Genomic DNA, 57671 nt, shown 5'->3' on the forward strand with positions numbered 1-57671 from the left:
TGATCGGGACCTTCACCCTGGAACCCTTCGCCGCACCCCGCGGCCAGGTGCGCCTGCGTATCGACGACGGGGACGTCGCCGCCGACCTGCGTGGCCCGCAGCGGTGCGTCGTCGTCGGACCGGCGGAGGAGGACGCCGCGCTGGCGAAGCTCGGCGTCGACCCGTTGCGTCCCGTCGACGGGACGACGCCGGACGCCGTCCTGAACGAGGAGAAGCGCCAGCGCGCGTTCGCGCGCACGCGGCGCTCCTCGAAACCGATCGGCGCGCTGCTGATGGACCAGTCGATGTACGCCGGGGTGGGCAGCATCTACCGCACCGAGGCGTTGTTCCGCGCCGGCATCGACCCCACGCTGCCGGGGTCGTCGCTGACCGGGGGCGAGCTCTCGGACATCTGGGACGACATGGTCGTGCTCATGGACTACGGCCTCGAACACGGCCGGATCGACACGGTGCGTGACGAGCACACCCCGGAGGCGATGGGGCGCGAGCCGCGCAAGGACGACCACGGCGGCGAGGTGTACGTCTACCGTCGCGCCGGCCTGCCGTGCCTGGTGTGCGGCACGCCGGTGGAGCTGGGGGAGATGGCCGCGCGCAAGATCTACTGGTGCCCGGTATGCCAGGCGGGGCGTTGACGGGTCCGATTGAGCTGGATTACTCGCCGTCGACGTCGAAGATGTCGGCGACGTCGGTGAGGATGTGGTCGGCGCCGATCGGACTGACCGAGGTCATCCAGGTCCCCTCGTCGACGTCGACCTTGCGTCCGGCGAAGGCCTTCCAGGTGGCGGTGTCGAGGACGGCATCCGAGATCGCCGCCCATTCGGCGGCCTTCGCGGTGCCCTCCTCGGGTACCGCGACAAGAAGGAGGTCGGCCTCGGCCTGGTCCAGGTTCTCCCGCGAGACCACGTACATCCCGTAGTCCTGACCGGGGTAGCCGGACTCCTGGTTGGCAGGACGGGGCAGGTCGACCATCGCCAGGACCGAGCCGGAGAACGTGTCCTCGCCGTACAGCCTGATCGTGTTCTCGTCCTTGATCCGCACCACGCTGACGTCCGGCACGCCGTCGCCGTCGCCGTCGCTGGCGGCGTCGCGGACGCGCTCGCCGATGCGTCCTGCGCGCTCGCCGATCGCGTCGAGCCGGTCACGTGCCTCCTCGGCCTTTCCGAGGGCCTCGCCGGTGAGCAGGTAGTTCTCCTGCCAGGTGTCGCCGGTGTCCTCGCTGAAGACGGTGGGGGCGATCTCCTCCAGCTGGTCGTAGTACTCGGCGTGCCGGACGTCGGACGACAGGATGAGGTCCGGGTCCAACGCGGCGATCTTCTCCAGCTGCGGTTCGGAGATGTCACCGACCGACTCCACGTCCGCCGCGCGTGCCGCCTGCTCGTCGTCGAGGTAGGACGGAACCAGGTCGGCGCCGATGTCGGAGACGCCGACGACCGTTCCACCGAGGTCCACCGCGTAGTCCAGGAAGGCGTTGTCCAGGGCGATGATGCGCTGCGGGGCCTGTTCGATCTCCGTCGTGCCGCGGAAGTGGTCCACGGTGAGGGGGAAGGCTTCCGAGGAGGCTGCTCGGGTATCTGTGCTGGTGCTGGCGCTGTCGGCGGCGTCAGAGGAACAGGAGGTCAGGGCCAGGCCGGCGATAAGGGCCGGGATCAGGGCTGCGCTGCACGCGCGGATCGTTTTCACGGGTTAAGGATAGCGTCACTTGACTAGCCAACGGCGGTGTTCCCGTAAGAACGCAAGCCGATTCTGTCGGCCGGGAACAACGGACATGACAGAATCGGCCCCAGTTGCTCCGCGAGGGTGTGGTTGCGGCGTCTCTTCCGCACCGCGGGTGTGGGATACTGGTTGCCGTGGCTGACAAAAAGAAGATCTCGAATGTCCTGGCGAACCGCTACGCCTCCGCTGAACTCACCGGCATCTGGAGCCCGGAGGACAAGATCCTCATGGAACGCCGCCTGTGGATCGCGGTGATGAAGGCGCAGAAGAACCTCGGTGTCGACATCGACGGTGCGGCGATCGCCGACTACGAGCGGGTCATCGGCACCATCGACCTGGCGTCCATCGCCGAGCGGGAGAAGGTCACCCGCCACGACGTGAAGGCACGCATCGAGGAGTTCAACGCCCTGGCCGGGCACGAGGACATCCACAAGGGCATGACCAGCCGGGACCTCACCGAGAACGTCGAACAGCTGCAGATCCACCGGTCGCTGACCATCGCCCGCGACAAGGCCATCGCCGTGCTCGCGCAGATCGGACGTCACGCAGGCGCCTACAAGTCCCTGGTCATGGCCGGACGCTCGCACAACGTCGCGGCGCAGGCCACCACGCTGGGCAAGCGCTTCGCCTCCGCCGCCGACGAGCTCATGGTCGGCATCGAGCGCATCGAGAACCTGCTGGACCGTTACCCGCTGCGCGGCGTGAAGGGCCCGATGGGCACCAGCCAGGACATGCTCGACCTGCTCGGCGGGGACGCCGCCAAGCTGGCGGCCCTGGAACGCACCATCGCCGACGAGCTCGGCTTCGCCCGCATCTTCGACTCCGTCGGCCAGGTCTACCCCCGCTCCCTCGACTTCGACGCCCTCTCCGCCCTGGTGGAGCTGGGTGCCTCGATGTCGTCGCTGTCGATGACGATCCGTCTGATGGCCGGCAACGAGACCGTCACGGAGGGCTTCAAGGAGGGGCAGGTCGGATCCTCGGCGATGCCGCACAAGATGAACGCGCGCTCGTGTGAGCGAGTCGGCGGCCTGCAGATTATCCTGCGCGGCTACATGACGATGGCCTCCGACCTCGCCGGCTCGCAGTGGAACGAGGGCGACGTGTTCTGCTCGGTGGTGCGCCGCGTGGCTCTGCCGGACGCCTTCTTCGCCTTCGACGGCATGTGCGAGACCTTCCTCACCGTCCTCGACGAGTTCGGCGCCTTCCCCGCGATGATCGACCGTGAGCTGGAGCGTTACCTGCCGTTCCTGGCCACGACCCGCATCCTCATGGCCGCCGTCCGTGCCGGCGTGGGTCGCGAGACCGCCCACGAGGTCATCAAGGAGAACGCGGTGGCCGTGGCGCTGAACATGCGCGAGAACGGTGGAGACCAGGATCTGGTCCAGCGTCTCGCCGCCGATGCGCGTCTGCCGTTGGACGAGGACGCGTTGGACGCTGCGCTCGCCGACCGGCACGCCTTCATCGGCGCGGCCGAGGACCAGGTCGCCCGCGTTCTTGCCCGGGTCAACGCGCTGGTGTCGGCCCACCCGACCGCCGCGGCGTACCGGCCGGACGAGATCCTCTAGAGCGCGAGAACGTCGAGCAGCAGCCACGCCCCGAAGCCGGTGAGCAGGATCCCGGAGAACGCCGTCACCACGGTGTTCAGGCGGGGCCGCCCGGTGAGCACGCTGCGTGCGAAGACCGCCACGATGAAGTAGACCACCAGCACCTCGGCGATGAAGATGCTCCCGAGCAGCCCGGTCTGTGCCGCGGAATTCCATCCGTCCGGCGTGAGGTACTGGGGCAGGAGGGCGAGCAGCAGCATCATCGCCTTCGGGTTGATGCCGCTGACTCCCATGCCGCGCAGGTACAGGCTCAGGTCGGTGGTACCGGCGGAGGACGCGGGGGACGCCCCGCCCGGGGCGTCCGTCACTGCGCTGCCGCCGGCGCGCAGGCTCAGCAGCGTGCTCACACCCAGGTAGGTGATGTAGCAGGCGCCGACGAGGGTGAGCACGCTGAGGACGTCCGGATGCGAGGACACCAGCGCGCCGACGCCCACGGCGACGACGGCGACGAGCAGGACGTAGCCGCTGGCGAGCCCGAGTACGGGCGGGGCCACCGACTTACCGCGGGGGCCGGCGCTGATGACGTAGGCCCAGTCCGCACCGGGCATCATCGTCAGGAGGGCGGCGGTGGCGGCGAACTGCAGGACTAGTGAGGCTTCCATGTGGTGAAAGCTTATTGCAGGTCGGCTGAAATGTGTTTCGAAGTTTCGGCGTTCAACCGCGCTGCTGTGGGATAATCTTCGGCATGGATGCCGTAGACCGAAAAATTATCTCATTGCTTCAGCAGGACGGGAGGATGAGCGTCACCGACCTCGCCGAGCAGGCGCGGTTGAGTGTGTCGACCTGCCACCGTCGCCTGCGCGACCTGGAGGGCAGCGGGGTGATCCGCGGCTACCACGCCGCGGTCGACCCGGAAGCCCTCGGACTGACCTTCGAGGCGCTGGTCATGGTGACGATGGGGCGGACGGACCAGGCCACGGTCGCCGCCTTCGAGGAGGCCGTCGCGCGCGAACCGGCCATCGTCTCCGTGGAACGGTTGTTCGGGGAGACCGACTTCATCCTGCGTACGCTCACCCGGGACCTCGCCGGCTACCAGGAGCTCTACGACGCGGTGCTCGGCACCCTCCCGGGTGTCGAGCGGTTGAACTCCACCATGGTGATGAAGCGCGTCGTGGACGGGACCAGGGGTCCTACTCCACGGTGACGAGGAGGTCGCCGCCCTCGACCTTCGTCGGCTGGCTCATCACCACGCGGGTGACCTTGCCGGCCACCGGGGCGGTGATCGTGGCCTCCATCTTCATCGCCTCGATCACCGCGACCGCGTCGCCGGCCTCCACCGAGTCGCCGACGGAGGCGTTGACGGTGACCACACCGGCGAAGGGTGCGGCGACGTGGCCGTCGACGCTCGGGTCGGCCTTCTCCGCGGCGGCGGTGACCGACTCCACCGAGCGGTCACGCACCCGCATCGGACGGATCTGCCCGTTGACGGTGCACACCACCTGGCGCATGCCCTTGTCGTCGGGCTCGCCGACGGCGTCGAGGCGCACCACCATCGGCGGATTGTTGTTGATGCGCACCACGGTCTCCTCGCCCTCGACGAGGCCGTAGAGGAACTGGCGGTCGGTGAGGATCGACACGTCACCGAAGGTGCGCTTGTGCTCGGCGAAGCCCTTGGCCTCCTTGGTGAACAGCAGGCGGCTCAGCGCGCCACGGCGCTGGTCGGACGTCCCGGCGTCGAGCAGTGCGGCCTCGTCGTCGGGCACCTCGACGGTGCGTGAGGCGGTGTCGCCGCGTCCCTCCAGCGCGCGGGTACGCAGCGGTTCGGGCCACCCGCCGGGCGGGGTGCCCAGCTCGCCGCGCAGGAAGGCGATCACGGAGGCGGGGATGTCGTAGCGCTGCGGGTCGGCGGCGAAGTCGGCCACCGACACCCCGGCACCGACGAGGTGCAGGGCCAGGTCGCCGACGACCTTGGACGAGGGGGTGACCTTGGTGGGCCGGCCGAGCAGGTCGTTGACCTCGGCGTAGGCGTCCTCGATGAGTTCGAAGCGATCGCCCAGGCCCAGCGCGGTTGCCTGGGTGCGCAGGTTGGACAGCTGACCGCCGGGGATCTCGTGGGTGTACACCCGTCCGGTCGGGCCGGCGAGTCCGGACTCGAAGGGGGCGTAGACCGCGCGCACGGCTTCCCAGTAGGGCTCCAGCGAGTTCACCGCGTCCAGCGAGATGCCGGTGTCGCGCGGGGAGTGGGCCATCGCCGCGACGATCGCCGACAGGGAGGGCTGTGAGGTGGTGCCGGCCATGGAGGCGGCGGCACCGTCGACGGCGTCGACGCCGGCGTGGGCGGCGGCGAGGTAGGTCGCCAGCTGGCCACCGGCGGTGTCGTGGGTGTGGAGGTGCACCGGCAGGTCGAAGTTCTTGCGCAGCGCGGTGACCAGGGTGTGCGCGGCGGTGGGGCGCAGCAGCCCGGCCATGTCCTTGATCGCCAGCACGTGTGCGCCGGAGTCCACGATCTTCTCGGCCAGGCGCAGGTAGTAGTCCAGGGTGTAGAGGTCCTCGGACGGGTCGGCGAGGTCACCGGAGTAGGCCATGGCGACCTCGGCGACGGCGGTGTCCGTGTCCAGGACCGCGTCGATGGCGGTGCGCATCTGGTCGATGTCGTTGAGCGCGTCGAAGATGCGGAAGATGTCCACCCCGCCAGCGGCGGCCTCGGCGACGAAGGAGCGGCACACCGAGTCCGGGTAGGGGGTGTAGCCCACGGTGTTGCGCCCGCGCAGCAGCATCTGGATGTTGGTGTTGGGCATCGCGGCGCGCAGCTTGTCGAGGCGTTCCCAGGGGTCCTCGTGCAGGAACTGCATCGCCACGTCGAAGGTGGCCCCGCCCCAGGCCTCCACACTGAGCAGTTCGGGGGTCAGCTGGGCGACGGCCTCGGCGGCGTCGACCAGCGGGTTGGTGCGCACCCGGGTGGCCAGCAGCGACTGGTGGGCGTCGCGGAAGGTGGTGTCGGTGACACCCAGGGCGTCGGCGTCGCGCAGCTGGCGGGCGAAGCCGGTGGGGCCGAGCTCGAGCAGCCGGTCGCGCGAGCCGGTCGGCAGGGCGATCTCAGAGTCGTTGCCGTTGCCGGTGGCGGTGGTGAGTTCGGGCAGCTTGCGGCGGGGCACGACCTCGGTCGGACGCGGCCCGTTGGGCTGGTTCACGGTGACGTCGGCGAGGTAGTCCAGGAGGCGTCCGGCCTCGTCGTCGGCCGGCGGGGCGGTGAGCAGGTGCGGGTGCTCGGCGATGAAGGACGTGGCGATGCGGTGGTGGCGGAAGTCGTCCTCACGCAGGAGCGCGCGCAGGAAGCCGATGTTGGTGGCCACCCCGGAGACGGTGAACTCCGCCAGGGCGCGCTGGGCGCGTGCCACGGCCTGGGCGAAGTCGGCTCCGCGGCAGGTCATCTTCACCAGCATCGAGTCGAAGTGCGCGGAGATCTCGCCGCCCAGTGAGGCCGCGCCGTCGAGGCGCACCCCGGCGCCGCCCGGGGAGCGGTAGGCGGTGATGGTGCCGGTGTCGGGCCGGAAACCGTTGGACGGGTCCTCGGTGGTGATGCGGCACTGCAGTGCCGCCCCGCGGGTGACGATGTCCTCCTGGCGCAGGCCCAGGTCTTCCAGGGTCGCGCCGGCGGCGATCTGGATCTGGGACTTGACCAGGTCGATCTGGGTGACTTCCTCGGTGACGGTGTGCTCGACCTGGATGCGCGGGTTCATCTCGATGAACACGTGGTTGCCGGCCTCGTCGACGAGGAACTCCACGGTGCCGGCACCGCGGTAGTTGATCGACTCGCAGAAACGTACGGCGTCGGCGCAGATCTTCTCGCGCAGCGCCGGGTCCAGGTGCTGGGCCGGGGCGATCTCGACGACCTTCTGGTGGCGACGCTGCAGCGAGCAGTCACGCTCGTAGAGGTGCACCACGTTGCCGGTGCCGTCGCCGAGGATCTGGACCTCGATGTGCTGCGGGTTGATCACGGCGCGTTCGATGTAGACCCGGGCGTCGCCGAAGGCGGCCTCGGCCTCGCGTGAGGCCTCGGCGGCGCGGTCGGCGAGCTCGTCGGGGGAGCCGACGAAGCGCATGCCGCGTCCTCCACCGCCGGCGACGGCCTTGACGAACAGCGGGTAGGTGCGGCCCTCGGCGAAGGAGACGAGTTCGTCGATGTCGGCGCTGGGTGCGGAGTCGTCGAGGATCGGCAGGCCGGCCTTCTCGGCGGCCTCCACGGCGGCGGACTTGTCGCCGGTGAGGTCGAGGGTCTCGGGGTCCGGGCCGATGAAGGTCAGGCCGGCCTCGGCGGCGCGGCGGGCGAGGGTGGCGTTCTCGGAGAGGAAACCGTAGCCGGGGTAGATCGCGTCGGCGCCGGTGTCGAGGGCGGCGCGGATGACTTCGTCGATGTTGAGGTAGGCCTTGACCGGTGAGTCGTCGGTGCCGATGCGCACCGCTTCGGAGGCGAAGGAGCGGTGGAAGGAGTTCCGGTCCTCGCGGGGGTAGACCGCCACGGTGGTGGCGCCGGTCTCGAATGCGGCGCGGAAGGCACGCACCGCGATCTCGCCGCGGTTGGCGACGAGGATCTTGGAGAACGAGTGCGGGCTGGCGTCGGCGAGGGTCGTGGAGTCGGCCATGTGAGGCGTCCTTTCCGAAGGGGGCTGGTGGGGCAAGTCGGTACTGTGTGGTCAGACCAGACCTAAAGAATACTGGTGATCTACGCCACTGTCGAGAGGGCAGGGGGAGTACGCGACGCGCCCGCGGCGACGGTGGGGACCGTCGGCGCGGGCGCGTGCGGGAGGCGGAGAGCAGGTCAGGCGCGGATGTTCTCCTCGACCGAGCGCTGCTGTTCGCCGTCGTAGGCACTGAGCGGACGGATCAGGGCGTTGGACTCGTTCTGCTCCACGATGTGGGCGGTCCAGCCGACGACCCGGGCCATCACGAAGATGGGCGTGAAGAACGGGATGTCGATGCCGAGCATGTAGTAGGTCGGCCCGGCGGGGAAGTCCAGGTTCGGCAGGATGCCGGTGCGCTTCTCCATCGCGGCCTGCATGTTGTCGTACATCTGGACCCACTTGTCACCGTCGTGGTTCGCGGCGGTGCGGCGCATCGCAGCCTCCATCGACGGCACACGCGAGTCACCCTTCTTGTACACGCGGTGGCCGAAGCCCATGATCTTCTGCTTGTTGTCGGCCTTGTCCAGCACCCACGCCTCGGCCTCCGCGGGGTCGTCGACCTCGAGGAAGTTGTGCATCACGGCCTCGTTCGCCCCACCGTGCAGCGCGCCCTTGAGCGCGCCGATGGCACCGGTGACCGCGGAGTAGACGTCCGCGGTGGTGGAGGTGATCACCCGTCCGGTGAAGGTGGAGGCGTTGAAGGAGTGCTCCGCGTACAGGATCAGCGACTGGTCGAACGCCTTGACGTCGTCCATGTTGTTGGCCGGGGAGTCCGGCCCGTCGCCGAAGCACATGTACAGGAAGTTCGACGCGATCCCACGGGTCCGCGACGGCGGGATGAACTCCAGGCCGCGACGCCGGCGCATGTCGTAGGCGATGATCGCCGGCAGCTTCGCCAGCAGGCTCACCCCGGTGCGGCGCACCGTGTCGGAACTGTTGTCCTCGTTGGTCACGTCCTGCGTGCCCAGCCAGCTCACCGCCGTGCGGACGACGTCCATGGGGTGGGCGGTCTTCGGCAGGGAGGCGATGAGGTCCAGCAGGCCACGGGTGACCGGACGCAGGGCGCGCTCGCGCTGCCCGAACTCCTGGTACTCGCGCCAGGTCGGCAGCTCCTTGTTCCACAGCAGGTAGGCGACGTCCTCGAAGCTGCAGTGCTCCACGAGCTCCTGGACGGGGTAGCCGCGGTACGTCAGGGAGTTGGTCTCCGGGACGACCTTGGACACGGCGGTGTAGTCGACGACCACACCGTTGAGGCCCTTGCGGATCTCCTGGGTGGTGTCTGCGTTCTTCTCGCTCATCGGGAAAGTCCTTTCGGGTGGTGCGGTGGTGGGGTGGTGTCAGGCCTCGTCGGGACGGGTGTAGGTGAACACGTCGTTGTCGAAGGCGTTGTACTCCTCGTAGCGCAGCAGTTCGTACAGGCGGGAGCGGTGCTGCATCCGGTCGACCCAGTCGGCCTGGGTGCCGGTCTCGGCGATGTCGGACAGGGCGGCCTCGACCTGCCCCATCGCGATGCGCAGCGTGGTGACCGGGTAGATCACCGCGTTGTAGCCGATGTCCTGCAACGTCTGTGCGCTGAGCAGCTCGGTCTTGCCGAACTCGGTCATGTTCGCCAGCAGGGGGGTGTCGACCGCGGCGCGGAACTTCTCGAAGTCCGCCGGGGTGTGCAGCGCCTCGGTGAAGATGAGGTCGGCACCGGCGTCGGCGTAGGCCTTCGCCCGCTCGATGGCGGAGTCGATGCCCTCGACACCGGCGGCGTCGGTCCGCGCACAGATCACGAAGGAGTCGTCGCGACGCTCGTTGACCGCGGCGGTGATCCGGCGCAGCATCAGTTCGGTCGGCACGACCTCCTTGCCGTCGAGGTGACCGCAGCGCTTGGGGTTGACCTGGTCCTCCAGGTGGCAGCCGGCGACGCCGGCGTCCTCCAGCTCGCTGACGGTGCGGGCGGCGGACATCGGCTCGCCGAAGCCGGTGTCGGCGTCCACCAGGACGGGCAGGTCGGTGGAGCGGGCGATCTGGCGGGAGCGTCCGGCGACCTCGGTCAGCGTCGTCAGGCCGATGTCCGGCAGCGCCAGGTCAGCGGCGACGACCGCGCCGGAGACGTACACGCCGTCGAGGCCGGCTTCCTGGATCGCACGGGCCACCAGCGGGGAGAACGCCCCGGGGATGCGCTGGATCGTGCCGGACGTCAGCCCCGCCCGGAACTTCTCCCGACGCTCGGTGGGGGTGACGTTGCTCGAGAACAGGCCCGGCACCTAGAACAGCCCCTCGGTGATCTTCGGCGCGCGGGCGAGCACGTCCTCGGAGAAGGTGACGGTGAGCTGGTTGAGGTCACCGGCGCCGAGCTCCAGGGTGTTCGTCGCGGCCTCGAGGAAGCGGTCCTGCTCCTTCTCGTCGACCAGGCCCTCGGCCAGGGTGCGGAACTTGCCGATGTACTGCTCACGGGTGAACGGGTGAGCACCCAGCGGGTGGGCGTCGGCGACGGCCAGCTCGTCCTCCAGGACGCTGCCGTCCTTCAGGGTGATCACGGCCTTCGCACCGAAGGCCTTCTCGGCCGGGTCGGTGGAGTGGTAGCGGCGCGTCCACTCCGGGTCCTCCACGGTGGAGATCTTGTTCCACAGCTCGATGGTCTCGGCGCGGCGCGCGCGCTCCGGGGAGTAGCTGTGCTCGTGGTGCCAGTCGCCGTCCTCCAGCGCCACGGCGAAGATGTACATCACCGAGTGGTCGAGGGTCTCGCGGGAAGCGTCCGGGTCGAACTTCTGCGGGTCGTTCGCACCGGTGCCGATCACGTAGTGGGTGTGGTGGCTGGTGTGCAGGACGATGGACTCGACCTGCGACGGGTCCACGCCCTGCTCGCGCAGCTGCGCGCCCATGCGGCGGGCCAGGTCGATCGGCGCCTGGGACTGGTACTCCGCGGAGTGCTGCTTGGTGTAGGTGTCCAGGATGCCGCGCTTCTCCTCGCCGGCGCCGGGCAGCGGCACGGTGTAGTCGGCGTCCTTGCCGTCCAGCATCCAGGCGATGAAGCCGTCCTCGCCCTCCCAGATGGGGGACGGGGCACCCTCGCCGCGCATCGCACGGTCGACGGACTCGATGGCCATCTTGCCGGCGAAGGCCGGGGCGAAGGCCTTCCAGGAGCTGATCAGGCCCTTGCGGGACTGACGGGTGGCGGTGGTGGTGTGCAGCGCCTGGCCGATGGCCTGGTAGATCGTCTCGGTGTCGAGCTTCAGCAGCGTGCCGATACCCGCGGCCACGGACGGGCCGAGGTGGGCGACGTGGTCGATCTTGTGCTCGTGCAGGCAGATGCCCTTGACCAGGTCGACCTGGATCTCGTAGCCGGTGACGATGCCGCGCACCAGCTCCGCACCGGACAGGCCCTTGTGCTGGGCCGTGGCCAGGATCGGCGGGATGTTGTCGCCCGGGTGGGAGTACTCCGCGGCGAGGAAGGTGTCGTGGAAGTCCAGCTCACGCACCGCGGTGCCGTTGGCCAGGGCCGCCCACTCCGGGGAGTAGGTGCCGGGCACGCCGAAGACGGTGGAGCCGGGGGAGTAGGGGTGGCTCAGCGCCTGGGAGCGCGCGGTCGACGGCGGGCGACGCAGCACGGAGGCCACGGCGACGGAGGCGTTGTCGATGATGCGGTTGACCGCCATGTCGGCGGAGTCCTGCGGGACGGCCACCGGGTCGGCCGCGACTTCGGCGACCTTCCAGGCCAGGTGCTCCTTCTTCGGGAACTCTTCAGCGGAAGGGTGGACGCGGACGGTGTGCTTCTCCACGGGGTGGGGCTCCTAGAGGCTCTCGGTGTGAGACGTGCCGACCGACCCAGGGCGTGCTGTGACTGCCGACACATCGTTTCCGCGTCCACTATGCCATCGGAGTCCGGGGTAAATGTTCTGTTTCGGAAAGGGTGCTCCGCGTGCGTTCCTCCGCCACCCCCGGCGTTGTCCGGTACCTCACCGGATACCGGCGGTGGCGGGGGGAGGGGGCGGATCAGGAGAGGTGGCGTAGGTAGCTGTCCGGGTCGCCGAGGAACCGGCGCCAGCTCTGCACCAGCGCCAGATCGTCGTAGTCGCGGCGGTGCAGGCCGGTCTCGTCGAGTTCGAGGATCATCGCCCCGGGGGCGGACGCCAGCAGCGGCGAGTGGGTCGCCATGATCACCTGGGAACCGCGTTCGAGCAGGTCGGCGATCTGGGCCAGGAGCAGCAGGCACCCGTTGAAGGAGAGCGCGGATTCCGCCTCGTCGAAGACCCAGAGTCCCCGCATCCCCGCGCGTTCGGTGACGAACTCTACGAAGGACTCCCCGTGGCTCTGGAAGTTGAACTGGTCCGGGCGTCCCGAGTCTAGGGAGATGCCGTCGAGATAGGCCAGGTGGCCGTGCATCGTCTCGGCGCGCAGGAAGACCCCGTTCTTCGGTGCGCCGCCCTCACGGATGAGCTTCATGTTCTCCGCGAGCCCGGACTCGGTGCGCTGCGTGTGGTGCATCGAGTTGTGCGTGCCGCCCTCCGGGTTGAGGCCGTACGCCTCGGCGATGGCCTCGACCAGGGTGGATTTACCGGAACCGTTCTCGCCCACCAGGACGGTGAGCTGCGGCAGGTCCAGTCCGTTGTCCAGTACCTCACGTACCGCCGGGATGTCCGCCGGCCAGGCGTTCCTCGGGGCGGGGTTGATCCCGAGCTCCTCGATCCGACGCACGGGCAGCGGGGCGGGACGCTGCGGGTAGTAGACCATGGCCTCCAGCCTAGCGACACGAAACCCCACGGGATTGTCGGTCCAGGCTCCCTGGACCAACAACCGCGAGGGGTTTCAGAGCGCTTCAGGGGGTTTCAGATCACCCCTGGTGCAGGGGGATCGACCCACCGGGGATCGAGTCGAGCAGCCGACGGGTGTACTCCTCCTGCGGGTGGTCGAAGAGGTCGTCGGTCTCGCCGCGCTCCACGATCCTGCCGTGCTGCATCACCAGCGTCTCGTCGGCGATCTGCTTGACCACCGCGAGGTCGTGGGTGATGAACAGGTAGGTCAGGCCCATGTCGCGCTGCAGCTGGTTGAGCAGGTCCAGGACCTGCGACTGCACCAGCACGTCCAGGGCGCTGACCGCCTCGTCGAGGATCAGGGCCTCCGGGCCCAACGCCATGGCGCGGGCGATGGCCACGCGCTGGCGCTGACCGCCGGAGAGTTCGCCGGGGAACCGCGACATCATCGACTGCGGCATCGCCACCAGGTCGAGGAGTTCGCGCACGCGCTTCTCGCGGTCCTTCTTCGACCCCACACCGTGGATCTTCAGCGGCTCGGCGATGGTGTTGAACACCGAGTACATCGGGTCGACCGAACCGTAGGGGTTCTGGAACACCGGCTGGACACGGCGCCGGAACTCCAGTTCGGACCTGCGGTCCAGGTCGGTGACGTCCGTGCCGTCGAAGGTGACGGTGCCGGAGGTGGGCTTGAGCAGCCCGAGCACCATCTGGGCCACGGTGGACTTGCCGGAGCCGGACTCACCGACCAGCGCCAGGGTGCGTCCGCGGCGCAGGAAGAAGTTGATGTCGTCCGCGGCGGTGAAGTCCTCCTTGCGCCACGGCTTGTCGCCGGGCACCTGGAAGACCTTGCTGAGCTTGTCGACGGTGATCAGCGGGTTCTCGTCCTTCGTTCCGGACGCATCGGCGCCGTCTGCGCCGCCGCTGGCGTCGGACGGCTCGGCGACCTGCACCTCGCTGCGGCGCGCACCGATCGACGGTGCCGCGGCGACGAGCTTGCGGGTGTAGGGGTGGTGCGGGTCCTGCAGGATCTCCAGTGCCGGACCGGACTCCACCACGTGGCCCTGGCTCATCACCACGATGCGGTCGGCACGCTCGGCGGCCAGGCCCAGGTCGTGGGTGATCAGCAGCACGGCGGTGCCGAGCTCCTCGGTCAGACCCTGCAGGTGGTCGAGGATCTGGCGCTGCACGGTCACGTCCAGGGCGGACGTGGGCTCGTCTGCGATCAGCAGGGACGGACGCGCCGCCAGACCGCAGGCGATCAGCGCGCGCTGGCGCATGCCGCCGGAGTACTGGTGCGGGTACTGGCTGATGCGCCGTTCGGCGTCGTCCAGCCCGGCCTCGCCGAGCAGCTCCACGGCGCGGGTGTGCGCGGCGGAACCGGTGGCGATGTTATTGGCCTTCAGCGCCTCCTTGACGTGGTGGCCGATGGTCCACACCGGGTTGAGGTTGCTCATCGGGTCCTGGGGGACCAGGCCGATGTGGTCGCCGCGCAGTTCGGTGAAGCGTTTCGGGCTGGCGTGGGTGATGTCCTCGCCCTCGAAGGTGATGGTGCCGGCGGTGACGTGCCCGTCTCCGGGCATCAGGCCCATGATGCTCATGGCGCTGGTGGACTTGCCGGAGCCGGACTCGCCGACCACGGCCACGGTCTCACCGGGGAAGATGTCCAGGTCGAAGCCGAAGACGGTGGGTTTCGGGTCCTTGGTGCTGCCGAAGGCGATGTCGACACCGCGCATGGACAGCAGGGGTTGGTCGCTCATCGGGTGCGCTCCTTCGGGTCGAGGGCGTCTTTGAGGGTGTCGCCCAGCAGGATGAAACCGAGGACGGTGATCGCGAGGGCACCGGCCGGGTAGAACAGGATCTCCGGGGACAGACGCAGGACGTCCTGCGCGGTCGAGATGTCGTTGCCCCAGGACACGGTGTCCGGCGGCAGGCCGACGCCGAGGTAGGACAACGTCGCCTCGGCGACGATGTAGATGCCCAGGTTGGTGGTCATCATCACGATGATCGGGGCGAGGCAGTTCGGCAGGATGTGGCGCACGAGGATCGCGCCGCGGGTCAGGCCCAGGGCGCGGGACGCCTGCACGTACTCGTTGTTCTTGGCCTGCAGCACCGCGCCGCGGACCATGCGGGCCATCTGCGGCCAACCGAAGGCGGAGAGCACCAGCACCACGGTCCACACGTTGCGCACCTCGAAGAGCTGCATCAGCACGATGGCGGCGAGCAGCAGCGGCACGGCGAAGAAGATGTCGGTCAGGCGCGACAGCACGGCGTCGATCCAGCCGCCGAAGTAGCCGGCGAGGGCGCCGACCACCACGCCGAGAAGGGCGACGATGAGGGTGGTCACCAGGCCGGTGACCACGGACGCCTGGGCACCGTAGATGGTGCGGGCGAAGACGTCGTAGCCCTGCTGGGTGAAGCCGAAGGGGTGCCCCTCACGCGCGGGTTCGAGGGAGTCCTCGAGGTTGGCGGTCATCGGGTCGGTGGAGGTGAACAGCCCGGGGAAGACGGTGACGAGCAGGACGGCGAGGATGATCACCGTGGAGATCCAGAACATCGGACGGCGCCTCAGGTTGCGCCAGGCCGTGCCCCAGAAGCCCGCCGGGGCGTCCTCCGGGAGGAGCTGGTCCCGGGTCAGGACGTCCTCCGTGGCGACCTCGGCGACCCAGCGTTCATTGCGGTTGTGGATGTCAGGCATATCGGATCCTCGGGTCGAGCAGGGCGTAGAGCAGGTCGATGATCAGGTTGGCCACCACGAAGATGACCACCAGGATCGTCACGACACTGACCACGGTGGGGGCCTCACCGATGCTGACGGACTGGAAGATCAGTCCGCCGACACCGTGGATGTTGAAGATGCCCTCGGTGACGATCGCCCCGCCCATCAGGACGGCGAGGTCGGCTCCGAGGAAGGTCACGACGGGGACCAGCGAGTTGCGCAGGACGTGGTCACGCACGACGACGCCGCGGGAGAGCCCGCGGGCCGAGGCGGTGCGCACGAAGTCGGCGCGCAGGTTCTGCGCCACCTCGGAGCGGGTCAACCGCAGGACGTAGGCGAAGGACACCATGCCCAGCACGATCGCCGGCAGCAGCAGACGGCTGAACGAGCCGTCCGAACCCACGGTCGGTGGGACCACGCCCCACTTGATGCCGAAGAGGAACTGTCCGACGAAGCCGATGACGAAGGTCGGCACGGCGATGATGAACAGGGACACGACCAGCAGGGTCGAGTCGAACCAGGAGCCCTTGCGCAGTCCGGCGATCAGGCCGAAGACGATGCCCATGACCGCCTCGATGACCAGGGCCATCAGTGCCAGCCGGATGGTGATTGGGAAGGTCTCGGCGAGGACCTCGGTGACGGCACGTCCGGAGAACGTGGTGCCCATGTCACCGGTGAAGAAGCCGCCGATGAAGAGGAAGTACTGGACCAGGAAGGGCTTGTCCAGGTTGTAGTCGGCGCGGATCTGGTCGAGGACGGCCGGTTCGGCGGCCTTGTCGCCGGCCAGCGCGAGCACCGGGTCGCCCGGCATGAGGAAGACCATCGCGTAGATGAGGAACGTGGCCCCGAAGAAGACGGGGATGAGCTGGAGCAGGCGTTTACCGAGGTACCACCACACGGTCACTCACCGTCCTTCGTGATGTCGGTGTAGACGGGCATTCCCTGCCAGTTCGTCTGCACGCCGTGCAGGTCAGGGTTCCACGCCGTGGTCGCGGAGTAGTACCAGAGCGGGATCTGGGGGAGGTCCTGCATGAGGACGGCCTGCGCCTGGTCGTAGTAGGGCTGGGCCGCGGTGGAGTCCGGGGAGGCGGACGCCTTGGCCAGCAGGTCGTCGAACTCCGGGTCGGAGTAGTCGCCGTCGTTCGAGCTGCCACCGGTGCGGTAGTTCGAGACGAGGAAGGACGAGATCGACGGGTAGTCGGCGTTCCAGCCGGCACGGAAAGCGGTGCCGACGGTGCGGTTCACGATCGCGTCGCGCTGGGCCTGGAAGGTGGGGTAGGCCTTGCCGGACGCCTTGATGCCCAGCACCTGCCGGATGCTGTTGGTCACGCCCTCGACCCACTGCTGGTGGCCGCCGTCGGCGTTGTAGGCGATCTGGAAGGTGTCGCCGCTGTAGGGGTTGATCTCGTTGGCCTGCTCCCAGAGTTCCCTCGCCTTCTCCGGCTGGTAGGTCAGGACCTCCTTGCCGGGGATGTCGGCGATGCCGCCCTCCAGGGTCGGGGCACCGAAGTCCTCGGCAACCTGGCGGCCGTCGAAGAAGAGCTTCTCGATGATCAGATCCCGGTCGATCGCCATGGAGATCGCCGCACGCCGCAGCCGGCCCTCCTCGTCGGTCTGGAAACCGGGGAGGTACTCGGGGATGGTGAAGTTCTGGATGGCGGCGTAGGGCGCGTCGTCGTTGCTGTCCGGGAAGTCCGCCCGGTAGCTGGGCATCGCCCGGGGACCGACGTTCTCACGCATGTGGTCCAGGTCGCCGGACTGCAGGTCGGCGTAGGCGGTGGCCACGTCGGAGTAGTGCTTGAAGGCGATGCCGGGGTTCTTCGCCTTGTTCTCCCCGGCGTAGGTCTCGTTGGCCTTCAGGGTGATGGACACGTTGTGCTGCCAGGCGCCGTCCCCGTCGAACTCGTAGGGCCCGTTGCCGATGGGGTGGTTGCCGAAGGCGTCCATGTCCTCGAAGGCCACCTGCGGCAGCGGGGCGAAGGCGATGTAGCCGAGCTGGGTGGGGAAGGAGGCGTCCGGTGCGGAGAGGTCGATGGTGAACTCGTGGTCGTTGACCTCGGTGAGCCCGGACATCTCCGTGGTGCTGGAGCCTTCCGCGGCAAGCTCGTCGTAGCCCTCGATGGCTGAGAAGAAGTCCGCGCCCAGCTGGGCGTTGGAGGAGTCCGCGCCGAAGTTCCAGGCGTCGATGAAACTGGCGGCGGTGACGGGTTCACCGTTGGAGAACTCCCAGCCGTCCTTCAGGGTCACGTGGAAGCTGGAGGAGTCCTCGTTGGGGTCGATCTCCTCGGCCACGGCGTTGTAGGGTTCGCCTTCCGGGCTGTAGGCGACGAGGCCGGTGTACATCATGCGTAGCACCTCACCGCCGTTGTTCTCGTTGGTGTTGGTCGTGAGCAGCGGATTCTGTGGTTCGCCGCCGAAGAACGTGATGTAGTCGGACGGGATGTCGTCCCGGTCCGGCACACACGCCGTCGTGGTGAGCACTAAAGCGAGCCCGGTGAGGGTCGCCGCCAGTGCCCGACGGGGTCGGATTCTCATGGATGGCACTTTCGTGAGGTGTACAGGAAACGTCAAGAAATGAATTCTAGTGAAACTGTGGCGTCTCGCATGGTGAAACAAAAATTTGTCACCTCCGGACCCACCCCGCCGCGGGCGCCACGGGGGCGCGTGGAGATTGACGGGGACGGGGGCTAGACTCTGCAGGCCATGCGACCTGACTTGTCCGACTACACCCACTTCTCCGCGGGGAAGGTCCGTGAGATCTACGAGATCGACGAGGACACCCTGCTCATGGTGGCCACCGACCGGATCTCCGCCTTCGACTTCGTGCTGGACACCCCCATCCCGGACAAGGGCCGGGTCCTCACCGCGATGAGCGACTTCTTCTTCGGACGGATCGACTTCCCGAACCACCTCGCCGGCGCCGCCGACGACGAGCGCATCCCGCAGAAGTCCCTGGGCCGCGCCCAGGTCTGCCGCAAGCTGGAGATGCTGCCCTTCGAGTGTGTGGTCCGTGGCTACCTCACCGGTTCAGGCCTGGCTGAATACAAGGACAACGGCACGGTCTGCGGAGTGGAACTGCCCGAGGGGCTGACCGAGGCGTCGAAGCTCCCCGAGCCGATCTTCACCCCCGCGACGAAGGCGGAGCTCGGCGACCACGACGAGAACGTCTCCTTCGACGTCGTCGTGGAGAGCCTCGGACGCGAGCGCGCCGAGGAGCTGCGCGACGCCTCGATCGAGATCTACACCCAGGCGTCCGGCATCGCCGCGGAGCACGGCATCATCCTGGCGGACACGAAGTTCGAGTTCGGTCTGGACGCCGCGGGCAACTTGGTGCTCGGTGACGAGGTCCTCACACCCGACTCCTCGCGCTACTGGCCGGCGGACACCTACGAGGAGGGCAAGGTCCAGCCCAGCTTCGACAAGCAGTACGTGCGCAACTGGCTCACCGGGCCGAAGTCCGGGTGGGACCGCAACGCCGGCACCCCGCCGCCGGAGCTGCCCGGCCCGGTCATCGAGGCCACCCGCGAACGCTACGTGGACGCCTACGAGCGCATCTCGGGGGAGCGCTTCGCCGACTGGATCGGCACCTGCACCGACCGCTGAGTGAACGGCGTCGGGTGGGGCGTCTACCATCGTGTCCCATGGATGTGAACCCACCGGTAGCCAAGAAGAAGCCCGTCACCCGTAGCTTCCACGGCCGTGATGTCGTCGACGACTACGAGTGGCTGCGCGACAAGGACAATTCCGAGGTCCTGGCGCACCTCACCGCCGAGAACGCGTACACCGACGCCCGTACCGCCCACCTCAAGCCCCTGGAGGACGCGGTCTTCGAGGAGGTGAAGTCGCGGATCCAGGAGACCGACCTCTCCGTCCCGGTGCGGTCGGGGCAGTGGTGGTACTTCTCGCGTACGGAGGAGGGCAAGAGCTACGCCACGATGTGCCGCATCCCGGTGGACACCACCGACGCGGACGCGGCGTGGACGCCGCCGGAGATCGTGGCGGGGGAACCCGCCGCCCGCGAGGAGGTCCTGCTGGACTGCAACGTCCTGGCCGAGGGCGAGGAGTTCTTCAGCCTCGGCGCGGCGAGCATCACGCTCGACGGCACGCTGCTGGCGTACTCCACGGACACCGTCGGCGACGAGCGCTTCACCCTGCGGGTGAAGGACCTGGTCAACGGCGTCCTGCTGGACGACGTCCTGGAGGGCGTCGCCTACGGCGCGACGTGGGTGGGCGACGACCACCTCTTCTACCAGCGCGTGGACGACGCCTGGCGTCCCCACGAGATCTGGCGTCACCGTATCGGCACCCCCGAGAGCGAGGACGTGTGCGTCTTCCGCGAGGACGACGAGGCGTACTGGACCGGTGTCGGCGTGACCCGTTCGGAGCGCTTCCTGCTGGTCTCCACCGCCTCGAAGACCACCTCGGAGACGTGGTACCTCGACGTCTCGGAGGCCACGGGCGACCCCGAGGGCGAGCTGACCTGCATCCGTCCCCGCGAGAAGGACGTGCAGTACGACGTCGACCACGTGGTCGTCGGCGGCGAGGACGCCTGGCTGGTCGTGCGTGAGGAGCTCGAGGGTCTGCCCAACGGCGAGGTCGGACACCACCCGCTGGGGACCATCGACAGCTTCGACGGGGCGTCCTACGAGGTTGTCGTCGCCCACCGCGACGACGTGCGCGTCGAGGGAGTGGACTGCTTCGCCGACCACCTCGTGCTCGCCACCCGCGAGAACGCCATCGAGAAGCTGGCGCTGATGGACGTCTCCGACGCCGCCGGCGGCTGGGGCACCTTCGAGCCCATCGGGTTCGACGAGGAGATCTACTCCGCCGGCACCGTCGGCAACTCCGAGTGGGAGTCGCCGGTGCTGCGCATCAGTTACACCAGTTACGTCACCCCGGCGCAGGTGTGGGAGATCGACCTGCGCACCGGTGAGCGCACGCTGCGCCGCGAGCAGACGGTGCTCGGCGACTTCGACCGCTCCCGCTACACCGCCACGCGCCGCTGGGTGGACGCCCCGGACGGGGCGCGCATCCCCGTCTCCCTGGTGCACCGCACCGACGTCTCCCTCGACACGGGCAACCCGGTGCTGCTGTACGGCTACGGCTCCTACGAGGCCAGCATGGACCCGTACTTCTCGGTGTTCCGCCTGTCGATGCTCGACCGCGGCGTGGTCTACGCCGTCGCCCACGTCCGCGGGGGCGGGGAGATGGGACGCACCTGGTACGAGCAGGGCAAGGAGCTGAACAAGACCAACACCTTCACCGACTTCATCGCGGTGGCGGACGATCTCATCGCCGCCGGCATCACCACGCCGCAGCAGATGGTCGCCGAGGGCGGGTCCGCCGGTGGGCTGCTGATGGGCGCGGTGGCGAACATGGCACCGGACCGCTTCGCCGGTATCGAGGCCGTGGTCCCCTTCGTCGACCCCCTGACCAGCATCCTCATGCCGGAGCTGCCGTTGACGGTCACGGAGTGGGAGGAGTGGGGCGACCCGTACCACGATCCGCAGGTGTACGACTACATGGCGACCTACTCGCCGTACGAGAACGTGACCGCGCAGGCCTACCCGCCGATCCTGGCGATCAGCGGGCTCAACGACACCCGCGTGCTCTACGTCGAGCCCACGAAGTGGATCGCGAAGCTGCGCGAGGTCGCCGGCGAGGTCGACGGCGAAACCGGTGACTTCCTGCTGAAGACCGACATGACCTCCGGTCACGGGGGAGTGTCGGGGCGCTACGAGAAGTGGCACCAGTCCGCCTTCGAGACCGCCTGGGAGCTCGACCGGATGGGTGCCACGGAGCTGCTGGACTGATCAGGTTTCCTGACCTGCTGTTCCGAGGGGGACCCCGCGCCCGCCGGTTCGCGATGTCCGGGCCACCCGGTATGGTGGTGCCTTGTTCCCCACCTACAGCTAGCAGCAAGGAAACAAGAGGAAACCCAGTGGCACGTGTCGTAGTCAATGTCATGCCCAAGGCCGAGATCCTGGATCCCCAGGGACAGGCCGTCGTTCGTGCCCTGGGACGCATCGGCGTCTCAGGCGTCGAGGATGTCCGTCAGGGCAAGCGTTTCGAGCTGGAGGTGGACGGCTCCGTCTCCGCCGAGGAGTTGGACCGCATCGCCTCCACCCTGCTCGCCAACACGGTGATCGAGGACTACGAGGTCGTATCCGCTGAGGTCACCGAGTGAGCGCGCGCATCGGGGTCATCACCTTCCCCGGCACCCTGGACGACGTGGACGCCGCCCGCGCGGTGCGCATCGCTGGTGCCGAGGCCGTGGAGCTGTGGCACGCGGACGCCGACCTGAAGGACGTCGATGCCGTCGTCGTCCCCGGCGGGTTCTCCTACGGTGACTACCTGCGTTCCGGGGCGATCGCCGCCCAGGCGCCGGTGGTGCGCTCGGTGGTCGAGAAGGCCGCCGCCGGCATGCCGGTGCTGGGCATCTGCAACGGCTTCCAGATCCTCACCGAGTCCGGGCTGCTGCCCGGGGCGCTGACCCGTAACCAGGGCCTGCACTTCCACTGCACCGACGCCGAGCTCGAGGTCGTCAACGCCGACACGGCGTGGACGTCTTCGCTGGACGCCGGGCAGCGCATCATCATCCCGTCGAAGCACGGGGAGGGCCGTTTCCAGGCCTCGGCGAACACCGTCGCCGAGCTCGAGGCGGAGGGCCGGGTGGTCTTCCGCTACACCGACAACTACAACGGTTCGGTCAACGGCATCGCCGGGATCAGCTCCGCCGACGGGCGGGTCGTGGGCCTGATGCCGCACCCGGAGCACGCCGTGGAGACCCTGACCGGGCCGTCGTTGGACGGCCTGGAGATGTTCCTGTCCGCCGTCGGCACCGTGGCAGCCTGAGGAGATACAGCACATGACTGACTTGAACGACACCGTCGCCCAGGCGTCCGCCACCCCGGACCTGGACCAGCCGTGGGCAGAACTGGGCCTGAAGCCCGACGAGTACCAGCGCATCCGTGACATCCTCGGCAGGCGTCCCACCGACGCCGAGCTGGCGATGTATTCGGTGATGTGGTCGGAGCACTGCTCCTACAAGTCCTCCAAGGCGCACCTGCGCTACTTCGGTGAGACCACCACCGAGGAGATGAAGTCGAAGATGCTCGCCGGCATCGGCGAGAACGCCGGCGTCATCGACATCGGCGACGGCAACGCCGTGACCTTCAAGGTCGAGTCCCACAACCACCCGTCCTACGTGGAGCCCTACCAGGGCGCGGCCACCGGTGTCGGCGGCATCGTCCGCGACATCATGGCCATGGGCGCCCGCCCGGTCGCGGTGATGGACCAGCTGCGCTTCGGCGCGGCGGACGCCCCGGACACCCAGCGGGTGCTGCCCGGCGTCGTCGCCGGCGTCGGCGGGTACGGCAACAGCCTGGGGCTGCCCAACCTCGGCGGCGAGACGGTCTTCGATGCGTCCTACGCGGGTAACCCGCTGGTCAACGCGCTGTGCGTGGGTACGCTCAAGAGTGACGACCTGAAGCTCGCCTTCGCCTCCGGCGTCGGCAACCGGGTCATCCTCTTCGGCTCGCGTACCGGGCTGGACGGCATCGGCGGCGTGTCCGTCCTGGCGTCCGACACCTTCGAGGAGGGTGCCGAGCGCAAGCTGCCGGCCGTGCAGGTCGGCGACCCCTTCGCCGAGAAGGTGCTCATCGAGTGCTGCCTCGACCTGTACAACGCCGGCGTGGTCGTCGGTATCCAGGACCTCGGCGGCGCGGGCCTGTCCTGCGCCACCGCCGAGCTCGCCGCCGCCGGCGACGGTGGCATGCACGTGAACCTGGACAAGGTGAACCTGCGTGCCGAGGGCATGACCGCCGCGGAGATCCTCTCCTCGGAGTCGCAGGAACGCATGATGGCCGTGGTCACCCCGGACAACGTGGACGCGTTCATGGCCGTGTGCGAGAAGTGGGAGGTCATCGCCTCCGACCTCGGTGAGGTCACCGACGGCGACCACCTGGTCATCGAGCACCGTGGCGAGATCGTCGTCGACGCCGACGCCGCCACCATGGCCGACGAGGGCCCGGTCTACGACCGCCCCGTCGCCCGCCCGGACTTCCAGGACGCGCTCACCGTCGAGCCCGGCCTGGCCCGTCCGACCTCGGTCGACGAGCTGCGCCGCACCGTGCTGGACCTGGCGGCGTCGCCCGCCCTGTGCTCGCGCGCCTTCATCACCGAGCAGTACGACCGCTACGTGCGCGGCAACACCGTGCTCGCGAAGGACGCCGACGCCGGAGTGCTGCGCATCGACGAGGAGACCGGCCGCGGCATCGCCGTGGCCACCGACGCGTCCGGTCGCTACACCAAGCTCGACCCGAACACCGGTGCCCGCCTGGCCTTGGCCGAGGCGTTCCGCAACGTCTCGGTCACCGGCGCGACCCCGGTGGCGGTGTCGAACTGCCTGAACTTCGGCTCCCCGGAGGACGCCGGCGTGATGTGGCAGTTCCGCGAGGCCGTCCACGGCCTGGCCGACGGTTGTGCCGAGCTGGCGGTGCCGGTCACCGGCGGCAACGTGAGCTTCTACAACCAGACCGGTTCCGAGGCGATCCTGCCCACCCCGGTGATCGCCGTGCTCGGCACCATCGACGACGTCGCCACCCGCATCCCCACCCGCCCGACCGGTGGCGACCACGTGCTGCTGCTCGCCGGCGCGGAGACCTCCGACGAACTCGGTGGCTCGATCTGGCAGCAGGTCGCCCACTCCACCCTGGCCGGAATGCCGCCGACGGTGGACCTGGGTGCCGAGCAGAAGCTCGGTACGGCCATGGGTCAGTTGCGGGGCGCCGTCGCCTCGGCCCACGACCTTTCCGAGGGCGGCCTGTCCCAGGCGGTCGTGGAGTACGCGGTGCAGTCCGGCGCGTCTGTCTCCGTGGACCCGCTGGCCGCGCTGGCGTCCGACGCGACCACCGGTGAGGCTGTCGCCGACGTGTTCACCGGGCTGTTCTCCGAGACCGCCACGCGCGTGCTCGTCGCCGTGGACGCCTCCGACCCCTCGGCCGTGGACAAGGTCGAGGCTGTGTTCGCCGACAACGGTGTGCCGGTCAGCCGCATCGGTTCCAGCGTCTCCGTGGAGGATTCGCAGGACGCCACGATCGCCGTGACCACCGCCGGCGCGGAGTTCTCGCTGCCGGTCACCGAGGCGAAGGCTGCCTGGGAGGGCACGCTGCCGTCCCTGTTCAGCCACGCCGTGGGAGCGAACTCCGTGGTGGAGTAGCTCGGCACCGCCAGGTTCTGAGACCCGCCGTGGGGAAATCTCCCCACGGCGGGTTCTTTTTATATGTGTTGTTGATAACCTTCCACTGACTTCACTGGGTGCCAGCATGGCATCCTACGTTTCACGAGGGAAGAATTCTCATGGCACACTATGACATCTACCAGTCCCTGGGGCTGGACCGGAGCGCTCCCACGGGGGAGCTGGACCGGGTTCTCGCCGACCGGATGGCCGCGACACCGCAGGACGATGCTGCGGCGCTCGACGAGCTGACCACCGCACGCGCGGTCGTCGGCAACGATACCCGGCGCTCGCTGTACGACCAGAGGCTCGGCGACCCGAACGCCGAGGACATCGACGTGGCGTCGCTGAAGGAGCTCGCTGCGCTCGACGTCGGACCTCCGGCGGGACAGCAGGGAGAGCAGGGGCAGCAGGGGCAGGCAGTCCAGTTCGCCCGCAACGCCGGCGACAAGGCGGGTGCCGCCGGCCGTCAGGTCCAGGACTCGTTCCGCCAGTCCAAGGGCCTGGCCATCGGCATCACCGCGGTGGTCACCGCCGTGGTCGTCCTGCTGGTCGGCTGGGGACTCGGCGCGTTGACGGGCGGGGACTCCGGGCAGCAGGACGATCCGGACGCCATCGCGCTGGTGGACGACATGCTCGACCACTCGGACTCCGACGAGCTCCGTACCTGGTTGCGGGAGAATACTACCTACCAGTACCGGGATGAGCTGATGCAGGCGATGAACGTCGGGGAGGGCCGCAGCAGTTCGTTCAGCGGTATGGACTCGCTGTTCTCAGGTGGCGGCCTTCACGCGCAGACCTCGATCAATCCGGAGCACATGGCGGTTCTGGGTGGTGGAGCTGACTTCGAGTCCTTCGTCGATGACGGGTTCTCCGAGGAAGAGGCCAAATCACGCCGGATCGTCGGGATCGCGGACAGCTCGGGCGACTACAAGGGAATGGTCGCGATCATCGAGCAGGGCGGGGATCTCAAGATCTTCAACGTCATCAACGCATCCAATTTCCGCTAGTCGACGCGCCCCACTCGAAGAAAGAGAAACCACTCATGGCACATTATGACCTCTACCAGTCACTCGGGCTCTCCCGGCAGTCCTCGCCGGCGGAACTCGGCACGGAGCTCGACGGTCGACTGGCGCAGGTGCCCGCAGACGATGCGGGACTCCAGGACCAGCTCTCCACCGCACGCGCGATCCTCGGCGACGAGACCCGGCGCTCCCTCTACGACCAGCGGCTCGACGATCCGTCGGCACCGGAGATCGACGTGGTCTCCCTCCGCGAGCTGGCCGCGCTCAACACCGGCGACGCGACAGCGCCTGCCGGCGCGACGTCCGGCGCAGCGTCCGGTGGGGCAGGACAGTTCCAACAGCACGCGGGCCAGTTCGCCCGCACCGCCGGCGGCAAGGCGTCCGCTGCAGGCCACCAGGTCCAGGACTCCTTCAAGCAGTCCAATATCCTGGCGATCGGCATCACCGCCGTGGTCACCGCGGTTGTCGTGGGCCTGGCGGGGTGGGCGTTGGGCCTGTTCGGCGGGGGTGACCCCTACAAGGCCTCGAAGTCGGTAGTCGACGACATGCTCTCGCAGGAGGGCGAGGAGGACCTGCGCGACTGGGTCACGGAGAATTCGGTCTCCCAGTCCCGCGACGAGGTAATGAACAGTTTCGGGCTCGAGGACGGTCAGTCCTTCGTCGGGCTCGACTCCTACTTTGGAGGCAGTGACTTCCGGGCAGGGGACACCGTGATCACCATCGACCAGCTCAAGCTGAACATCATGGAGGATCCGGAAGAGCTCTATGAGGGCATCGAGGAGGAAGGGTTTACCCGGGAAGAGGTAGACAGCATGAACGTGGTGGGTGTCGTGGACGGAGACGATGAGACCCGTGGAAACGTGATGCTGCTCGAGATAGACGGCGACTACCAGGTCATGGGAGTCGACTACTTCGTCTGATCAGTTCATCGGGTACTGGCTCTCGTCGCGCAGCGGGTCCACCAGGGGCATGGGCCGGTACTTGGTACGCAGTTCGCGCAGCGTGGCGGCGTGCTGGGACAGTCGCTTGTCCTCCGGCGTGGTGGGGGTGAACTGCCGGGCGGCCAGGGGGTTGCCGTCGATGTCGGTGGCGATGTACGTCATCGAGGCGTGGATGCCGACGGGGAGGTTGCCGGTGCCCTCACGCGGGTCGCCGGCGCGCAGGTGCACCGAGACCGACATGCTGCGCACGTCCGTGCGGATCACGCGGGCCTCGACCTCCACGAGGTCGCCGATGTGCACGGGACGGTAGAAGCGGAAACCGCCGGCGTAGACCGCCACGGTGCGCTCCCCGGTCCAGGCCGAGGTGCAGGCGGACGCCGCCTCGTCGATCCACTCCATCGCCGTGCCACCGTGGACGTTGCCGCCCCAGTTCACGTCGGTGGGCTTGGCCATGAAGCGGTGCGTCATCCGCGGGGCGGTGGTGGCGGCAGGGTCGGAGGAGTAGCTCTGCTTGAGCATCTCCTCCTCGATGGCCTTGCGCAGCTGCACGCGCGACAGGGCCGCCTCCTGCACCCGCAGGCCGGCCTCGGAGCCCGGCTCGAAGTGCGGCACGGGCATGGACTTCCGGTTCTCGTCCATGGCGACGAAGATGACCAGGCAGTCGCAGGCGCGGGTGAACACGCCCTCACGCGGGTCGGCGGAGAGCACCTCGTTGACGATGTGCATCGAGGAGCGTCCGGTGTAGACGATGCGTGAGCGCACCTCGACGATGTGGCCCGAGGGGATCGGCCGGGTGAAGTGGATGTGCCCCACGTAGGCGGTCACGCAGTACGCGCCGGACCAGCCGACGGCGCAGGCGTAGGCCCCCTTGTCGATCCACTCCAGGACACGACCGCCGTGGACGCCCCGTGCCCCCTGCATGAGGACGTCGGTCGGCGCAGCCATGAAGCGCAGCGTCGTCTCCGGCTGCAGCGCCCGTTCCTGCTCGTCTGCCCCTGTAACTGCCACAATCTGCCTTTCGTCTCACTGGTGAACACCGCCATACTACAGTCCCCGCCAGTGCCGCATTCCATCCCCGTGCACTCCCCGTATCATCGGGGGCATGTCACCGAGGCCGACGAAGACGACAGACCCCGCAGCGCTGCGCTCCGCGATGGTGGAGGTGTGGCCGTGGGCACGTGACCCGCAGGACGTCCCGCGCCCGTCGCGCAGCGTCGTCGCCGCCGCCGTGCGGCTGAGCGTCGCCCAGCTCGAGCAGGACGCCCCGGGGCACAGTGTCGAGGTCAGGGTGCCGCCGTTCGCGGCGGCGCAGTGCGTCGAGGGGTCGGTGCACCGGCGGGGGACGCCGCCGAACGTGGTGCAGTGCGATGCGCTCACCTGGCTGCGTCTGGCCGGCGGTCTCATCGACCTGGACGGTGCCGTGGCCGCGGGCGCGGAGGTGTCCGGGGCTCACGCGGGTGACGTATCGCACTGGCTGCCGGTCGTCCGGGGTGTCTGAGTACGTCGGTCGCTGGTGGCACCGGGTAGGCTGGGTTCGGTTCAACGCAAGAACTTCCTGCACGACGATCACCGCGAGTGAAGGCGAATTACTTTGACAGACCAGACCGATCCCCGCGACAGTTCCGGAGGCGCGAGCTACGCGGCCGCCGGCGTGGACATCGAGGCCGGCGACCGCGCCGTCGAGCTGTTCGCACCCATCGCCAAGAAGGCGACCCGACCCGAGGTCAGGGGAGGTCTCGGCGGCTTCGCCGGCCTGTTCGCCCTGGGGGACTACGAGAAGCCGCTGCTGGCCTCCGGGTCCGACGGAGTCGGCACGAAGCTTGCGGTGGCGCAGGCGATGGACAAGCACGACACCATCGGACGTGACCTGGTGGCCATGGTCGTCGACGACCTGGTCGTCTGCGGCGCGGAGCCGCTGTTCCTGCAGGACTACATCGCCATCGGCAAGGTCGTGCCCGAGCACGTCGCCGAGATCGTCTCCGGCATCGCCGCCGGTTGCATCGACGCCGGCTGCGCCCTGCTCGGCGGCGAGACCGCCGAGCACCCGGGCCTGATGGAGCCGGGCGAGTACGATGTCTCCGCCACCGCCGTCGGCGTGGTCGAGGAGGCCAAGCTGCTCGGCCCGGACCGCGTGCGTCACGGCGACGTGGTCATCGGCATGGCCAGCTCCGGCCTGCACTCCAACGGCTACAGCCTGGCGCGCCACGTCCTGCTGGAGAAGGCCGGCCTGGCGCTGGACGGCTACGTGTCCGACTTCGGACGCACCCTCGGCGAGGAGCTGCTGGAGCCGACGAAGATCTACGCGCTCGACTGCCTGGCGCTCGCCTCGGAGTGCGACGTGCACACCTACTCCCACGTCACCGGTGGTGGCCTGGCGGCGAACCTGGCCCGCGTGATCCCGGAGGGCCTCGTCGCCGAGCTCAACCGTGGGTCCTGGGAGCCGGCGCCGGTCTTCCGCACCATCGCCCAGCTGGGCAAGGTGTCGCAGGAGGAGATGGAGAAGACCTTCAACATGGGAGTCGGCATGGTCGCCGTCGTCGGTGAGGACGATGCGGAGCGCGCCCTGGCGATGCTCACCGCCCGCCACATCGACGCCTGGAAGCTCGGCCACGTCCGCCTGGCCGCCGAGGACGGCTCGGAGAACGGTGCCGCCGTGCGTGCCGAGCTCGTGGGGGAGCACCCGCGCACCTAAGCGCCCGCGCCCGCACCTAAGCGCCGCAGCCAGAGGGGCCAAGATCGAGCGTGGGATGGTTGAATCATCGGGTTCAAACATCCCACGCTCGATCTTGGCCCCTGACGCTTGTCCGGTGCTTGTCCGGTGCTTGTCTATCTAGGGCACGCGAAAACCGGCGACCGGGCCCGTCCACGTCATCGGTTCATGACGTGGACCGGGCCCGGGCACCGGCGTTCACTGCGGGGAGGGGACGGAGATGACCGTCAGCGGCCTTCGTCCTCCTCGGCGCTCCAGTCGTCCCACTCCTCGTAATCGTCCTCGGTGGAATGCCCACTCTCAGTGGACAGCTCACGCTGGAGACTCTCGAGATCCATGTCTGGAGAGCTGTACTTGAGCTGACGGGCAACCTTGGTTTGCTTTGCCTTGGCACGGCCGCGACCCATGGCCTGACCCCCTCGGGTTGTCAATGGAGCAGCCAGGGATTTGAGCTGCTCTCGCATCTTTCAGTGATTCTGTTCTGTCCCCACCATAGCGGGTGAGGGCGCAGTTGTCAGAAACAGACCCGCCCTGAATTGCCCGTCAGCATCGTCATCGCAGGTGAACGCCGGTCAGATTTTTCCCTTCAGCTTGTTCACGGCCGCGCGGCCGGGCCGGACCGTGTTGTCGACGACGATGTCGTCGGGGTCCACGGCCGCGTCCACCCCGTCCACACTCAATGCCGGGGTCTTGTTCTCCCCGGACGCCCGGTCGGCCGCGAGTTTCTCGATGACCTGGCGTTTCACCAGCGCCAGGGCCACCGGACCCTCCTCGGCGTCCTGCACGGTCAGCCCGATGCGTCCCACGCTGCGCCCGCCGGCGGTGACCGCCGCACCGACCTCTGGCAGGGAGTGGCCGGAGCCGTCGAGCTGCAGCACCACGAGCTGGCGCGGCGGGCGGCCGAGGTTGTGCACGCGTGACACCGTCTCCTGCCCGCGGTAGCAGCCCTTGTTCAGGTGCACGGCGGAGGACGTGGGCCCGTCGTCGGCGCGGGCGAGTTGGGTCGCGCTGTGGGCGCTGGGGGTGTCGCCGCCGATGTATCCGGGCACTTCGTGGGGGATGAGGCGTTCGTCTGTGTCGACGCCGAGCAGCGGCCGGCGGTCGCGGATGCGCAGGGCGTCCGCCGCCCAGCCGCCGACGGGGCGCGCACCGGTGGACGCCAGGGTGTCCCACACCTGCGTCACGGTCGACACGTCGACCCACAGGTCGGTCACCGCGTGGCCGCCGAGGGTACGCGTCGCCCAGTACCGGACCCCGGACGCGGCGCTGCCGTCCAGGCCGTCCAGTCCCTCCGGCGCGCCGGTGCCCGCCTGCGCGGCGGGGGAGGACGCCGGGTTGACCACACTGATCAGGGCCAGTTCCGGCGTGGTGACCTCGACCTGTGCCCAGAAGACCATCTTCGACAGGAAGTCGGCGAGGGCGGCGGGGTCGGAGTCGCCCGGGGCGTCCAGCAGGAGGGTGTCGGTGTCCACCGCGGCGATGCCGAAGGCGTGCTCCACGCGTCCCTGGATGTCCAGTATCAGGCCGTTGGTGGTCTGGCCGACGCCGATCGCGTCGACCTTCTGGGAGATCAGGTTGTTCAGCCAGGTGGCCGCCTCCGGCCCGGTGACCAGGACGGCGGTGTGCGACCAGCCGTCGATGAGGCCGGTGTCTCCCTCGTCCACCGTCGACTGCTCGATCAGTGGCCTTCCGTAGTGGCGCGCGGTGGCCGCCAGGAGGGGCCGGTGCGCGTCGAGACCTGAACCGTCTTCCGTGCTTGCCCCTGGGACGTGGTCGGCCAGGGGGCTGTGCGTCTGACTCACGTACCCCACCCTAGTACCGAAGTGCCCTCCTTGTCAGGCACACGGTCAGGCACACGGTCAGGCACACGGTCTGGCGCACGGTCTGGCAGGCGGCATCTAGACTGGTCGCCATGAGCGCCGACAGCACCACAGAGAACACCATGGACGACACAAAGGACGTGGCGGTGGACGTGCGTCCGGCCTCCGACGCCCCGCCGCAGCTGATCGACCCGACGGTGCCGGTGATCCACCTCGACGACCTCGCCGCACGCCGCGGCGACGGCATCTTCGAGACCCTCATGGTGCGCTCCGGGCGGGTGCGCAACCTGGACCTGCACCGTGACCGTTTCGTGCGTGGCGCGGCGCTGCTGGACCTGCCCGCACCGGACACCGACCGGTGGCTGCAGGCCACCGACATGGCCTTGTCCTCCTGGGAGGACCAGGGGGGCGGGGAGGCCGCCCTGCGGTGGATGTACTCGCGTGGCCGTGAGTCCACCGGTCAGGTCACCGGGTGGGTGACGGTCAGCGGGGAGTCCGCCACCGCGGTACGTCAACGGCGGGACGGGGTGCGGGTGTTGACCGCGCACCGTGGTTTCAGCCTGAGCGTCTCCGAGGACTCGCCGTGGGCGTTGGTCGGGGCGAAGACGCTGTCCTACGCGATGAACATGGCCGCGTTGCGCCATGCGGCGTCCCAGGGACTGGACGACGTGATCTTCAACGGCGACGACGACCGCGTCCTGGAGGGGCCCACGTCCACCGTCGTCGCGGTGACGGGGCGCAGGATGGTGACGCCGACCCAGCAGGCCGGCGTCCTGCCCGGCACCACCCAGGCCTCGCTCTTCGAGCTGGCCGGCGAGCGTGGCTGGGAGGTGGCACAGGAGCCGCTTACCGTGGCGGACCTGCGGGAGGCCGACGGGGTGTGGCTGGTGTCCTCGGTGCGCATCCACGCCCGGGTCACCGAGATCGACGGGCGGTCGCTGCCGCGCCCGGAGCAGGCCGACGAGGTCGAGGCGCTCGCCGTGGAGGCCGCGACCCGGTGATTAACCGATCACGCGGCTGAGCTCGGCGGACATCCACGGGGTAAGTTCCCCGCTGCCACCGTTCTCGGCGCGCTCGTCGACCCAGCCGAGGTTGTTGTTCGGCATCAGGCCGTAGAGGCGCTTGCCGGGGCCGAAGTTGCGCGGGCCGGTCTCCGAGGCCAGCGTGGAGGCGCTCTCCAGCTGCCAGGCGCGCTCGTTGCGCGGGCGGCCGTACATCACCTCGACCACACCGGTGCTGTGCACGGTGAGGAACTCGATGTCGTCGTTGTCGCTGATGCGCAGGAAACCGGTCTCCCGGATGTCCTGGCCGGTGGCCTCGCCGTCGTCGTCGAGCCGCCAGATGCGGGAGCTGTAGCTGATGTAGTTCTCGCCGTCGTGGGCGAACACGATCTGCTGGCCGAAGGCGTAGTCCTCGGAGCCGCCGACGGGGGAGGCGTGGCCCTCGCCACGCCACACGCCGACCAGCGGCAGCAGAGCCAACAGCCCGTCGTGCAGGTTCGGGCCCTGACGCAGGTTGGCGGTGTCCTCGGCGACGGGCAGGTCACCGAGGGTGGGGATGTTGCGTCCGGCGGTCTGCTTGGACTGTTCCTCCGCGCGGGCGACGGCCTCGTTACCGGAGATGGGGTTCTCGCTAGTCATGTGTGACAGCGTACCGGTCCGCCCGCGGCGGGACCGGAAGCGGAGCGGGGATCTGGAGCGGGGGAACTACAGTCCGGCCTGCTCGTCCTCGTCCAACGGGCCGGAGCTCGGCGCCAGGTCGGCCACGCTCACCCGCGTGTAGTTCTGCTCCGCCTCGATGAACAGGGTGCCGCCGGCGGTGTACACGCGCCGCGGCGGGCTGCGGAACGGCAGGTTCTCCCCGGGCATCTCCAGGGTGAAGGCGTCGAGGACCTGCTCGGTCAGCTCGTCGTCGAGATCCTCCGGCGCGGTGGAGTGCGGGGTGTCGGTGATCTCGGTGGGGCTGAGGTACACGTCGCCCTGCCACACGCGCAGGCGGACACCCACCTCGTAACGTCCCGAGTCCTCCTCGGACAGCCCGTCGGGGGTGCCGGAGAGGTAACCCTCGGTCTCCCAGCCGCCGGTGGGCGAGGAGTTGTCCTGCGAGGCCAGTCCGAGGTCGTCGATGCCCATGCGCTCGCCGAGTTCCACGGTGTCCATCTGCACACGGGTGAACACCTCGCGGGCGGGGGCGTCGGTGAAGTCGCCGGAGAGCACCGCGTCCTTGCCGAGGGTGATCTTCGTGGCGGACGACGACACGGTGACACGGCCGAAGCCGGGGATCTCCACGTCGGTGGACTCCACCTGGATCGACGGCACCTCGTGGGTGAACACGGCCGCGAGGTAGGGCGTCCCGGTCACCTGCACGTGCGGCGGGGTGGCCAGGTTCGCCTCCTCGAAGATGCGGTCGGAGATCCTCTTCTCCACCCGCGCGGCGACCAGGCTGTCGGCGACGACGGCCGCGCCCACGGTGGCGGCGAGGACGGCGACCACGACGAGCAGGACGGTGACCGCGCGGCGGCGCGGGCTGCGACCCTGACGACCCTGACGGCGCTCGCTGCGTCCTGCGTCCTGTCCTGCGTCCTGGCCGTCGTCTCGTCCTGAGGCGGGGGTTTCGGTGGTCTCGGTCACCGCCCCAGCATACAAAGTGGCGGGGGTGGGGCCGAATGTGCGAAATGTTACGGATTCGTTTCGAGGCTGTTGCGGTGGTCGGTCACCGAGATTATGCAGGTCCGGCCGGTGTAAAGTGGTGACGGTGCCGGGACGCAACGGTCCCGGCGAAGTCACACCGAAGGAAGGACGACGGCCTTGAAACTGACCGTGCTCTCTGACAAGGACGACGTTTCAGAGGTGCTTCCGTCGCTGGCACTGCTGTCCCACGAGGTGGTCATCCTGCGTCCCGCACCGTCCTCGGTGAAGGAGATCAGCGGCGCGGAGGTCGTGATGATCGACGTCACCGGCGCCAACCTGCTCGGCGCCCGCGACCTGTGCCGTTCCGTCGCCGCGGCGTACCCCACGCTGCCGGTGTCCGTGGCCATCGAGGAGACCAGCGTGATCGCGCTGGACGGCTCCTGGGCGGTGGACGACTTCCTCCTCCCTTCCGCCACGCCCACCGAGGTCGACGCCCGCCTGCGCATGCTGATGACCCGCCGTCCGGTGCCCGTCGAGGAGGCCGAGGACAGCCAGGTCGCCACGATCGGCGGGCTGATAGTCGACGAGGTCACCTACGTCGCCCGGGTGGAGGGTCGCCCGCTGGACCTGACGTACAAGGAGTTCGAGCTGCTGTACTTCCTGGTCAAGCACGCCGGCAGGGTGTTCAGTCGCGAGCAGCTGCTGCAGGACGTGTGGGGCTACGACTACTTCGGCGGCACCCGCACGGTGGACGTGCACGTGCGTCGCCTGCGCGCCAAGCTCGGCCACGAGTACGAGAAGGTCATCGCCACGGTGCGTAACGTGGGCTACAAGGCAGTGGAACTGGATGGGGCCTGAGACAGCCCCGAAACAGCCCCCGAAACAGTCCGAGGAGAGGACGACGATGAGCACGAACGAGACCGACCAGACACCGGACACAGGCAGGGTGGACCCCGTACACCGCGAGTTCGTCCCGGGGCAGGACGCACCGCTGCGCGAGGGCATCGACGCACTGCTCGCCGCGGTGGAGGACGCCGACGGTGTGCCCGCCTACAGCGAGGCGTTCCTGCGCTCGCTGGACGGGACGGAGGGTTATCGCCACCTCGTCGCCGAGGTCGCCGGCGGGGACGGCGGGGAGAACACGGTCGTCGGCGTGGTCTCCGTCAACTCGTCCTACGTCGCCGAGCTGGCGGTGCGTCCGGACGTGCGCCGGCGCGGCGTGGCGACGGGCATGCTGCGCGAGATCGCCCGGCACATCGACGTGGAGCGTCAGCTCAGCGTCTGGTCGCACGGCGACCTGGAGTCGGCGAAGGGGTTCGCCGACGGGCGGGGTGCACGGACCACCCGTGAACTGCTGAAGATGTCGGTCGACTGCTCTGGTGCCGAGCGCCGTGAGGCGTTGCTCGCCGGGCGCGACGAGGCGCTCGCCACCGTCGGGGAGGAGGGTCTTCAGGTCCTGGACTACACTGCGGCGGCCGAGGCCTTCGGTGCCGGGCACGTCGACACCGAGTGGCTGCGCGTCAACAACGAGGCCTTCGCCTGGCACCCGGAGCAGGGCGGCTGGGACCAGGGCGCGCTCGACGAGGCCCGGGAGGCGGACTGGTTCGACCCCGCCGGCGTCCTCTTCCTCTTCGACGGGGAGGAGTGCCTGGGGTTCCACTGGACGAAACGTCCGGACGGCGACCCCCACGGCGAGGTGTACGTGGTGTGTCTGGCGGACGCCGCCCGTGGCCGTGGGCTCGGCGGCCCGGTGACCCTGGTCGGGGTGGGGTACCTGATCGACGGGGGAGCGCAGGCCGTTGACCTGTACGTAGAGGGCGACAACGCCCCGGCCGTGGCGACCTACCGCCGTCTCGGTTTCGAGGTCGTGCACCGCGACGTGGTCTACCGCGGCATGGTGTAGCTGGGGTGCGGCGGCGGCTCACATCCGCCGTGAATATATTCATCTTCCGTTCACCTCCAGGGTGTCTCACGTCCACCACCGGTGGCTAACGTACGGTGCGTCGTCAACCCACAACGCATGTGTAAGGACTACCCACTGTGAAGATCTCGACCTCCCGCCGCCGCACCCTGACCGCTGCGGCAGCGACCGTCGCCGCCGGCTCGCTCGTCCTCACCGGTTGCTCGAACTCCAACTCCGGTGACGGGGACGGTGCCTCGACCGACAGCTCCTACGAGCTCTCCGACACCCAGGGCGAGCTCCGCGGAGAGGGAGCCAGCTCCCAGCAGAAGGCGATGGAGCAGTTCGGCGTCGCCTACTCCTCCGCCGTCCCCGGTGCCGTGCTGGCGTACAACGCCACCGGTTCCGGCGCGGGCCAGAAGCAGTTCATCGCCGACCAGGTCGACTTCGGCGGTTCCGACTCCGCCCTCGACGAGGAGCAGGCCGCGGCCGCCGCGGAGCGCTGCGAGGACAACCCCGCCTGGCACCTGCCGATGGTCGTCGGCCCGGTCGCGGTGGCCTTCCACCTCGACGGTGTCGACGACCTGAACCTGTCGGTGGAGACCGTCGCCAAGATCTTCAAGGGCGACATCCGCAACTGGAACGACGAGGCCATCGCCGCCGAGAACGAGGGCGTGGACCTGCCCGACATGCCGATCGACGTGCTCTACCGCGCCGAGGAGTCCGGCACCTCCGACAACTTCCAGTCCTTCCTGAAGACCGCCACCGACGGCCTGTGGGAGGACGAGGGCAAGACCTTCCCGACCCGCGTCGGTTCCGGTGCGCAGGGTTCCTCCGGTGTGGCCGACCAGGTCAAGGCCACCAACGGCTCGATCACCTACGTGGAGTCCGGTTTCGCCACCGCCAACGACCTGGGCATCGCCAACCTCGACTTCGGTGCCGGCCCGACCGAGCTCAACGCCGAGACCGTGAACAAGGCCCTCGACGAGGTCGCCTTCTCCGGTGAGGGCAACGACCTGGTCGTGGACTCCGAGGCCCTGTTCTCCATGAAGGAGGAGGGCGCGTACCCGCTGGCGCTGACGACCTACGAGATCGTCTGCTCCGCCGGCTACGACGAGGACACCGCCGCCAAGGTCAAGGACTTCCTGCACACCATCCTCGACAACCAGAACGACCAGCTCGAGGAGTCCGGCTACATCCCGCTGAGCGGTTCCTTCAAGGAGAAGCTCGAGACCGCCGTGGACGCGCTGCAGTAGCATGACCAACTCCCACCCCGAGACGGACCCCGAGACGCCCGTGGCGGCAGACGGCGGGCAGGACGGCACGACGCAGGACGCCGCGGCGTCCGGCACGTCCGGCACTGACGGTGCCGCCGGCGCATCCGGCGCGTCCCGCCGCGGTTCCGACGGTGCGGTGAAGCGCACCGGGGACCGCGTCTTCGAGACGCTGTCGACCGGTGCCGCCGCGCTGATCACCGTGATCATCGGCGCCATCGGACTGTTCCTGCTGCTGCAGGCGATCCCCGCGCTGTCGCGGGAACGCGACGGGTTCCTCAGCTTCTTCACCTACGGTGACCGCTGGGACCTGAACCACAGCACCAACGAGGGCGGGTGGATGCAGTTCGGGATCCCGAACATGTTCTTCACCACCGTGATGGTCTCGGTGCTGGCACTGCTGATCGCCATGCCCGTCGCCCTGGGCATCGCCGTGTTCCTGTCGAACTACTGCCCGAAGCGGGCGGTGCGGCCGCTGGGATTCGTCATCGACCTGCTCGCCGCGGTGCCGTCCATCGTCTTCGGCATCTGGGGCATGCAGGTGCTCGGCCCGGCCCTCGGCGGGTTCTACGAGTGGCTCACCGGCTGGGCCGGCGGGTTCATCCTCTTCAACTGGGAGCAGGGCACCTCACCGGCGTTCTCGACCAGCCGCAACATCTTCACCGGTGGCATCGTCCTGGCGATCATGATCCTGCCGATCATCGCCGCCACGGCGCGCGAGGTGTTCGTCCAGACCCCGCGGGGTCAGATCGAGGCGGCACTCGCCCTCGGCGCGACGCGCTGGGAGGTGGTGCGCATGACCGTCCTGCCGTTCGGCAGGTCCGGCTACATCTCCGGCGCGATGCTCGGCCTGGGCCGCGCGCTCGGTGAGACGATGGCGCTGTACATGGTCATCGCCTCGGCCCCCGGCTTCCGCGGATCGTTGATGGACGGCGGCACGACCTTCGCCACCGCCATCGCCAACGCAGCCCCCGAATTCAACGACGACCTCAAGGCCGGCGCCTACATCGCCGCCGGACTGGTGCTGTTCGTGCTGACCTTCCTGGTCAACGCCGCCGCCCGGTCGCTGGTCAACAACACCAAGTAGCGGAAAGGACGACTGCGATGGCCACGTCTGTGCCCACTGACCCCACCGAGCTCGACAACCGCCCGCACTCCGCACTGGCGCCGAGCGGCTTCACCGACATCTCCACCGGCCGTAAGGCCCGCAACGTCCTGGCCACCGTGGTCATCTACGCGACCATGGGCCTGGCGATCCTCCCGCTGGTGTGGGTCCTGTTCGTGCTCGTGCAGCGCGGCATCCCCGCCCTGCTCAGCGTGGACTGGTGGATCTACGACATGTTCGGCCAGCTCTCCAACGTCGCCGGCGGCGGCATCGTGCACGCCGTGATCGGCACGCTGACCCAGGTCGCGGTGACCACCGTGATCTCCGTGCCCGTCGGCATCTTCACCGCCGTCTACCTCGTGGAGTACTCCCGTGGCGGCTGGCTGGGACGCACCACCACGTTCATGGTCGACATCCTCACCGGTGTGCCCTCCATCGTGGCGGCCCTGTTCGTCTACGCCCTGTGGATCACCATGTTCGGCTTCGAGCGCTCGGGCTTCGCCGTGTCGCTGTCGCTGGTGCTGCTGATGGTGCCGGTGATCGTGCGCAACACCGAGGAGATGCTGCGCATCGTGCCGATGGACCTGCGTGAGGCGGCCTACGCCCTGGGCGTGCCCAAGTGGAAGACGATCGTGCGCATCGTGCTACCCACCGCCCTGTCCGGCATCGTCACCGGCGTGATGCTCGCCGTGGCCCGCGTGATGGGTGAGTCCGCCCCCGTGCTGATCCTCGTCGGCGCGACCCCGGTGATCAACTGGAACGTCTTCGACGGCAACCAGAGTTCGCTGCCCCTGTTCATGCTGGAGATGTACAAGCTGCAGGCCAGCGACGAGGTGCTGCTTCGACTGTGGGGCGCGGCCCTGACCCTCGTGGTCCTCATCGGCGCACTGAACATCGGGGCGCGGTTCATCTCCAACAAGTTCTCGATCAAGTCCAGCTAGAGACCAGCCAGAAAACCAGCTAAGGAAACAGACCATGGCCAAACGCCTCGACCTGCACGACGTGAACATCTACTACGGGGACTTCCACGCGGTGAAGGACGTCAACCTGGAGGTTCCGCCGCGCTCCGTGACGGCCTTCATCGGCCCGTCCGGTTGTGGCAAGTCCACCGTCCTGCGCACGCTCAACCGTATGCACGAGGTCATCCCGGGCGCCTACGTGGAGGGCGACGTCCTGTTGGACGGCGAGAACATCTACGGCCGCAACATCGACCCCGTCGGCGTGCGCAACACCATCGGCATGGTGTTCCAGAAGGCCAACCCGTTCCCCACGATGTCCATCGAGGAGAACGTGATCGCCGGGCTCAAGCTCGCCGGCGAGAAGAACAAGAAGAAGCTGCGCGAGGTCGCCGAGAAGTCCCTGCGCTCGGCGAACCTGTGGGAGGAGGTCAAGGACCGCCTCGACAAGCCCGGCGGCGGGCTCTCTGGCGGTCAGCAGCAGCGACTGTGCATCGCCCGGGCGATCGCCGTGGAGCCGGAGGTGCTGCTCATGGACGAGCCGTGCTCGGCACTGGACCCGATCTCGACGCTGGCGGTGGAGGACCTCATCCACGAGCTGAAGGAGGAGTTCACCATCGTGATCGTCACGCACAACATGCAGCAGGCTGCGCGCGTGTCCGACCAGACCGCGTTCTACTCCCTGGAGGCCACGGGTAAGCCCGGCAAGCTGGTGGAGGTCGGGCCGACGAAGAAGATCTTCGAGAGCCCGGAGCGCAAGGAGACCGAGGACTACATCTCCGGGCGCTTCGGCTAGATTCCCCACTCCCACCCCCGACGACGGTTCTGTGCCAGAGTGGGGGAAAGTGAAAGGAGTCGGTGATGGCACCGGTACATATCGTCCTGATGGGGGTGAGCGGCAGCGGCAAGGCTCCGCTGGCCGCTGAGCTGCAGCAGCGCACCGGGTTCACCGGGGCGACGGCGGAGGGGCTGCAGCCCGAGGAGGTCCGCAGCCGGATGGAGGCCGGCGGCTTCCTGACACCGGAGGAACGCCTGCCGTGGGCGTACTCCATCCGCGACTGGCTGACGGAGCAGGCGCAGCAGGGGAACTCCACGGTGGTGGTGAGCCTGGGGCTGGGGCGCCGTGCACGCGACATCTTCCGCGAGGCCGAGGGCTTCGTGTTCTTCGTGCACGTGCACGGCACCGCCGACGTGATCCGCGACCGCTCGCTGAAGCGGACCGGCGAGTACCCGGACGAAGAGGTGCTCACCGCCCAGTACGCCGAGCTGGAGCGCCTGCGCGCCGACGAGGCCGGCGTGCGGGTGGACGCCGCGCAGTCCCCGGAGGTGCTGGCGGACGCGGCACTGGCGGCGTTGACGGCACTCACCGCGCAGGACTGACCGCGCAGGACTGACGCGCCCCGGACGAACAACCCCCCAGGTCGGTGATGCCGACCTGGGGGGTTGTCCGCGCGTGGACGTGGGGGAGGGGGACCTTTAGAACGGGTCGGCGCCGTAGCGGCGGCGGATCTCGTCGAACTGCTCGCGCATGGTCTCCTGCTGCTCCTCGGAGCGCCGGGACACCTCGTATTCCTGGGGACGCTTGCCGGTGGCGAGGTACACCACGCGGGTGCCGATGTTCACCGCGTGGTCGGAGTAGCGTTCGAAGAAGCGGGACAGCAGGGTCACGTCCACGGCGGCGGAGACCGGGTAGGGCCACTCCTTCTTGCCGGTGATGTGGAACATGTGCTCGTGGAGGTCGTCGACGGCGTCGTCGTCGAGGGCGAGCTCCATGGCCTTCTCCGGGTCGTAGGTGACGAGCACGTCGTGCAGCTTCTCGCCGATGCCGTCGACCAGGCGCGCCATCTCGCGGAAGTAGGGCTGGGTGATCTCCGGCACGGCCGACTCCGGGTGGCGGCGCCGCGAGGTGCGGGCGATGTGCACGGCGAGGGTGGCCATGCGGGCCAGGTCCTCGACGATGTAGGTGCCGGAGACGACCTGGCGGAGGTCGCGTGCCACGGGGCCCTCCAGGGCGAGCAGCTCGAAGGAGCGGGACTCGGCACTCTGACGGAGGTCCTCGATGGCGGTGACGGAGCTGAGAACCTGCTCGGCGGTGTCGATGTCCTGGTTGAACAGGGCGTCGCACGCCTGAGACATCATCTGCCGGACCTGGTCGGCCATGAGTGCGAGCTCATGGGCGAAGATCCGCATCTGTTCCTGGTACACGGTGCGCATGGCGCCAGTGTACGGCCGGTACGCCCGTTCTGCTCGGTGAACGGAGGGTACGTTCGTAAAAGTTATTAACCGCCGTTGAGTGCTGCCCCGTCGGCCTCGGGATCCTCGGCAACGGTGCTGGTCAGATCCTCGGGATCGTCCAGCCAGCGGTCGGGCAGCGCGACCTTGCCGGGCGAGCCCTGGCGGCCACGCGCACCGTCGGCGTCCACGGCGGTGGCCGTCGACTCCCACATCGGGTCCAGGACGCGGCGCAGCGACTCCAGGTCGGTGATCTGGGACAGCTGGCGGCGCACGTCACCACCGGCGGGGAAACCGCGCATGTACCAGGCCATGTGCTTGCGCATCTCGCGCACGCCGTACTGCTCGCCCTCGTGGGCGGAGAGCAGCTCGGCGTGACGCATGATGATCCGGCACACCTCCGCCAGGGTGGGCTCGGCCGGCACGGGCAGCCCGCGCAGGTTCGCCGAGAGCTCGGCGAACAGCCACGGGCGACCCAGGCACCCGCGTCCGACGACGACGCCGTCGCAGCCGGTGCGCTCCATCATCGCCGCGGCGTCCGACGCCTTGAAGATGTCGCCGTTGCCGAGCACCGGCACGCCGGTGCCGTCCATGTGCTCGACGAGCCGGGCGATCTCGTCCCAGCTCGCGGTGCCGGAGTAGCGCTGCGCGGCGGTGCGGCCGTGGCAGGCGACGGCGGCCGCGCCCTCGTCGGCGGCGATGCGTCCGGCGTCGAGGTGGGTGTGGTGGTCGTCGTCGATGCCGACGCGGAACTTCACGGTGACCGGGATCTCCGGGTGCCCGGCGTCCTGCACGCCCTTGACCGCCGCGCGCACGATCGAGGCGTAGAGACGCCGCTTGAACGGCAGTGCCGAGCCGCCGCCGCGGCGGGTGACCTTGGGGACGGGGCAGCCGAAGTTCATGTCGATGTGGTCGGCGAGGTCCTCCTCGGCGATCATGCGCGCGGCCTTGTAGGTGTACTCCGGGTCGGTCGTGTAGAGCTGCAGGCTGCGCGGGTCCTCGTCCGCGGCGAAGGTGGTCATGTGCATCGTCTTCGGGTTGCGCTCCACCAGGGCGCGGGCCGTGACCATCTCGCACACGTAGAGCCCGGCGACGCTGCCCATGCGCTCGCGCTCCTGCTCGCGGCACAGGGTGCGGAAGGCGACGTTGGTGACGCCGGCCATCGGTGCCAGGACGACGGGGGAGTCCAGGTCGAAACGTCCGATGGACAGGGCGGGTGTGGTTGAGGTGGTGATCACCCCCCGATTCTCACACCACGGTGGGGGAGGTGCAAAGTCCTGTGATCTGAGCGGTCACTACAATCAGCTGTGTGCGGCCACACCCGCACCTGACTGCTCGCTGCCGTCGTAGGACGCTCTTGTGCTATCAATGGTGGCAGAGGTCACGTTTGCTACAGAAACAATCGTGATATTTGCAGAGATACTTCCGAAAACAACGGGACAAAACATGAGGAGAGAAAGTGTCTGAGCGCATCGCCCACACCGGACTGAAGTCGAAGGTCATGTCGGCCCAGGAGGCCGCTGAATTCGTCAACAACGGCGACAAAGTCGGGACCTCCGGCTTCACCGGCGCCGGCTACCCGAAGGTCCTCCCCACCGCCATCGCGGAGCGGGCCAAGGCCGCACACGACCGGGGCGACGAGTTCCAGATCGAGCTGTTCACCGGCGCGTCCACCGCGGTCGACTGCGACGGGGTCCTCGCCGAGGCCAACGCCATCAGCTTCCGCACCCCGTACAACTCCGACCCGGTCCTGCGTGGGCAGATCAACGCTGGCGAGTCGAAGTACTGGGACATCCACCTGTCCCACCTGGGCAAGCAGGTCCAGGAGGGCTTCTTCGGCAAGTTCAACGTCGCCATCATCGAGGCCGTCGCCATCCGTGAGGACGGCACCGTGGTCCCGTCGTCGGCGGTGGGCAACAACATCGAGTTCATCGACGCCGCCGACAAGGTGATCATCGAGGTCAACGACTGGCAGTCCCGCGACCTCGAGGGCATGCACGACATCTACCGCATCGAGCCGGCCGGGCAGCGCACCCCGATCAACATCACCTCCCCCGGTGACCGTATCGGCGGTACCGCCCTGGAGTTCGACACCAGCAAGATCGTGGCGATCGTCGAGACCGACGCCCCCGACCGCAACGCCCCCTTCACCCCGGCGGACGAGACCTCGAAGAAGATCGCCGGTCACTTCCTGGACTTCCTGGAGGGTGAGGTCGCCGCCGGCCGCCTGTCCTACGACCGTTACATCATGCAGTCGGGTGTCGGTAACGTGCCCAACGCCGTGATGGCCGGCCTGCTGGACTCCAAGTTCGAGAACATCACCGCCTACACCGAGGTCATCCAGGACGGCATGGTCGACCTGATCGACGCCGGCAAGATGACCGTCGCCTCGGCGACCTCCTTCTCCCTGTCCCCGGAGTACGCGGAGAAGATGAACGCGGAGGCCGCGAAGTACCGCGAGAACATCATCCTGCGCCCGCAGCAGGTCTCCAACCACCCCGAGGTCATCCGTCGACTCGGTCTGATCGCCACCAACGGCATGATCGAGGCCGACATCTACGGCAACATCAACTCCACCAACGTGTCCGGCTCGCGCGTGATGAACGGTATCGGCGGCTCGGGTGACTTCACCCGCAACGCCTTCATCTCCTCCTTCATCAGCCCGTCGGTGGCCAAGGGCGGCGACATCTCCGCCATCGTGCCCTTCGCCTCCCACATCGACCACCACGAGCACGACGCCATGGTCGTCATCACGGAGAACGGCTTCGCCGACCTGCGTGGCCTGGCACCGCGTGACCGTGTGAAGAAGATGATCGCGGTCGCCGACCCGTCCTACCAGCCGCTGCTGGAGGAGTACGTGGAGGCAGCCTCCAAGTCGAAGTTCCAGCAGACCCCGCACGATCTGACCAAGGCCTTCGAGTTCCACACCCGGTTCCTCGAGACCGGTTCGATGCGCAAGTAGCGTCCGCTCTGCTGCGCCGGTCGCGACACCTTGAGCCCTCAGGTCGATTCTCTTCGTGAGATTCGACCTGAGGGCTCAAGGTGTCGCCGGAGAGTGTGCCGGGGCAGGTTTCCGGCGCCGTCCGGACATGCACTAGACTCTAGGACGCACCTCACACGTGGGGTGCGTACGTGGGCCTTTAGCTCAGTTGGTAGAGCTACGGACTTTTAATCCGCAGGTCGTGGGTTCGAGCCCCACAGGGCCCACAGTGGAACCCCGGTCGTCGATCACCTCGACGGCCGGGGTTCTCTGTTGTCCCGGGGGAGTGGGGGGTTACTCGGGCCAATTCAGCTGCGGGTGGTCCAAGGGGTCGCCGTTTTCGTTGCGGGGGCCGTCGTAGTCCCAGGTTGAGGGATCCCCGCCTACCGGGGGCGACTCGGAGTCAGTAGGACTGCCTCCGCATTCGGACGGGTCGTAGACGTAGAAGTCCGTCTGGGGACAGCGGTAGTCGCCCCGATTGGCAGTCAGTGTGTCAAAGCAGTCCTGGGAGAATCGCATTTCGCCGTCAGACCATATCGCTGGTCCCGGTGTGCCCTCGGAGCAGTAGAGAACGTACGGCTCGGAGGGAGTCGGCGTAGAGGGCGAAACGTACTCGGCCACTTGTTCTTCGACATCAGGGGTGGGTTCTGAGGTGGTTGCCGGAGGTGTGGGGGTCGGGAGTCGAGGCGAGGCAGCGCTTGTGGTGGTCTCGCTGGTTGGCGTCGACGTAGTCGACGTGGAGGCCTGATCGTTGTTGCCGCACGCTGTGAGAGCGAATGAGACGGTGAGGACTGATGTGAGCAAGAAGCGCCGCAGGGCCATGAGGTTCCTTCAGGGGGTGTTGTGCCTAACGTGATGTTGGCTGTCCCGATCGCGGGCGCAACCTCCAAGACGAATACTATCCCGAAGGAAATCATGAAGGGGGGCAGGTATCGGTTGGAGCTCGACGGTGCGTTTGTGAATGCCCTGCGCGTCGGAATCGATGCCGGTGGGGCCTGTCCGATCCAGTCGCGGCCCGCTATGTCCGACCATTTCGGGGTAGTCGCGAGCTGATGCGCAACACAGATCGCTGGTGCTTCTGGTCGATCGATCGCACCCAGCGGACATCGGTCGGGGCCCGATTCTCGAGGCGAGACTCGAAGCTGTTGCATCCTTTCGCAGTGACAGCAAGGCTGCCAGCACCCGGAGAATGTCGTTAGTCCGCACCTGTTCGGCCTGCGATCGCAGCTTGACCTGTACTACCTTTGCCAGTCCAAGATCATCAGTGAGACTCGGTGATACTTCACGGTGCAGCGCTATCCCGCGGGGGTTTTGCTACTGACCTTGCGTTCCATGCCCAAGACCCCGACGGGCCCCAGTTTGCGTTGGCATCGTCCTCGACGTTTATGACCTGGCAGAAGCCCCTCGGCGGGCGATTGAAGTCAGACATCCGATTCGTATCTACCTTGATCTGGAACACTTTCCCCGTTCCTGGACTTGACTACAAGTTCCGGGAGGCGATTATCATCGCTGGTCAGGGCATCCTCGATGCGAGGGCGCTGTATCCCGAGCGTAGTCTCGCCGACGCCTACAGCCCCCTGGCTATGGATCCGGCCCTGCTGAAGGCCCACGATAAGTGGGATCGAGCCGTAGACAAGGCTTTCGGATCCTAACGGAAGATCACTTCAGATAGTCAATTCCTGGAGATTCTCTTTACCAGGTACGTCGAGATCACGGCGGTCGACTAGCGTAGCGAACCCCCTCGTCCATTCACAGAGGTCCGACTGAGTACACCGACAACGCCGCCCACCGCGGCGCCGGCGCAAACCCCGCACATCGGTCGCAGGTCTGCCAGTCAGCGCGCAGGTTTGCAGACATTGCGCCGGGGCGTCCCGCTCCCACCGCACGGCCACGGCAGGAGAGGGGAGTTGGCCAGCCGGCTGGCTACAGTGGAAGCATGTCAGCCCCGGCCGTGATCCAGCGCCTCCGCCTCGAGGACATCCTGCCCGCCGTCATCGCCGCGGCGGTGGCCATGGTCCACGTACTGATCGCCCTCGATGGCGGGAACGACGGTGTCACCGGTGTGCACAGCTCCATCGCCGCAGTCCTGGCCGTGATGTTCGTCCCGGTCCTGCTGTTCTGGCGCAGACGACCGCTGGCCACCGCCGCCGCGGTGATCGTGCTGCTGGTGTTGTGGGAGGTCAACTGGTTGTGGGCGCTGCCCGGCAACATGGGGGTTACCCCGTTGCTGTTGGCTTCGCCGTTGGTCGTCTACTCCGCTACCCGGCACGGCCGGCCTGCACGCGCCGGGGTGGTGGTGCTGCTGGTCATGCTGGTCGGTGCGATTCTGTCGCCGCTGCTGTGGCGCTTCGAGGACGGCGTCGCCGGCACCACGATGGTCTACGATCCGCTCGCCACCCTGGACTGGCTGCTGATCCAGTGGGCGCTGCTGGTCATGGTGTTCTTCGTGGCGCGTTCGCGCAGACATGCCGCGGCTCAGGCCCGTGAGCTGGAGGATGCTCGGATGCGCATCGCCGAGGACCGGCAGGTGGCGGTGCGCGAGCGCGAACGCGCCCTGATCGCCCGTGAGATCCACGACGTCCTGGCGCACAGCCTCACCCTGATCAACGTGCAGGCAGGTGCCGGTCAGGTCTCCGGGGCGCAGGACGCCGCGCTGCAGGGCATCCGGGAGACCAGCTCGGCCGCGCTCGCGGAGGTCCGTAGCATCGTCCGCGCGCTGCGCTCGAGTGATGGCCCCAGCGATGGTTCCGGCACCGAACCGACGGCCGGCCTTGCCCAGGTCCCTGACCTGCTGCGTAGGTTCACCGAGGCAGGCCTGGTGATCGAGGAACAGCTGCCGGACGGTGCTGGTACGGACGTACCGCAGATCGTCCAACTCGCCGTCCAGCGGGTACTGGCGGAGTCGCTGGGCAATGCGCTGCGCCACCAGGGGGCGGGGACACAGGTGGGCGTCGAAGTGCAGGTCATGGACGATGCCAACCGGGTGGCACTGACCGTCGTCAGCCGCGGCTCTGTCACGGGAGAAGGAGCGCAGGAGGGCTCGGGCACGGGCATCGTCGGGATGCGAGAGCGGGTCACCAGCCTCGGCGGCGACCTCGACGTGGTTTTCGATGCTGCCTCCGACGTTGTCACGGTGTCCGCCGTCCTGCCCATCGACCCGGCGCGCCCCGTCCGCCCGGTACAGAGGAAAGGGAACGGACTGTGAGTGTGACCAGTGATCCGGGGCGTCCTGTGCGCGTTCTGCTCGCCGACGACCAGGCGCTGATCGTCGCGGCGTTGACCACGATCCTTCAGTCGCGGGGCGACATCCGGGTCGTGGCCACCGCGTCCACCGGCTCCGAGGCGGTCGACAAGGCAGGGGAGCAAAAGGTGGATGTGGCGGTGCTCGACATCCGCATGCCCGGCGGCGACGGCATCGACGCCGCCGCGGCGATCCGTCGCAGCCACCCGGAGGTGCGCATCCTGATGCTCACCACCTTCGACGACGAGGAGCTCGTCGCCCGGGCGCTGCGCGTCGGGGTGCAGGGCTTCCTGCTCAAGGACACCGCGCCGGACGCACTGATCGACGCGGTCCACCGGGTGCACGCCGGGGCGTCCGTGCTGTCGCCGGAGGTCACCGGCTACGTGATCGACGCCTTCCGCCGCAACAGCGAGCACCCTGAGCACTCCGCGCAGCCGTCCGGTTTACTGGGCACGCTCACCCCACGCGAGACCGACGTGCTCGCCGGGGTGGCCCGCGCCGAGACGAACGCGGAGATCGCCGCGCACCTGTTCATCGGGGAGGAGACGGTGAAGACCTACGTCTCGCGCCTGCTGGCGAAACTCGGGGTGCGCGACCGGGTGGGCCTGGCCGTGCGCGCCCACGAGTGTGGGGTCGGTACCGGCGGCGTTCCCCCGCGCGGGGGACAGCCCCCGCACTGAATCCACCCCGGGGCCGATGTGCCCGGCATGCCCGCTGAGCAGCATGGAAGGCATGGACAACAACAGAGACAACAACAGAGCCACCCGACCACAGCAACCCTCCCGCAGCACCGCGCCGGCGGTGAGCTGTCGCGGGCTGGGCGTCACCTACGGCGAGCACCGCGTCCTGCAGGACTTCTCGATGACGGTGCACCCGGGGCGGGTGCACGCGCTGCTGGGCACCAACGGTGCGGGAAAGTCGACGTGCTTCCGCGTGATCCTCGGACTGGAGGACCGCCACTCCGGCACCGTGGAGATCCTCGGGCGTCCGCGCGACAGGGAGTCGTTGATCAACATCGGTGCCTCGGTCAACGGCCCCGCGCTGTACCCGCACCTGTCGGCCCGGGAGAACGCGCGCGTGCACGCCCGCCTGCTCGGGTTGGACGACGCGGCGGTGGACGATGTGCTCGCCACCGTGGGCCTGGCTGACGTCGGACGCAAGAAGGTCCGGTCCTTCTCCACCGGCATGAAGGCGCGTCTGGCGCTGGCGATCGCGATGCTCGGCAACCCGCCGGTGCTGCTGCTGGATGAACCGCAGAACGGGCTCGACCCGCAGGGCATCGCCGACCTGCGCACCTTCCTGCGCGCGTGGACCGCACAGGGCGGCACGGTGCTGGTCAGCTCGCACCAGCTCGGCGAGGTCTCCCGCCTCGCCGACGACATCACCGTGCTGGTCGCCGGGCGGGCGGCCTACTCCGGGCCGATCGGCGACTTCGCCGCGCCGGGACACCTGGAGGACGAGTTCCTCCGCCTCACCCAGGGCTACCCGGCGGAGGCGGGACGATGAGTGCCGCGACGTATACCGCGACGTACACCGAGACACGCCACCGCGCAGCTCGGATCGGCACGTGGGGCGGTGTCCTGCGCGCCGAACTGCTGCGCACCCGGCACTCGGCGGTGCAGTGGTTCCCGCTGGTGGGGCTGCTGCTCGGGGTGGTGAGCTCCGGGCTGGCCACCGCGGTCGCCGGGGCGCCGGACGTGGACATCATCGTCTCCTGGCAGAGCATGTACGTCACGGGCATGGCGATGCCGCTGATGGCGTTGCTCGCCGCATTGGCGGAGGGGCGGGAACGCCGCGCGCGCTGCGGTGGCACGGACCTGCGTCCGGTGTCGCCGCGCCGGGTGCGTCTGGTGCGGCTGCTGGTGCTGTGGGCGGTCTCGGCGGTGTTCCACCTGGCGAACCACGGGGCGACCTGGCTCTTCGTGGTCGTCGGTGGTGGTGCAGGCGGCGGCTTCTCCGGCTCTGGCGTGGTGGTGTCCACCGGGGCACTGTCCTGGGTCGCCAGCCTCGGGGTGCTCGCCGTGGTCAGTGTGCTGGCCCGCTACCTCACGGTGGTGCCGGTGCTGGTGCTCGCGGTCGTCGCGCAGGTGTCCGGCACGTTGGCGGCGGAGTCGGGGAGCTGGTTGTTCTACCCGCCGTCCTGGCCGATCCGGTTGCTGCTGCCCGTCCTCGGCATCCACTCCAACGCCGTGCCGTTGCAGCCCGGCGAGATCCTCGGCGGGCCGGAACCGTTGGGCGCGGCGACGGCCGCGGTGCTCAACCTGCTGCTCATCGTGGTGGGAACCGCGTTGGCGGTCACCGTCAGTGGACGCCGCACGTGGCGGCTGCGCCTGGCCGGACACCGGGCAGGACGCGCTGCGTCCGTAGCGTCGCCGACGTCCCCCGCGCCGGTGCCGGCGGCAGGCGCGCTGGCGCGGCCAGGCACCTGCCGGCGTCCTGCGTCCCCGCGTTTCTCGGACGCCCTGGCCGGGGTGGCGCTGGCGCTGCGCGGCACGCTGGCCACCCCCGCGGTCCTTGCCGCGGCGGTGCTGATGCTGGTGGTCGGGGTGGTCTACCCGCCGTCCTACGCCACCCAACTGTGGACGTTCGTGCTGCTGCCCCTGGGCGCCGGCCTGCTGCCGGTGATCACCTGGCCGGTCATGGCCGCGGCGTGGCGGGTGAGCGTGCTGGAGAATCACCGCTCGCCCGGCGCCTACCTGGTGTGGCAGGCCGCCGTGGTCGCGGTACTCACGGTCGTCGCCGCGGTCGCCGCACTGCTCGCCGGGGCGGACGTTGCCCAGGTGCTACGCTCCTCGGCGCTGTCCGTGCTGGTCGGAACGGTGCTGGTGCTGGTGGCGACGGCACTGTGTGCCCGCGTCGGCACCGGGGCGGCGGTGGCGGCGACGGTGCTGTGGACGGTGGTGTCGTTGACGCTCGGCGGCGACGTGCTCGCCGACACCGTCCTGTGGATCCTCGCGGTGCCGGCGTGGCCGCTGACCGCACTGGGCGCCGGACGCACCGGCGTGGCGCTGGTGTTGCTCGTCGTGCTCCTCGTGGCGGGCGCGCTGGGTGCGCGCCGGGAGTTCCGGACCGTCGGACGCCGAGGATAGGGGGTTACCCGGCCGGGGGCACCGAGCCGTGGGGCGGGAGGGCCCCGGTGTGCTCGACACCCTGCGGGTAGAGCACGAAGTGCGAGGTCGCCGACCCACTCGGGGCGGCGGTCGCGTCACCGGGGAGCAGGAACCGGTAGTCGACCCGGATGATGTTGTCGGCGACCCGGCTCACGTGCTGGAAGGGGTAGCTGTCCGTCACGGTGGTGCCGATGTAGACCCCGTGGTCGAACAGGGCGACCTGCTGGGGTGAACTGCCGGTCGCCCCGTCGATGTCGAGGACGACCGCGGACAGCGCCAGGGTGGGGTCGTAGGCGCTGGTGTCGGCGCCCACCTCGCTCCACGGGCCGAGGGCGGTGGCGGGTGTGCGCTCCGCGGCGATGCGGACCGCCTCCTCGGGGGACGGGGCGGACGGTGCCGACGGAGCGGACGGGGCCGTCGGTTCAGCGACGGTGACTGCCGGTACTGCCGGTTCTGCCGGTGCCGCCTGTGCGGCACCTGCCCCGCCGAGGGCGAGGAGGGCCGCGGTGGTGAGCGCCAGGGCGCGGGGGCGGCGGGGCAGGCGGGGCAGGTTGGGATGGTTGCTGGAGGTGTTCCGGGGGTACATGGTCTGTCTCCTTGTCCGGAGGTCTCGGTGGTGGTGATGGTGGTGGTGCTGGTGCAAGGCCCTGCATAGGGTGCGACCGACCCGCGGTGCCGCAGCGTTACGTTCATGCTCCACCTAAGTAGGGGTGAAAGCAGACATGGGTGGAAACCGCGGTGTTAGTGTCGGGTGGTCTCACAGGTGGTGCCGCACGGTGTACACCGAACTACACAGGAGGTGGGGACATGGCGGAACGGCCCGTCTTCTTCGTGTCCGACAGCACCGGCATCACCGCCGAGACCCAGGGCAACGCCCTGCTCGCCCAGTTCCCCGCCTTCAGTTTCCGGCGCCGTGTCCTGCCCTTCGTCGACTCGGTCGAGGCCGCGGCGCGTGCCGTGACCGTCATCGCCGAGGACCGGAGCGAGGGCGACGTCCTGCCGCCGATCGTGTTCGTCACGATCCGCGACGCGGCGGTCGCCGACATCGTCTCCGGGGCGTCCGGCGAGGTCATCGACCTGCTCGGCGCGCACCTGAGTCACCTGGAGGGTCTGCTGGGTGAGCGGCGTACCGGCGCGGCCACCGAGTACCACCGGGTCGGCGACCCGGGCCGCTACCACGCCCGTATCAACGCCGTGGAGTACACCGTCGAGCACGACGACGCCGCCAGCTTCCGCGGCTTCGACCGTGCTGACCTGATCATCCTCGCCCCGTCACGCTGCGGGAAGACCCCCACCGCCATGTACCTGGCATTACAGCACGGACTGCGGGTGGCCAACTACCCGCTGACCGAGGACGACACACCCGGAAGCCTGCCCGACGCCGTCGCGCCTCACCGCGAACGGCTCTTCGGGCTGACCACCACCGTGCAACGCCTCAGCCAGGTCCGTGGCGAACGCCGGCCCGGCAGCAGCTACGCCAGCGCCACCCGGTGCCGGGCGGAACTGCGACAGGCCGAACGTCTCTACAAGGCGCACCGCATCCCCTACATCGACTCCCACGCCATGAGCGTGGAGGAGATGTCCAGCGTCATCCTCACCCGGATGAACCTACGCAACCCCTGAGTAAACCACCCGGGACAACCCTCCCAGAACAGGAACCCACACCATGACCAGGCAGTCACTCTCCGTCCTCTGGTTCACCGAGATCGGCATGGGCGACGTCGCCCAGGTCGGCGGCAAGAACGCCTCCCTCGGCGAGATGGTCGTCAACCTCGCCGACGCCGGCGTGCGCGTCCCCGGCGGCTTCGCCACCACCGCCGACGCCTTCCGCGACTTCCTCGCCGTCGACGGCCTCGACAGCCGCATCGCGGAGGTCCTCGAGGGTCTCGACACCGACGACGTCGCCGAGCTCTCCCGCCGCGGCGAGCAGATCCGCGCCTGGATCCTCGCCCAGCCCTTCCCGCAGAACCTCGAGCGCGACATCCGTGACGCGTACGAGGAACTCGTCGCCGCCGACCCGCTGCCCGACGAGGTCACCTGGGCGGTGCGCTCCAGCGCCACGGCGGAGGACCTGCCCGACGCGTCCTTCGCGGGCCAGCAGGAGACCTTCCTCAACATCGGCGGTATCGACAACGTCCTGGAGGCCGTCAAGGCCGTCTTCGCCTCCCTGTACAACGACCGGGCGATCTCCTACCGGGTGCACCACGGTTTCATCCACGCCGACGTCGCCCTGTCGGCCGGCGTGCAGCGCATGGTGCGCACCGACGTCGGGGCGTCCGGCGTGATGTTCACCGTGGACACCGAGTCCGGGTTCGACCGCGCGGTGTTCGTGACCTCCTCCTACGGCCTCGGCGAGGCGGTGGTGCAGGGTGCGGTGAACCCCGACGAGTTCTACGTCTCCAAGCCGGCGGTACGCGCAGGACGCACCGGCGTGGACGCCGTGTTGTCGCGCACGGTGGGGGAGAAGGCCGTGGCGATGCGCTACGCCGCGGGCACCGGCCTGGAGTCCGCCACCCGCTGGGAGGACGTGGAGCCGGAGCAGCGCGTGCGCTTCTCCGTCGACGACGACGAGGTCACCGAACTCGCCCGCCACGCCATCGCCATCGAGGACCACTACGGCCGGCCCATGGACATCGAGTGGGGACGCGACGGGGTGGACGGCAAGCTGTACATCCTGCAGGCCCGCCCCGAGACCGTGGTCTCCCGGCGCGGTGAGGCCGGCCAGGTCCTCACCCGTTTCGAGGTCGACCGCGGCGCCGCCGACGCCGCCGAGGTGCTCGTCGAGGGACGGTCCATCGGCCAGCGGGTGGGCAGCGGCCCGGTGCGCGTGCTGCGCTCGGTGCGCGACATGGACGCCATGCGCACCGGTGACGTGCTCGTCGCCGAGATCACCGACCCGGACTGGGAGCCGGTGATGAAACGCGCCTCGGCGATCATCACCAACCGCGGCGGACGCACCTGCCACGCCGCGATCATCGCCCGCGAGCTCGGCATCCCCGCCATCGTCGGTACCGGTGACGCCACCGCCGTGCTGCCCGACGGCGAGCAGGTCACCGTCTCCTGCGCCGAGGGCGACACCGGCCGGGTGTACCGCGGTGCGGTGCCCTTCGAGGAGAAGGAGACCCGGCTGGACGCGATGCCGCAGATCCCGACGAAGCTGATGATGAACGTCGCCACCCCTGACCAGGCGTTCTCCTTCTCCTCCCTGCCGAACGCGGGCGTGGGCCTGGCGCGCATGGAGTTCATCATCAACCGGCAGATCGGGGTGCACCCGCGCGCCCTGCTGGAGCGCGACACCCTGCCGGACGCGCTGCGCGACGAGGTCGACGCCACCACCGCCGCCTACCCGTCGCCGAAGGAGTTCTTCATCCGGCGCGTCGTGGAGGGCGTGGCGACCATCGCCGCCGCCTTCGACCCGAAGCCGGTGATCGTGCGGCTGTCGGACTTCAAGTCCAACGAGTACGCCAACCTCGTCGCCGGTGAGCTGTTCGAGCCGCACGAGGAGAACCCGATGATCGGCTACCGCGGTGCCGCGCGCTACGTCTCCGAGGACTTCCGCGAGTGCTTCGCCATGGAGTGCGAGGCGCTGCGCCGCGTGCGCGAGGACATGGGCCTGGCCAACGTGCGGGTGATGGTGCCGTTCGTGCGTACCGTGGCGGAACTGCAGGACGTGCTGGACGTCATGGCGTCCCACGGGCTGGTGCGCGGCGAAGGGGTCACCGGGGCGTCCGACGCGAACGGCGCCGGCGGCGCCGGCCTGCAGGTGGTGATGATGTGCGAGGTGCCGTCGAACTACCTGCTCGCCGAGGAGTTCCTCGACCACGTCGACGGGTTCTCCATCGGCTCCAACGACATGACCCAGCTCGTGCTCGGCGTGGACCGCGACTCCGACCTGGTGGCCCATGATTTCGATGAGCGGAATCCCGCGGTGCTCAAGGTCATCGGCTCGGTGATCCGCACCTGCGTGGAGCGCGGCAAGTACGTGGGCATCTGCGGACAGGGCCCGTCCGACCACCCTGACCTGGCCGAATGGCTGGTGGAGCAGGGCATCGGGTCGATGTCGCTGACCCCGGACACGGTGGTGCGCACCTGGCTGCGACTGGCCGGGGAGGCCGCCGAGTAGCACCCGGGTACGGGGTCGGCCGCCGGGACCGCCCCGGCGGAATACCGGGTGCACCGTACCGCGCCGGGTACACTGTCCGGGTCCCCTCACAAAGATCCGAACTCTCCAGGAGCCTCCAGTGAAACTCACCGACCCCACGTCCGACGCCGTGCTCAAGCGGCTACGGCGCGCCCGCGGCCAGCTCGACGGCGTCATCACGATGATCGAGAACGACCGCGAGTGCCGCGACATCGTCACCCAACTCGCCGCCGTCTCCCGCGCACTCGACCGCGCCGGGGTGAAGGCCATCTCCGGCGGCATGCGCGACTGCCTCTCCGCCCCCGAGGGCACCGCCCCGGAGGACTGGGAAGAGGAGATGGAGAAGCTCTTCCTCTCCCTCGCCTGACCCCTGCACGACCCCTGTACGACCCCGGCCCAGCGGGTTCCGGGCGGTAAGGTGTTCCCGGTGAACAGCACGTCTCTCCACACGCCGCTCCGAACCCTGCTGGTGGACAACCACGACTCCTTCACCTGGAATATGGTCCACGATCTGACCAGTGTGAACGGGGTTGAGCCGGTGGTCGTCCCGAACGACTGGGGCCGGTGGGATGCCGAGGGGCGTCAGCTTCTCGCCACCGTGGACAACGTCGTCATCTCCCCGGGGCCGGGCACCCCGCTCATCCCGGAGGACGTCGGCATCTGTCCCGCGGTGGTGCGCGCCGCCGTGGCGTCCGGCATCCCGGTGCTGGGCATCTGCCTCGGCCACCAGCTCATCGCGCACATGTACGGTGCGACGGTGGCACCTGCGCCCGAACCGGTGCACGGCCGGGTCAGCGCGGTCGAGCACGACGGCCGCGACCTCTTCCACGGCCTGCCCACCCCCGTCGACGTGGTGCGTTACCACTCCCTGGCGGTGTCGGACGTCCCGTCCGGCATGACGGTCACCGCCGGTACCGCCGGTACAGACGGGGTGGTGATGGGCGTCAGCGTCGTCGACGACCTGCTGTGGGGTGTGCAGTTCCACCCCGAGTCGGTGCTCTCCGGCCACGGCCGGGAGATCTTCGCCAACTTCGCCGCCCTGACCCGCACGCACGGCCGGGCACGCACCGTGAGGAACCGGGTGCTCGCCCTGAGCGTCCGGGACACCCGGGCCTTCTCCGGGGAACTCTTCGCGCGTTTGTACGGCCGTACCAGCGACACCTCGACCCCGTGCGTCTGGCTCGACGGCAACCGGGCGGACGACCCGCGCGCCCGCTTCAGCGTGATGGGTGCTTCGCGCACCAGCGTCACCGCCGTCGCCAGCGGGCAGGACGCTCCCGCGACGGTGACCGTCCGCGACGCGGACTCCGACGACGGCGCCGAAACCGTCGAGACGGACGTCTTCACCTGGCTGCGCGGTGACCTCGCCCGCCGCAGGATCACCGGCGACTCCGCGTGCGTGCCCGGCTGCGGGTTCCGTCTCGGCTGGGTCGGCTACCTCGGCTACGGGCTCAAGGCGGACTGCGCGGTGGGGGAGGGGGCCGCCAGCCGCCACGCCGCCCGCATCCCGGACGCCGGCCTCGTCCTGCTCGAACGCGCCGTCGTCGTCGACCACGAGACCGCGCAGGTGCACCTGCTCACGCTCGACGGCGCGCAGGACGCCGCATGGCAGGACCACGTCGCCGGCGTCGTGCGGGAGCTGGAGAACCTGCAGGTCGCCACGGCGTCCGCAGCGTTTTACGCGGTTCCGGCAGACGACTCCAGCCTGTCCGTGACCTTGCACGATCGCGCCGACTACACCGCCAGGGTGCGCGAGATCCAGCGGCTGATCACCGCCGGGGAGACCTACGAGGCCTGCCTGACCACGACCCTCGAGGTCACGCCGGGGAGATCGATGCAGGGACAGGGGACGCCGGACACGCTGGGCCTCTACCGCAGGTTGCGCGCCGACAACCCGGCCCCCTTCGGCGCCTACCTGCGCGTGCCCGGGGTGACGGTGATGTCGACCTCCCCGGAACGCTTCCTCAGCGTGGACGTGGACGGACGTGTCACGTCCTCCCCGATCAAGGGGACCCGGCCGATCGGCGCCGACGCCGCGCACGACGACCGCATCCGCGCCGAGCTGCGCGCCAGTGAGAAGGACCGCGCCGAGAACCTCATGATCGTCGACCTGGTGCGTCACGACCTGGGACGTGTCGCCGCGCCCGGGACCGTGGAGGTGCCCGAACTCTTCGCCGTGGAGAGCTATGCCACCGTCCACCAGCTGGTCAGCACCGTCACCGCCGACCTCGCCGCCGGACGCGACGGTCTCGATGCCGTGCGCGCCGCCTTCCCGCCCGGGTCGATGACCGGGGCGCCGAAGGAGCGCACGATGCGCATCCTCGACGAGCTCGAGGACGGACCGCGCGGCGTGTACTCCGGTGCGGTGGGCTACCTCTCGCTCGACGGGGCGGTGGACCTGTCCGTGGTGATCCGCACCCTGGTGGCCGGGGACTGCGGCGGGGACGGTGACGGGGCCGGTGGTGCACGGCTGACCTACGGCGTCGGCGGGGCCGTCGTCGCCCAGTCCAGCCCGGACGGCGAGTACGACGAGACCGTGGTCAAGGCCGCCCCCGTGCTGCGGCTGTGTGACTGACTGCAACTGATCGCGACTGACTGTGTCCGATAGTCTGGACGCCATGGATACCGTGAATGCAGAGGGCGAGAGCGACGGCGAGATCCCTGACGTCCGGACGTTGAGTGAGGCCGTCGCCGCGGTGCGCGCCCAGGTCGACGCCGCCGCATTGGCCGCCGGGCGCGACCCGGCCGCGGTGCGTCTGCTGCCGGTCAGCAAGACCGTGCCCGTCGACCGGCTGCGTCACGCCGTGGACGCCGGCATGCACGAGTTCGCCGAGAACAAGCCCCAGGAGGTCCAGCGCAAGGCCGTGGAGATGGCCGACCTGCCCGTGCGCTGGATCGCCATCGGCCACCTGCAGACCAACAAGGCCAAGCTCGTCGCCGAGCACGCCCACGAGTTCCAGGCGCTGGACTC

General features: G+C 68.8%; 50 protein-coding genes and 1 tRNA gene (2 of these 51 running past the window's edge). 32 read left to right on the forward strand and 19 right to left on the reverse strand.

Annotated elements, in window-relative coordinates:
* Positions 1-632: the 3' portion of an Fpg/Nei family DNA glycosylase gene (locus ACT3UN_RS08790; RefSeq protein WP_301442136.1), read on the forward strand. 223 nt of this gene lie to the left of the window's left edge; only the last 632 of its 855 coding nucleotides appear in the window; the start codon falls outside the window, past its left edge; the stop codon is at positions 630-632.
* A gap of 19 nt (positions 633-651) precedes the next feature.
* Here the strand turns inward: ACT3UN_RS08790 and ACT3UN_RS08795 are convergent, their stop codons facing one another.
* Positions 652-1680, reverse strand: a complete 1029-nt coding sequence (locus ACT3UN_RS08795) for an ABC transporter substrate-binding protein (RefSeq protein ID WP_301442137.1) — start codon at positions 1678-1680, stop codon at positions 652-654.
* Between the two features lie 167 nt (positions 1681-1847).
* Between ACT3UN_RS08795 and purB the strand changes: the two genes are divergently transcribed.
* Positions 1848-3278: an adenylosuccinate lyase gene (gene purB, locus ACT3UN_RS08800; protein ID WP_301442138.1), complete on the forward strand. Its 1431-nt coding sequence runs from the start codon at positions 1848-1850 to the stop codon at positions 3276-3278.
* On the opposite strand, the gene ACT3UN_RS08805 is transcribed toward purB, so the two are convergent.
* Positions 3275-3919, reverse strand: a complete 645-nt coding sequence (locus tag ACT3UN_RS08805) for a LysE family translocator (protein WP_301442139.1) — start codon at positions 3917-3919, stop codon at positions 3275-3277. The two genes, purB and ACT3UN_RS08805, sit on opposite strands and share 4 nt — an antisense overlap.
* Before the next feature lie 83 nt (positions 3920-4002).
* Between ACT3UN_RS08805 and ACT3UN_RS08810 the strand changes: the two genes are divergently transcribed.
* Complete coding sequence (locus ACT3UN_RS08810; RefSeq protein ID WP_301442140.1) at positions 4003-4461, forward strand: Lrp/AsnC family transcriptional regulator; 459 nt, start codon at positions 4003-4005, stop codon at positions 4459-4461.
* Here ACT3UN_RS08810 and ACT3UN_RS08815 read toward each other — a convergent pair.
* The 9 genes from ACT3UN_RS08815 to ACT3UN_RS08855 all read right to left on the reverse strand — a co-directional run bounded on the left by ACT3UN_RS08815 (position 4448) and on the right by ACT3UN_RS08855 (position 17932).
* Positions 4448-7900: a pyruvate carboxylase gene (locus tag ACT3UN_RS08815; RefSeq protein WP_301442141.1), complete on the reverse strand. Its 3453-nt coding sequence runs from the start codon at positions 7898-7900 to the stop codon at positions 4448-4450. The two genes, ACT3UN_RS08810 and ACT3UN_RS08815, sit on opposite strands and share 14 nt — an antisense overlap.
* Before the next feature lie 176 nt (positions 7901-8076).
* Positions 8077-9237, reverse strand: coding sequence for a bifunctional 2-methylcitrate synthase/citrate synthase (locus ACT3UN_RS08820; RefSeq protein ID WP_301442970.1), 1161 nt, complete (start codon positions 9235-9237; stop codon positions 8077-8079).
* Positions 9238-9276: 39 nt separating this feature from the next.
* Positions 9277-10191, reverse strand: coding sequence for a methylisocitrate lyase (gene prpB, locus ACT3UN_RS08825; RefSeq protein WP_301442971.1), 915 nt, complete (start codon positions 10189-10191; stop codon positions 9277-9279).
* Positions 10192-11706: a 2-methylcitrate dehydratase PrpD gene (gene prpD / locus ACT3UN_RS08830; protein ID WP_301442972.1), complete on the reverse strand. Its 1515-nt coding sequence runs from the start codon at positions 11704-11706 to the stop codon at positions 10192-10194. It lies immediately after the preceding gene.
* Between the two features lie 214 nt (positions 11707-11920).
* Positions 11921-12658, reverse strand: a complete 738-nt coding sequence (locus ACT3UN_RS08835; protein WP_301442973.1) for an AAA family ATPase — start codon at positions 12656-12658, stop codon at positions 11921-11923.
* Positions 12659-12758: 100 nt separating this feature from the next.
* Entirely contained in the window at positions 12759-14438 is a 1680-nt protein-coding gene (locus ACT3UN_RS08840) for a dipeptide ABC transporter ATP-binding protein (protein WP_301442974.1), read from the reverse strand.
* Complete coding sequence (locus ACT3UN_RS08845; protein ID WP_301442975.1) at positions 14435-15376, reverse strand: ABC transporter permease; 942 nt, start codon at positions 15374-15376, stop codon at positions 14435-14437. Before ACT3UN_RS08845 ends, ACT3UN_RS08840 begins: the two co-directional genes overlap by 4 nt.
* Entirely contained in the window at positions 15369-16295 is a 927-nt protein-coding gene (locus ACT3UN_RS08850) for an ABC transporter permease (RefSeq protein ID WP_301442978.1), read from the reverse strand. Before ACT3UN_RS08850 ends, ACT3UN_RS08845 begins: the two co-directional genes overlap by 8 nt.
* A gap of 2 nt (positions 16296-16297) precedes the next feature.
* The gene (locus ACT3UN_RS08855; RefSeq protein ID WP_301442976.1) at positions 16298-17932 is read right to left on the reverse strand and encodes a peptide ABC transporter substrate-binding protein; all 1635 of its coding nucleotides are present in this window, start codon (positions 17930-17932) and stop codon (positions 16298-16300) included.
* 168 nt (positions 17933-18100) lie between these two features.
* Here ACT3UN_RS08855 and ACT3UN_RS08860 point away from each other — a divergent pair, with 168 nt between their 5' ends.
* From ACT3UN_RS08860 to ACT3UN_RS08890, 7 genes are all read left to right on the forward strand, one after another.
* Positions 18101-19000: a phosphoribosylaminoimidazolesuccinocarboxamide synthase gene (locus tag ACT3UN_RS08860; RefSeq protein ID WP_441579870.1), complete on the forward strand. Its 900-nt coding sequence runs from the start codon at positions 18101-18103 to the stop codon at positions 18998-19000.
* 38 nt (positions 19001-19038) lie between these two features.
* Positions 19039-21210 carry a S9 family peptidase gene (locus ACT3UN_RS08865; RefSeq protein WP_301443772.1) on the forward strand — a complete coding sequence of 724 codons (2172 nt, stop codon included), beginning with the start codon at positions 19039-19041 and terminating at the stop codon, positions 21208-21210.
* A 128-nt stretch (positions 21211-21338) separates the two neighbouring features.
* Positions 21339-21584, forward strand: a complete 246-nt coding sequence (gene purS / locus ACT3UN_RS08870) for a phosphoribosylformylglycinamidine synthase subunit PurS (protein WP_301443773.1) — start codon at positions 21339-21341, stop codon at positions 21582-21584.
* Positions 21581-22252 carry a phosphoribosylformylglycinamidine synthase subunit PurQ gene (gene purQ / locus ACT3UN_RS08875; protein WP_301443774.1) on the forward strand — a complete coding sequence of 224 codons (672 nt, stop codon included), beginning with the start codon at positions 21581-21583 and terminating at the stop codon, positions 22250-22252. Before purS ends, purQ begins: the two co-directional genes overlap by 4 nt.
* Before the next feature lie 13 nt (positions 22253-22265).
* Entirely contained in the window at positions 22266-24617 is a 2352-nt protein-coding gene (gene purL, locus ACT3UN_RS08880; protein ID WP_444656904.1) for a phosphoribosylformylglycinamidine synthase subunit PurL, read from the forward strand.
* A gap of 140 nt (positions 24618-24757) precedes the next feature.
* Entirely contained in the window at positions 24758-25645 is an 888-nt protein-coding gene (locus ACT3UN_RS08885) for a hypothetical protein (protein WP_444656905.1), read from the forward strand.
* A 35-nt stretch (positions 25646-25680) separates the two neighbouring features.
* On the forward strand, positions 25681-26580 hold the full coding sequence (locus tag ACT3UN_RS08890; RefSeq protein WP_301443712.1) for a hypothetical protein: 900 nt from the start codon (positions 25681-25683) through the stop codon (positions 26578-26580).
* Here the strand turns inward: ACT3UN_RS08890 and ACT3UN_RS08895 are convergent, their stop codons facing one another.
* Positions 26581-27546, reverse strand: a complete 966-nt coding sequence (locus ACT3UN_RS08895; RefSeq protein ID WP_301443714.1) for an acyl-CoA thioesterase — start codon at positions 27544-27546, stop codon at positions 26581-26583.
* A 157-nt stretch (positions 27547-27703) separates the two neighbouring features.
* On the opposite strand from ACT3UN_RS08895, the gene ACT3UN_RS08900 reads away from it, so the two are divergent.
* Together ACT3UN_RS08900 and purM are read left to right on the forward strand one after the other, a co-directional pair.
* Positions 27704-28099, forward strand: a complete 396-nt coding sequence (locus tag ACT3UN_RS08900) for a sterol carrier family protein (RefSeq protein ID WP_301443713.1) — start codon at positions 27704-27706, stop codon at positions 28097-28099.
* A 93-nt stretch (positions 28100-28192) separates the two neighbouring features.
* Positions 28193-29293, forward strand: coding sequence for a phosphoribosylformylglycinamidine cyclo-ligase (purM, locus tag ACT3UN_RS08905; RefSeq protein WP_441578954.1), 1101 nt, complete (start codon positions 28193-28195; stop codon positions 29291-29293).
* 245 nt (positions 29294-29538) lie between these two features.
* Here purM and ACT3UN_RS08910 read toward each other — a convergent pair whose 3' ends face one another.
* Together ACT3UN_RS08910 and ygfZ are read right to left on the reverse strand one after the other, a co-directional pair.
* The gene (locus ACT3UN_RS08910) at positions 29539-29718 is read right to left on the reverse strand and encodes a DUF3073 domain-containing protein (protein WP_038553056.1); all 180 of its coding nucleotides are present in this window, start codon (positions 29716-29718) and stop codon (positions 29539-29541) included.
* A 165-nt stretch (positions 29719-29883) separates the two neighbouring features.
* Positions 29884-31113: a CAF17-like 4Fe-4S cluster assembly/insertion protein YgfZ gene (gene ygfZ, locus ACT3UN_RS08915; protein ID WP_441582846.1), complete on the reverse strand. Its 1230-nt coding sequence runs from the start codon at positions 31111-31113 to the stop codon at positions 29884-29886.
* A 110-nt stretch (positions 31114-31223) separates the two neighbouring features.
* Between ygfZ and ACT3UN_RS08920 the strand changes: the two genes are divergently transcribed.
* Positions 31224-32132 (forward strand): aminodeoxychorismate lyase, encoded by a 909-nt coding sequence (locus ACT3UN_RS08920; protein ID WP_301442846.1) that lies wholly within the window; start codon positions 31224-31226, stop codon positions 32130-32132.
* On the opposite strand, the gene ACT3UN_RS08925 is transcribed toward ACT3UN_RS08920, so the two are convergent.
* Together ACT3UN_RS08925 and ACT3UN_RS08930 are read right to left on the reverse strand one after the other, a co-directional pair.
* A complete protein-coding gene (locus tag ACT3UN_RS08925; protein WP_301442847.1) occupies positions 32133-32771 on the reverse strand; it encodes an FABP family protein in 639 nt (212 codons plus the stop codon).
* A 66-nt stretch (positions 32772-32837) separates the two neighbouring features.
* Positions 32838-33761: an LmeA family phospholipid-binding protein gene (locus tag ACT3UN_RS08930; protein WP_301442848.1), complete on the reverse strand. Its 924-nt coding sequence runs from the start codon at positions 33759-33761 to the stop codon at positions 32838-32840.
* 177 nt (positions 33762-33938) lie between these two features.
* Between ACT3UN_RS08930 and ACT3UN_RS08935 the strand changes: the two genes are divergently transcribed.
* The 7 genes from ACT3UN_RS08935 to ACT3UN_RS08965 all read left to right on the forward strand — a co-directional run bounded on the left by ACT3UN_RS08935 (position 33939) and on the right by ACT3UN_RS08965 (position 40376).
* A complete protein-coding gene (locus tag ACT3UN_RS08935; protein WP_301442849.1) occupies positions 33939-34619 on the forward strand; it encodes a winged helix family transcriptional regulator in 681 nt (226 codons plus the stop codon).
* A gap of 46 nt (positions 34620-34665) precedes the next feature.
* The gene (gene mshD / locus ACT3UN_RS08940) at positions 34666-35664 is read left to right on the forward strand and encodes a mycothiol synthase (protein WP_441582848.1); all 999 of its coding nucleotides are present in this window, start codon (positions 34666-34668) and stop codon (positions 35662-35664) included.
* Between the two features lie 143 nt (positions 35665-35807).
* Complete coding sequence (pstS, locus tag ACT3UN_RS08945; protein ID WP_441578958.1) at positions 35808-36917, forward strand: phosphate ABC transporter substrate-binding protein PstS; 1110 nt, start codon at positions 35808-35810, stop codon at positions 36915-36917.
* A 1-nt stretch (position 36918) separates the two neighbouring features.
* Positions 36919-38022, forward strand: coding sequence for a phosphate ABC transporter permease subunit PstC (gene pstC / locus ACT3UN_RS08950; RefSeq protein WP_301442852.1), 1104 nt, complete (start codon positions 36919-36921; stop codon positions 38020-38022).
* Positions 38023-38039: 17 nt separating this feature from the next.
* Positions 38040-38981, forward strand: a complete 942-nt coding sequence (gene pstA, locus ACT3UN_RS08955; protein WP_301442853.1) for a phosphate ABC transporter permease PstA — start codon at positions 38040-38042, stop codon at positions 38979-38981.
* 34 nt (positions 38982-39015) lie between these two features.
* Positions 39016-39792 carry a phosphate ABC transporter ATP-binding protein PstB gene (pstB, locus tag ACT3UN_RS08960; protein ID WP_301442854.1) on the forward strand — a complete coding sequence of 259 codons (777 nt, stop codon included), beginning with the start codon at positions 39016-39018 and terminating at the stop codon, positions 39790-39792.
* 65 nt (positions 39793-39857) lie between these two features.
* Positions 39858-40376 carry an AAA family ATPase gene (locus ACT3UN_RS08965; RefSeq protein WP_301442855.1) on the forward strand — a complete coding sequence of 173 codons (519 nt, stop codon included), beginning with the start codon at positions 39858-39860 and terminating at the stop codon, positions 40374-40376.
* Positions 40377-40472: 96 nt separating this feature from the next.
* Here the strand turns inward: ACT3UN_RS08965 and phoU are convergent, their stop codons facing one another.
* Both phoU and dusB read right to left on the reverse strand, forming a co-directional pair.
* On the reverse strand, positions 40473-41210 hold the full coding sequence (phoU, locus tag ACT3UN_RS08970) for a phosphate signaling complex protein PhoU (protein WP_301442856.1): 738 nt from the start codon (positions 41208-41210) through the stop codon (positions 40473-40475).
* Between the two features lie 65 nt (positions 41211-41275).
* Positions 41276-42466, reverse strand: a complete 1191-nt coding sequence (gene dusB, locus ACT3UN_RS08975) for a tRNA dihydrouridine synthase DusB (RefSeq protein ID WP_301442857.1) — start codon at positions 42464-42466, stop codon at positions 41276-41278.
* A 221-nt stretch (positions 42467-42687) separates the two neighbouring features.
* Between dusB and ACT3UN_RS08980 the strand changes: the two genes are divergently transcribed.
* The 7 genes from ACT3UN_RS08980 (at position 42688) to ACT3UN_RS09010 (ending at position 50538) form a co-directional block, all read left to right on the forward strand.
* Positions 42688-44190: an acetyl-CoA hydrolase/transferase family protein gene (locus ACT3UN_RS08980; RefSeq protein ID WP_441588206.1), complete on the forward strand. Its 1503-nt coding sequence runs from the start codon at positions 42688-42690 to the stop codon at positions 44188-44190.
* A 172-nt stretch (positions 44191-44362) separates the two neighbouring features.
* Positions 44363-44435 (forward strand) — tRNA-Lys (locus tag ACT3UN_RS08985).
* A gap of 1047 nt (positions 44436-45482) precedes the next feature.
* Positions 45483-45860, forward strand: a complete 378-nt coding sequence (locus ACT3UN_RS08990) for a type IIL restriction-modification enzyme MmeI (protein WP_367620318.1) — start codon at positions 45483-45485, stop codon at positions 45858-45860.
* Positions 45861-46144: 284 nt separating this feature from the next.
* On the forward strand, positions 46145-47413 hold the full coding sequence (locus ACT3UN_RS08995) for a sensor histidine kinase (protein WP_444656906.1): 1269 nt from the start codon (positions 46145-46147) through the stop codon (positions 47411-47413).
* Positions 47410-48129, forward strand: a complete 720-nt coding sequence (locus ACT3UN_RS09000) for a response regulator (protein WP_301443525.1) — start codon at positions 47410-47412, stop codon at positions 48127-48129. Before ACT3UN_RS08995 ends, ACT3UN_RS09000 begins: the two co-directional genes overlap by 4 nt.
* A gap of 52 nt (positions 48130-48181) precedes the next feature.
* Positions 48182-48955, forward strand: a complete 774-nt coding sequence (locus ACT3UN_RS09005) for an ATP-binding cassette domain-containing protein (RefSeq protein ID WP_301443524.1) — start codon at positions 48182-48184, stop codon at positions 48953-48955.
* Positions 48952-50538: a hypothetical protein gene (locus ACT3UN_RS09010; protein WP_444656907.1), complete on the forward strand. Its 1587-nt coding sequence runs from the start codon at positions 48952-48954 to the stop codon at positions 50536-50538. Before ACT3UN_RS09005 ends, ACT3UN_RS09010 begins: the two co-directional genes overlap by 4 nt.
* Before the next feature lie 4 nt (positions 50539-50542).
* On the opposite strand, the gene ACT3UN_RS09015 is transcribed toward ACT3UN_RS09010, so the two are convergent.
* The gene (locus ACT3UN_RS09015; RefSeq protein ID WP_444656908.1) at positions 50543-51145 is read right to left on the reverse strand and encodes an LppP/LprE family lipoprotein; all 603 of its coding nucleotides are present in this window, start codon (positions 51143-51145) and stop codon (positions 50543-50545) included.
* A 221-nt stretch (positions 51146-51366) separates the two neighbouring features.
* On the opposite strand from ACT3UN_RS09015, the gene ACT3UN_RS09020 reads away from it, so the two are divergent.
* From ACT3UN_RS09020 to ACT3UN_RS09040, 5 genes are all read left to right on the forward strand, one after another.
* Entirely contained in the window at positions 51367-52182 is an 816-nt protein-coding gene (locus tag ACT3UN_RS09020; RefSeq protein WP_444656909.1) for a pyruvate, water dikinase regulatory protein, read from the forward strand.
* Between the two features lie 43 nt (positions 52183-52225).
* Entirely contained in the window at positions 52226-54682 is a 2457-nt protein-coding gene (ppsA, locus tag ACT3UN_RS09025; RefSeq protein ID WP_444656910.1) for a phosphoenolpyruvate synthase, read from the forward strand.
* 118 nt (positions 54683-54800) lie between these two features.
* Complete coding sequence (locus ACT3UN_RS09030; RefSeq protein WP_301443225.1) at positions 54801-55067, forward strand: metal-sensitive transcriptional regulator; 267 nt, start codon at positions 54801-54803, stop codon at positions 55065-55067.
* A 60-nt stretch (positions 55068-55127) separates the two neighbouring features.
* Entirely contained in the window at positions 55128-57275 is a 2148-nt protein-coding gene (pabB, locus tag ACT3UN_RS09035) for an aminodeoxychorismate synthase component I (RefSeq protein WP_444656911.1), read from the forward strand.
* Positions 57276-57318: 43 nt separating this feature from the next.
* Positions 57319-57671: the beginning of a YggS family pyridoxal phosphate-dependent enzyme gene (locus tag ACT3UN_RS09040; RefSeq protein ID WP_444656912.1), read on the forward strand. Its footprint extends 397 nt past the window's final position; the window shows 353 of its 750 coding nt (coding positions 1-353); it begins with the start codon at positions 57319-57321; its stop codon lies beyond the right edge, outside the window.

This window comes from Corynebacterium sp. AOP12-C2-36, assembly GCF_052379185.1.
GTDB lineage: Bacteria > Actinomycetota > Actinomycetes > Mycobacteriales > Mycobacteriaceae > Corynebacterium.

Coding starts and splice junctions, on each gene's coding strand:
- ACT3UN_RS08815 (WP_301442141.1), bottom strand. CDS start 7,900: ATGGCCGACTCCACGACCCTCGCCGACGCCAGCCCGCACTCGTTCTCC.
- ACT3UN_RS08810 (WP_301442140.1), top strand. CDS start 4,003: ATGGATGCCGTAGACCGAAAAATTATCTCATTGCTTCAGCAGGACGGG.
- pstB (WP_301442854.1), top strand. CDS start 39,016: ATGGCCAAACGCCTCGACCTGCACGACGTGAACATCTACTACGGGGAC.
- ACT3UN_RS08865 (WP_301443772.1), top strand. CDS start 19,039: ATGGATGTGAACCCACCGGTAGCCAAGAAGAAGCCCGTCACCCGTAGC.
- purL (WP_444656904.1), top strand. CDS start 22,266: ATGACTGACTTGAACGACACCGTCGCCCAGGCGTCCGCCACCCCGGAC.
- ACT3UN_RS08895 (WP_301443714.1), bottom strand. CDS start 27,546: ATGGCTGCGCCGACCGACGTCCTCATGCAGGGGGCACGGGGCGTCCAC.
- ACT3UN_RS08995 (WP_444656906.1), top strand. CDS start 46,145: ATGTCAGCCCCGGCCGTGATCCAGCGCCTCCGCCTCGAGGACATCCTG.
- phoU (WP_301442856.1), bottom strand. CDS start 41,210: ATGCGCACCGTGTACCAGGAACAGATGCGGATCTTCGCCCATGAGCTC.
- ACT3UN_RS09005 (WP_301443524.1), top strand. CDS start 48,182: ATGGACAACAACAGAGACAACAACAGAGCCACCCGACCACAGCAACCC.
- ACT3UN_RS09015 (WP_444656908.1), bottom strand. CDS start 51,145: ATGTACCCCCGGAACACCTCCAGCAACCATCCCAACCTGCCCCGCCTG.
- ACT3UN_RS08855 (WP_301442976.1), bottom strand. CDS start 17,932: ATGAGAATCCGACCCCGTCGGGCACTGGCGGCGACCCTCACCGGGCTC.
- ppsA (WP_444656910.1), top strand. CDS start 52,226: ATGACCAGGCAGTCACTCTCCGTCCTCTGGTTCACCGAGATCGGCATG.
- ACT3UN_RS08925 (WP_301442847.1), bottom strand. CDS start 32,771: ATGACTAGCGAGAACCCCATCTCCGGTAACGAGGCCGTCGCCCGCGCG.
- ACT3UN_RS08845 (WP_301442975.1), bottom strand. CDS start 15,376: ATGCCTGACATCCACAACCGCAATGAACGCTGGGTCGCCGAGGTCGCC.
- ACT3UN_RS09010 (WP_444656907.1), top strand. CDS start 48,952: ATGAGTGCCGCGACGTATACCGCGACGTACACCGAGACACGCCACCGC.
- ACT3UN_RS08890 (WP_301443712.1), top strand. CDS start 25,681: ATGGCACATTATGACCTCTACCAGTCACTCGGGCTCTCCCGGCAGTCC.
- ACT3UN_RS08920 (WP_301442846.1), top strand. CDS start 31,224: ATGAGCGCCGACAGCACCACAGAGAACACCATGGACGACACAAAGGAC.
- pstA (WP_301442853.1), top strand. CDS start 38,040: ATGGCCACGTCTGTGCCCACTGACCCCACCGAGCTCGACAACCGCCCG.
- ACT3UN_RS08965 (WP_301442855.1), top strand. CDS start 39,858: ATGGCACCGGTACATATCGTCCTGATGGGGGTGAGCGGCAGCGGCAAG.
- ACT3UN_RS08835 (WP_301442973.1), bottom strand. CDS start 12,658: ATGGTCTACTACCCGCAGCGTCCCGCCCCGCTGCCCGTGCGTCGGATC.
- ACT3UN_RS08910 (WP_038553056.1), bottom strand. CDS start 29,718: ATGGGTCGCGGCCGTGCCAAGGCAAAGCAAACCAAGGTTGCCCGTCAG.
- ACT3UN_RS08840 (WP_301442974.1), bottom strand. CDS start 14,438: ATGAGCGACCAACCCCTGCTGTCCATGCGCGGTGTCGACATCGCCTTC.
- ACT3UN_RS09020 (WP_444656909.1), top strand. CDS start 51,367: ATGGCGGAACGGCCCGTCTTCTTCGTGTCCGACAGCACCGGCATCACC.
- ACT3UN_RS08805 (WP_301442139.1), bottom strand. CDS start 3,919: ATGGAAGCCTCACTAGTCCTGCAGTTCGCCGCCACCGCCGCCCTCCTG.
- ACT3UN_RS08885 (WP_444656905.1), top strand. CDS start 24,758: ATGGCACACTATGACATCTACCAGTCCCTGGGGCTGGACCGGAGCGCT.
- ACT3UN_RS08860 (WP_441579870.1), top strand. CDS start 18,101: ATGCGACCTGACTTGTCCGACTACACCCACTTCTCCGCGGGGAAGGTC.
- ACT3UN_RS08900 (WP_301443713.1), top strand. CDS start 27,704: ATGTCACCGAGGCCGACGAAGACGACAGACCCCGCAGCGCTGCGCTCC.
- ACT3UN_RS08820 (WP_301442970.1), bottom strand. CDS start 9,237: ATGAGCGAGAAGAACGCAGACACCACCCAGGAGATCCGCAAGGGCCTC.
- mshD (WP_441582848.1), top strand. CDS start 34,666: ATGAGCACGAACGAGACCGACCAGACACCGGACACAGGCAGGGTGGAC.
- pstC (WP_301442852.1), top strand. CDS start 36,919: ATGACCAACTCCCACCCCGAGACGGACCCCGAGACGCCCGTGGCGGCA.